Annotated in this window: 55 protein-coding genes (2 of these 55 cut by a window edge); 6 read left to right on the top strand and 49 right to left on the bottom strand. The window is 36.7% G+C overall.

Annotation, left to right across the window (positions count from 1 at the left end):
* Positions 1-386, top strand: the 3' end of a protein-coding gene (locus tag G6Q10_RS03990; protein ID WP_163653149.1) for a LysR family transcriptional regulator. It extends 487 nt beyond the left edge of the window; only the last 386 of its 873 coding nucleotides appear in the window; its start codon lies off the left edge, out of view; it ends in the stop codon at positions 384-386.
* A gap of 38 nt (positions 387-424) precedes the next feature.
* Here the strand turns inward: G6Q10_RS03990 and G6Q10_RS03985 are convergent, their stop codons facing one another.
* The 11 genes from G6Q10_RS03985 to G6Q10_RS03935 all read right to left on the bottom strand — a co-directional run bounded on the left by G6Q10_RS03985 (position 425) and on the right by G6Q10_RS03935 (position 14664).
* The gene (locus G6Q10_RS03985; protein WP_163653147.1) at positions 425-1078 is read right to left on the bottom strand and encodes a M48 family metallopeptidase; all 654 of its coding nucleotides are present in this window, start codon (positions 1076-1078) and stop codon (positions 425-427) included.
* 49 nt (positions 1079-1127) lie between these two features.
* Positions 1128-2453, bottom strand: a complete 1326-nt coding sequence (locus G6Q10_RS03980) for a dihydrolipoyl dehydrogenase family protein (RefSeq protein ID WP_163653145.1) — start codon at positions 2451-2453, stop codon at positions 1128-1130.
* A gap of 233 nt (positions 2454-2686) precedes the next feature.
* Positions 2687-4354, bottom strand: coding sequence for a ribonuclease J (locus G6Q10_RS03975; RefSeq protein WP_163653143.1), 1668 nt, complete (start codon positions 4352-4354; stop codon positions 2687-2689).
* A gap of 14 nt (positions 4355-4368) precedes the next feature.
* Complete coding sequence (gene dapA, locus G6Q10_RS03970) at positions 4369-5244, bottom strand: 4-hydroxy-tetrahydrodipicolinate synthase (RefSeq protein ID WP_163653141.1); 876 nt, start codon at positions 5242-5244, stop codon at positions 4369-4371.
* Between the two features lie 22 nt (positions 5245-5266).
* Complete coding sequence (dapG, locus tag G6Q10_RS03965) at positions 5267-6478, bottom strand: aspartate kinase (protein WP_163653139.1); 1212 nt, start codon at positions 6476-6478, stop codon at positions 5267-5269.
* 20 nt (positions 6479-6498) lie between these two features.
* The gene (locus tag G6Q10_RS03960) at positions 6499-7539 is read right to left on the bottom strand and encodes an aspartate-semialdehyde dehydrogenase (RefSeq protein WP_163653137.1); all 1041 of its coding nucleotides are present in this window, start codon (positions 7537-7539) and stop codon (positions 6499-6501) included.
* A 287-nt stretch (positions 7540-7826) separates the two neighbouring features.
* Complete coding sequence (csn2, locus tag G6Q10_RS03955; RefSeq protein WP_163655717.1) at positions 7827-8489, bottom strand: type II-A CRISPR-associated protein Csn2; 663 nt, start codon at positions 8487-8489, stop codon at positions 7827-7829.
* Complete coding sequence (gene cas2, locus G6Q10_RS03950) at positions 8479-8805, bottom strand: CRISPR-associated endonuclease Cas2 (RefSeq protein WP_255464960.1); 327 nt, start codon at positions 8803-8805, stop codon at positions 8479-8481. The genes csn2 and cas2 overlap by 11 nt, the downstream gene beginning before the upstream one ends.
* A gap of 11 nt (positions 8806-8816) precedes the next feature.
* Positions 8817-9683: a type II CRISPR-associated endonuclease Cas1 gene (gene cas1 / locus G6Q10_RS03945; protein ID WP_163653133.1), complete on the bottom strand. Its 867-nt coding sequence runs from the start codon at positions 9681-9683 to the stop codon at positions 8817-8819.
* The gene (cas9, locus tag G6Q10_RS03940) at positions 9684-13670 is read right to left on the bottom strand and encodes a type II CRISPR RNA-guided endonuclease Cas9 (protein ID WP_163653130.1); all 3987 of its coding nucleotides are present in this window, start codon (positions 13668-13670) and stop codon (positions 9684-9686) included.
* Positions 13671-14055: 385 nt separating this feature from the next.
* Complete coding sequence (locus G6Q10_RS03935; protein ID WP_163653128.1) at positions 14056-14664, bottom strand: superoxide dismutase; 609 nt, start codon at positions 14662-14664, stop codon at positions 14056-14058.
* A 259-nt stretch (positions 14665-14923) separates the two neighbouring features.
* Between G6Q10_RS03935 and G6Q10_RS03930 the strand changes: the two genes are divergently transcribed.
* Both G6Q10_RS03930 and ispG read left to right on the top strand, forming a co-directional pair.
* Positions 14924-15703, top strand: coding sequence for a DUF1189 domain-containing protein (locus G6Q10_RS03930; protein ID WP_163653125.1), 780 nt, complete (start codon positions 14924-14926; stop codon positions 15701-15703).
* A gap of 105 nt (positions 15704-15808) precedes the next feature.
* Positions 15809-16912, top strand: a complete 1104-nt coding sequence (gene ispG / locus G6Q10_RS03925; protein ID WP_163653122.1) for a flavodoxin-dependent (E)-4-hydroxy-3-methylbut-2-enyl-diphosphate synthase — start codon at positions 15809-15811, stop codon at positions 16910-16912.
* Positions 16913-17075: 163 nt separating this feature from the next.
* Here ispG and G6Q10_RS03920 read toward each other — a convergent pair whose 3' ends face one another.
* The 3 genes from G6Q10_RS03920 to G6Q10_RS03910 are packed head-to-tail and all read right to left on the bottom strand — an operon-like array spanning position 17076 to position 19107.
* Positions 17076-17501, bottom strand: a complete 426-nt coding sequence (locus G6Q10_RS03920; RefSeq protein WP_163653119.1) for a Fur family transcriptional regulator — start codon at positions 17499-17501, stop codon at positions 17076-17078.
* 9 nt (positions 17502-17510) lie between these two features.
* Positions 17511-18359, bottom strand: coding sequence for a metal ABC transporter permease (locus tag G6Q10_RS03915; RefSeq protein WP_163655715.1), 849 nt, complete (start codon positions 18357-18359; stop codon positions 17511-17513).
* Positions 18334-19107, bottom strand: a complete 774-nt coding sequence (locus G6Q10_RS03910) for a metal ABC transporter ATP-binding protein (protein WP_163653116.1) — start codon at positions 19105-19107, stop codon at positions 18334-18336. The genes G6Q10_RS03915 and G6Q10_RS03910 overlap by 26 nt, the downstream gene beginning before the upstream one ends.
* Positions 19108-19246: 139 nt before the next feature.
* On the opposite strand from G6Q10_RS03910, the gene G6Q10_RS03905 reads away from it, so the two are divergent.
* On the top strand, positions 19247-19951 hold the full coding sequence (locus tag G6Q10_RS03905; protein WP_163653114.1) for a tryptophan-rich sensory protein: 705 nt from the start codon (positions 19247-19249) through the stop codon (positions 19949-19951).
* A 21-nt stretch (positions 19952-19972) separates the two neighbouring features.
* Here G6Q10_RS03905 and G6Q10_RS03900 read toward each other — a convergent pair whose 3' ends face one another.
* From G6Q10_RS03900 to G6Q10_RS03890, 3 genes are read right to left on the bottom strand one after another with little or no spacing between them, the layout of a single operon-like run.
* Positions 19973-20899 (bottom strand): manganese-dependent inorganic pyrophosphatase, encoded by a 927-nt coding sequence (locus G6Q10_RS03900; RefSeq protein WP_163653111.1) that lies wholly within the window; start codon positions 20897-20899, stop codon positions 19973-19975.
* Between the two features lie 21 nt (positions 20900-20920).
* Entirely contained in the window at positions 20921-21814 is an 894-nt protein-coding gene (locus G6Q10_RS03895; protein ID WP_163653108.1) for a deoxyribonuclease IV, read from the bottom strand.
* A 14-nt stretch (positions 21815-21828) separates the two neighbouring features.
* Positions 21829-23136 (bottom strand): DEAD/DEAH box helicase, encoded by a 1308-nt coding sequence (locus G6Q10_RS03890; RefSeq protein ID WP_163653105.1) that lies wholly within the window; start codon positions 23134-23136, stop codon positions 21829-21831.
* A 173-nt stretch (positions 23137-23309) separates the two neighbouring features.
* Between G6Q10_RS03890 and G6Q10_RS03885 the strand changes: the two genes are divergently transcribed.
* Positions 23310-24305, top strand: a complete 996-nt coding sequence (locus tag G6Q10_RS03885; protein WP_163653102.1) for a 4-hydroxy-3-methylbut-2-enyl diphosphate reductase — start codon at positions 23310-23312, stop codon at positions 24303-24305.
* 182 nt (positions 24306-24487) lie between these two features.
* Here G6Q10_RS03885 and G6Q10_RS03880 read toward each other — a convergent pair whose 3' ends face one another.
* The 25 genes from G6Q10_RS03880 to lepA all read right to left on the bottom strand — a co-directional run bounded on the left by G6Q10_RS03880 (position 24488) and on the right by lepA (position 51056).
* A complete protein-coding gene (locus G6Q10_RS03880; protein WP_163653099.1) occupies positions 24488-25609 on the bottom strand; it encodes a Nif3-like dinuclear metal center hexameric protein in 1122 nt (373 codons plus the stop codon).
* Positions 25606-26310 (bottom strand): tRNA (adenine(22)-N(1))-methyltransferase, encoded by a 705-nt coding sequence (locus G6Q10_RS03875; RefSeq protein ID WP_163653096.1) that lies wholly within the window; start codon positions 26308-26310, stop codon positions 25606-25608. Before G6Q10_RS03875 ends, G6Q10_RS03880 begins: the two co-directional genes overlap by 4 nt.
* A gap of 71 nt (positions 26311-26381) precedes the next feature.
* Positions 26382-27497: an RNA polymerase sigma factor RpoD gene (gene rpoD / locus G6Q10_RS03870; RefSeq protein WP_163653092.1), complete on the bottom strand. Its 1116-nt coding sequence runs from the start codon at positions 27495-27497 to the stop codon at positions 26382-26384.
* Positions 27498-27583: 86 nt separating this feature from the next.
* The gene (dnaG, locus tag G6Q10_RS03865) at positions 27584-29440 is read right to left on the bottom strand and encodes a DNA primase (protein WP_163653089.1); all 1857 of its coding nucleotides are present in this window, start codon (positions 29438-29440) and stop codon (positions 27584-27586) included.
* A complete protein-coding gene (locus tag G6Q10_RS03860; RefSeq protein ID WP_163653086.1) occupies positions 29412-29894 on the bottom strand; it encodes a YaiI/YqxD family protein in 483 nt (160 codons plus the stop codon). The genes dnaG and G6Q10_RS03860 overlap by 29 nt, the downstream gene beginning before the upstream one ends.
* Positions 29895-30055: 161 nt before the next feature.
* Positions 30056-30880, bottom strand: a complete 825-nt coding sequence (locus G6Q10_RS03855) for a pyruvate, water dikinase regulatory protein (protein WP_163655713.1) — start codon at positions 30878-30880, stop codon at positions 30056-30058.
* Between the two features lie 61 nt (positions 30881-30941).
* Positions 30942-33005 (bottom strand): glycine--tRNA ligase subunit beta, encoded by a 2064-nt coding sequence (gene glyS / locus G6Q10_RS03850; protein ID WP_163653083.1) that lies wholly within the window; start codon positions 33003-33005, stop codon positions 30942-30944.
* Positions 32998-33888, bottom strand: coding sequence for a glycine--tRNA ligase subunit alpha (gene glyQ, locus G6Q10_RS03845; protein WP_163653081.1), 891 nt, complete (start codon positions 33886-33888; stop codon positions 32998-33000). Before glyQ ends, glyS begins: the two co-directional genes overlap by 8 nt.
* A 279-nt stretch (positions 33889-34167) precedes the next feature.
* Positions 34168-34950, bottom strand: a complete 783-nt coding sequence (gene recO / locus G6Q10_RS03840) for a DNA repair protein RecO (RefSeq protein ID WP_163653079.1) — start codon at positions 34948-34950, stop codon at positions 34168-34170.
* A gap of 48 nt (positions 34951-34998) precedes the next feature.
* Entirely contained in the window at positions 34999-35904 is a 906-nt protein-coding gene (gene era / locus G6Q10_RS03835) for a GTPase Era (protein WP_163653077.1), read from the bottom strand.
* Complete coding sequence (locus G6Q10_RS03830; RefSeq protein ID WP_163653075.1) at positions 35901-36299, bottom strand: cytidine deaminase; 399 nt, start codon at positions 36297-36299, stop codon at positions 35901-35903. Before G6Q10_RS03830 ends, era begins: the two co-directional genes overlap by 4 nt.
* Positions 36300-36324: 25 nt before the next feature.
* Positions 36325-36708 carry a diacylglycerol kinase family protein gene (locus G6Q10_RS03825; protein WP_163653073.1) on the bottom strand — a complete coding sequence of 128 codons (384 nt, stop codon included), beginning with the start codon at positions 36706-36708 and terminating at the stop codon, positions 36325-36327.
* On the bottom strand, positions 36686-37168 hold the full coding sequence (gene ybeY, locus G6Q10_RS03820) for an rRNA maturation RNase YbeY (protein ID WP_163653071.1): 483 nt from the start codon (positions 37166-37168) through the stop codon (positions 36686-36688). Before ybeY ends, G6Q10_RS03825 begins: the two co-directional genes overlap by 23 nt.
* Before the next feature lie 4 nt (positions 37169-37172).
* Entirely contained in the window at positions 37173-39302 is a 2130-nt protein-coding gene (locus tag G6Q10_RS03815; RefSeq protein ID WP_163653069.1) for an HD family phosphohydrolase, read from the bottom strand.
* A gap of 11 nt (positions 39303-39313) precedes the next feature.
* Positions 39314-40264 carry a PhoH family protein gene (locus G6Q10_RS03810; protein WP_163653066.1) on the bottom strand — a complete coding sequence of 317 codons (951 nt, stop codon included), beginning with the start codon at positions 40262-40264 and terminating at the stop codon, positions 39314-39316.
* Between the two features lie 165 nt (positions 40265-40429).
* Entirely contained in the window at positions 40430-40873 is a 444-nt protein-coding gene (locus G6Q10_RS03805; protein WP_163653063.1) for a GatB/YqeY domain-containing protein, read from the bottom strand.
* A 21-nt stretch (positions 40874-40894) separates the two neighbouring features.
* Positions 40895-41068 (bottom strand): 30S ribosomal protein S21, encoded by a 174-nt coding sequence (gene rpsU, locus G6Q10_RS03800; protein WP_163653060.1) that lies wholly within the window; start codon positions 41066-41068, stop codon positions 40895-40897.
* 159 nt (positions 41069-41227) lie between these two features.
* On the bottom strand, positions 41228-41980 hold the full coding sequence (locus tag G6Q10_RS03795; protein ID WP_163653057.1) for a 16S rRNA (uracil(1498)-N(3))-methyltransferase: 753 nt from the start codon (positions 41978-41980) through the stop codon (positions 41228-41230).
* A gap of 2 nt (positions 41981-41982) precedes the next feature.
* Complete coding sequence (prmA, locus tag G6Q10_RS03790) at positions 41983-42924, bottom strand: 50S ribosomal protein L11 methyltransferase (protein ID WP_163653055.1); 942 nt, start codon at positions 42922-42924, stop codon at positions 41983-41985.
* Positions 42925-42993: 69 nt separating this feature from the next.
* Positions 42994-44127: a molecular chaperone DnaJ gene (gene dnaJ / locus G6Q10_RS03785; protein WP_163653052.1), complete on the bottom strand. Its 1134-nt coding sequence runs from the start codon at positions 44125-44127 to the stop codon at positions 42994-42996.
* Positions 44128-44369: 242 nt separating this feature from the next.
* A complete protein-coding gene (gene dnaK / locus G6Q10_RS03780; RefSeq protein WP_163653049.1) occupies positions 44370-46214 on the bottom strand; it encodes a molecular chaperone DnaK in 1845 nt (614 codons plus the stop codon).
* Positions 46215-46247: 33 nt separating this feature from the next.
* Positions 46248-46814: a nucleotide exchange factor GrpE gene (gene grpE, locus G6Q10_RS03775; protein WP_163653046.1), complete on the bottom strand. Its 567-nt coding sequence runs from the start codon at positions 46812-46814 to the stop codon at positions 46248-46250.
* Positions 46815-46856: 42 nt separating this feature from the next.
* Complete coding sequence (gene hrcA, locus G6Q10_RS03770; RefSeq protein ID WP_163653043.1) at positions 46857-47894, bottom strand: heat-inducible transcriptional repressor HrcA; 1038 nt, start codon at positions 47892-47894, stop codon at positions 46857-46859.
* Positions 47895-48041: 147 nt separating this feature from the next.
* Positions 48042-49169, bottom strand: a complete 1128-nt coding sequence (hemW, locus tag G6Q10_RS03765) for a radical SAM family heme chaperone HemW (protein ID WP_163653040.1) — start codon at positions 49167-49169, stop codon at positions 48042-48044.
* Between the two features lie 60 nt (positions 49170-49229).
* Positions 49230-51056, bottom strand: a complete 1827-nt coding sequence (gene lepA, locus G6Q10_RS03760) for a translation elongation factor 4 (protein ID WP_163653037.1) — start codon at positions 51054-51056, stop codon at positions 49230-49232.
* Positions 51057-51332: 276 nt separating this feature from the next.
* Here lepA and rpsT point away from each other — a divergent pair, with 276 nt between their 5' ends.
* Positions 51333-51590, top strand: coding sequence for a 30S ribosomal protein S20 (gene rpsT / locus G6Q10_RS03755; RefSeq protein ID WP_163653034.1), 258 nt, complete (start codon positions 51333-51335; stop codon positions 51588-51590).
* A gap of 33 nt (positions 51591-51623) precedes the next feature.
* Here rpsT and holA read toward each other — a convergent pair whose 3' ends face one another.
* The 7 genes from holA to yqeK form a co-directional block, all read right to left on the bottom strand.
* Positions 51624-52661 (bottom strand): DNA polymerase III subunit delta, encoded by a 1038-nt coding sequence (gene holA / locus G6Q10_RS03750; RefSeq protein WP_163653032.1) that lies wholly within the window; start codon positions 52659-52661, stop codon positions 51624-51626.
* Positions 52662-52727: 66 nt separating this feature from the next.
* Positions 52728-54944 carry a DNA internalization-related competence protein ComEC/Rec2 gene (locus tag G6Q10_RS03745; RefSeq protein WP_255464900.1) on the bottom strand — a complete coding sequence of 739 codons (2217 nt, stop codon included), beginning with the start codon at positions 54942-54944 and terminating at the stop codon, positions 52728-52730.
* Between the two features lie 54 nt (positions 54945-54998).
* Positions 54999-55550: a ComE operon protein 2 gene (locus tag G6Q10_RS03740; protein ID WP_163653026.1), complete on the bottom strand. Its 552-nt coding sequence runs from the start codon at positions 55548-55550 to the stop codon at positions 54999-55001.
* A 62-nt stretch (positions 55551-55612) separates the two neighbouring features.
* Positions 55613-56218, bottom strand: coding sequence for a helix-hairpin-helix domain-containing protein (locus G6Q10_RS03735; RefSeq protein ID WP_163653023.1), 606 nt, complete (start codon positions 56216-56218; stop codon positions 55613-55615).
* A 121-nt stretch (positions 56219-56339) separates the two neighbouring features.
* Entirely contained in the window at positions 56340-57083 is a 744-nt protein-coding gene (locus G6Q10_RS03730) for a class I SAM-dependent DNA methyltransferase (RefSeq protein ID WP_163653020.1), read from the bottom strand.
* A 58-nt stretch (positions 57084-57141) separates the two neighbouring features.
* On the bottom strand, positions 57142-57477 hold the full coding sequence (gene rsfS, locus G6Q10_RS03725) for a ribosome silencing factor (protein ID WP_370519541.1): 336 nt from the start codon (positions 57475-57477) through the stop codon (positions 57142-57144).
* A 24-nt stretch (positions 57478-57501) separates the two neighbouring features.
* Positions 57502-57671, bottom strand: partial view of a bis(5'-nucleosyl)-tetraphosphatase (symmetrical) YqeK gene (yqeK, locus tag G6Q10_RS03720; RefSeq protein WP_163653015.1) — the end only. Its footprint extends 406 nt past the window's final position; 170 of the gene's 576 nt are visible here — the last part of the coding sequence; the start codon falls outside the window, past its right edge; its stop codon occupies positions 57502-57504.

The raw sequence follows: 57671 nt of genomic DNA, 5'->3' as shown, positions 1-57671 counted from the left end.
CAAATCATCCACTTAGCGAGCGCAATATCGTTACACTGGCTGATTTAAATGGCCAAAATTTCATTGGTTTAACGAAACATACCCCATTACGCAAAACAATCGATACCTATCTTGAAAAGCATGATGTCAAGTGTCATTATATCTTTGAAAGCGATGATCCAGCAACCGTCCGTGGTTTAATCGAATCCGGTTTAGGTATTGGTTTTATCCCTAGTATTTTATGGAAAGGCCTTCTTTTTAACAACTTGAAATTTATTAAAGTTGCAGCAGAACCTTTACAGCGTAGTATCTATCTTTGTTGGAATAAGCAAATCGAACTGACTTTTTTCCAAAAGCTATTGATTGAAGAATTTCAAGCGTTTTATTCTAATCTCCAAAGAGAATAAATAGGCCAAGCTTAGTCTTGGCCTAACTAAGCTTGGCGTCATTTTAATTTAATTGTTCCTGTCTCCGTTGTTAGTGGCGTAGAAGAATCGCCAAAATAACTTAGCCATGAAAGCGAAACCTGATCAATAGCTGTGACTTTTGTGATTTTTTTTATGGGAAAAACAAGCGTGCCTTTAATTGTTTTTCCGGGTTTAACCACTGACTCAGGAAAATCTGATAAAATCGCATCGCCACCAGTTATTTGCTCCTCTGGTGTTATCAATTCTCCCTGGTTAGGATAAGTTTTTAAAACAGACGAACTATCATTTTTAATTTCTAATGTAATTGAAATACTTCCAGGAACATCTTTACCTTCTATTGTTGAATAGACTGCTTTTTTCTGCACTTTGACAGCTGTAATTTTTTTTGTAAAACCATCTTCTTTATTTTGATAATCCGTTTTATACGTATGTTTCGCATTTCCTCCGGTATCTTGTGTCACTTTCCCGGATGAATAATTCAGCAAATCATGATTGACTTGTTGGATCTTGTTAATCGAAAGAAAAATGCCAATTATTGCAGCAACCATAAAAAGCATACTGACACTTATAATGATGGCGCCAATTTTTCTTTTCGTCTGAAAAAATAAAATAACAAGCCCTACTAAAAATAAGATAAAAGAAAAAACAGCAATAATTAGCCACGTAATCATCTCTAAACTCCTTCACATATCATTAGCTTTATCATAACATATGTTTCAACTACAGCAAAGAAGTTAAATCATTCGCTGCTCCTGGATAAGCAAAAATATATTGCTTGAGCTCATCCAATGTTAAATGAGCATTTATAATCAAAACAAAATAATTAATCATTTCCTCTGCTTCCTCGCTGATAAGAGAAACACCACACACTTTGCCAGTTGTTTTTTCTGTTATAATTTTCGCAGCAGAAAGAGCTTCATTGGTACGACGATAAGTGTACCAATTCGTCATATCTATTTCATTCACATGATACTTTTCTAAATCCTTCATAGCTTCTTCGGCGGAAATACCTATTTGTGCCAATTTAGGACTCGAGAAAACAACACTTGGAATAACAGGATAGCGAACTTCTTTTCTTCCAGATAAAATTTGCTCAACAACTGCATTTGCCTCAAAACTGTCTACAGGTGTAAGTGGCAATCCCTTAGTATTCGCAACATCACCACAAGCATAAATGTTTTTAGTTGCTTCAAGGTATTGATTTACGTTTATTCCGTGATTATCATAATCAACTTTTGCCTTTTCAAGTTGAAGCGCTTTAGTGTTAGGATGCCTTCCTATAGCAGAAAAAACAAGCTCTGTCTTTAAATTAAAGTCGTTTCCTGTTAGTAAATAATGAGTTTCTTGTTTCAACACTTCTTGGACGTCTGTATCAAAATGAAAAATAACCCCCATCTCTTGTAATTCAGAAACAAGAAGCGCAACATGATCCGGATCAAACGCTTTAAGCGGCTTTGAATTATGCAAAATAACATGAACTTCACTACCAGCAGCACTTGCAATGGCTGCTAATTCAAAAGCAATATAACCGCCACCAATAAAGGTTATATTTTGTGGCAATGATTCGAGCGATAGGAAATCATCACTTGTCTTTAAATGTTCTTTCCCTTTGATATCCAAAATAACTGGACTTGCACCTGTTGCAATAACGAAATAATTAGCCGTTAATCTTTGGCCGTCAACTTCAATTGTATGCTCATCAATAAATTTAGCTTCTCCTTTAAATGTTTCAATACCTGCCTCAATAAAGCTTTTTTCAAGTGAAGCTGGAACATCTTCAACAAAACTCTTTTTAAAAGCCATTAAATCAGGCCAGCTAATACTTGCCTTTTGTTTTATTCCATGACCTCGAAGTCTTTTTGAAAGATGAACAGCTTCCATTCCACCAACTAATACTTTTTTGGGATCACAACCGCGCAGCACACAGGTTCCACCAAAATCCCGTTTTTCAACAATAGCACAACGCATTTTTTTGCTTAAAGAAAAAGCGACTTGTATACCGCTTACGCCGCTTCCAATAACAACTACATCAAACTGTTCCTTCATTTTGCCACATCCTCTCTTGTTGTCTTTTTCCCGGAAAGGATGCTTTTCTAACCTTGGCATAAACAAAATAAAGCGGCAACAAATGCTTGCAAATGAAAAGGTTTGCCAGACTTCGGTTTTCACGTACAGTCGGCAAACCTCTTCAATACAATTGTTTTCGCTCGGTTTGTGATATTCAAAATGTAGAGCCTACGCTTCTAAAATAGAGCTGAATCGTATGTCACTCCTGATCTTTAAACTTCCATAATAATTGCTAGAATCATTGGCCGGCGCTTTGTTTGTTCAAACAAATAACGGCTTAATTGATCACGGATATCTTGTTTTAATTTTGACCATTCAAAATCACTATCCTGTAAATTTTTGTTTACAATATTCGTTACGAGTTTAGCAGATTCTTGAATTAATTTCTCAGATTCACGAACATAAATGAAACCACGAGAAATCATTTCTGGTCCCGAAACGATTGTCTTTGTTTTACGATTTAATGTCACAACAATAATAAAAATACCATCTTCTGACAAGAGTTTACGATCACGCAAAACAATATTTCCAACATCGCCTACACCAAGACCATCTATGAGCATATTCCCTGCATAAACACGGTTTCCAACAGTCATATCTCCATTTTTATATTCAATAACATCCCCTTTGCCAACAACAAAAACATTGGTTTTAGGCATGCCAATTTGATAGGCTAACTTTGCATGACTGATCAACATACGATATTCACCATGAACAGGAATAAAATAGGTTGGTTTTAAAAGGTTTAGGAGTAGCTTCAAATCATCTTGACTAGCATGACCCGAAATAAATAAGTCCCGACTCATTGTAAGCACTTTTGCACCTGCACGATATAACATATCAATTGTTTTGGCCATAACCGTTTCAAGTGAAGGGCTTGGTGTCGTTGTAATATAAATGGTATCCCCTGCTTTAATATTTAGCTTGGGATGGCGGCCTTTTGTCATTTGTTGTAGGGATTGAATCGGTTCACCTAAGTTCCCTGTTTCAATAATCGTAATTTCGTCATCTTTATATTTTTTTATCTCTTCAATTGGGATAATTAAATCTTCTTCTACAACAAGCTTGTTTAAACGAGTCGTAATCTCAACTACGCGTTCTAGTTCTTTCCCAACGATAGCTACTTTTCGTTCTGTTGCAGCAGAAGCATCAAAGACCTGTTGTAAACGAATAACATTAGAGGCTACACAAGCTACAATAATCCTTCCTTCAGCAGAACGAAAGGCATGTATAATCTCTTCACCAATCAAGCGATCACTGGATGTAGTCCCTGGATGTTCTGCTTCGGAACTATCCGAAAGAACTGCCAGAACACCTTTTTCTCCAATATCAGCAATGGTGCTAAGGCTAGTTTCATAATCGCCTTTCGCTGATTGATCAAATTTAAAATCACCAGTGTAGACGATGGAACCTTCGCTTGTTTGTAATACAATTCCTAACGAATCAGGAATTGTATGCGTCGTTTGATAAAAAGAGACATCAATTTTTTGAAAAGAGAGTACAGTGTCTTTATCGACAACATGAAAGTCTTTAAAACGTAATTTGCGTTCAGCCTTAACAGCTGCTTTAGCTAACTCAATAGTGAGTTCAGAACCATAAACTGGCGCTTTGACTTTTTGTAAAAGATAAGGAAGTGCACCGATTGCATCTTCATGACCATGTGATAAAAAAATAGCCCGTACGCGCTCTTTATTTTCTTCAAGATATCTAAAATCAGGGACAACAATATCAATTCCCAGTAATTCATTTTCTGGGAACATCAGTCCTGCATCTAACACGAACATGTCATGGTCAATTTCGACCACATACATGTTTTTTCCACTTTCACCCACGCCACCTAGCGGGATGATTTTAATATGTTTCGCTTTTTTTATCGTCAAAGCAGAAACCTCCTTTAAAGCTTATCATAAACTGCCTGTAATTTTTCACTTTGTTCTGCCGTTAAACCAATGAGTGGCAAACGTGCTTCACCAACTTCTATGCCTATTTTATTTAGCAAATATTTCACTGGTGTAGGATTAGGCGCAGAAAATAGTGCTTGTACAAGCGGTAGTAATTGCTGGTGAATTTGAGCTGCCTTTTGAATATTGCCATCTTGATAGGCTTGGACCATTTCAGCCATTTGTTTACCAGCAACGTGGCTAGCTACTGAAATCACACCATGCCCTCCCACAGAAAGAATAGGTAATGTCAAGCTGTCATCGCCACTATAAACCGTAAAATCATCATCTGTTTCAGTAATAATTTTTGTAATATTATCTAGGTTTCCACTAGATTCTTTTACCGAAACAATATTTTCAAGTTTGGCTAGCTCAATCATTGTTTCGGGTTCAATGTTAACTCCTGTTCTACCAGGAATGTTATAAATAATGACTGGTAATGGAGACTCTTCAGCAACAGCTTTAAAATGTGCATAAATCCCGGATTGGTTAGGTTTATTATAGTAAGGCGTAACGATTAATACTGCATCAATACCGCCTATTTCAGCAATTTCTTTTGTAAAGGCGATTGTTTCTGCCGTATTGTTACTTCCTGCACCGGCAATAATTTTTACACGCCCGGAAGCAGAAGATACCGTTTGCTTGAATAGCTTTATTTTTTCATCATGAGATAGGGTTGGTGATTCTCCTGTTGTCCCACCAACAACAAGTGCATCCGAACCATTTTCAATTAAAAAATGAACCAATTTATCAATTCTTTTTTTGCAAACTTTATTTTTTTCGGGATGAAATGGCGTTACCATAGCGGTAATCACTTTTCCAAAGTCCATCTCAAAGTTCCTCCTTAAAAGCTTAATCAATCGTTAAGCAAAATTCATCATGAAGTGCGTTCACAGCAGCGATCAAATCTTCTTCTTTCACAAGCACCCAAATGGTTGTATGACTATCCGCTGATTGTAAAATGGTAATTCCTTGCGACGCTAATGCTCGGACAATTTTAGCAGTAACGCCTGGTACTCCAGTAATTCCAGCTCCTACAATTGAGACTTTTGCACAATGATTTTTTTGCGTTAAAACGTAATCCTTATCTGATAACAGCTGCTCTGCGATTTCTTTTTTTTCATCTGGAACAGTAAAAATAATGCTTGATGTTGTGATGTTAATGAAATCTAAACTAATTCCAGCTTCAGCCAAAAGTTCAAAAGCTTGTTTTTGCGACTTTACTTCATCTGTTTGAACGGTTATTTGTGTTAAGTTAGTGACATGGGCAATGCCCGTAACTAACCGTTCTTCCACATCATATTGATTCGCTGCTTCAGCAAGTTGTGTAACAAGGGTCCCCTCTCCTTCTAAATATGTAGAACGAATGCGCATTGGTATTTTCCCTGTCATGGCGATTTCAACCGCACGTGGGTGAATCACTTTTGCACCTTGATAAGCCATGTTGCTTACTTCATTGTAGCTAACTTGAACAAGGCTTCTGGCATGTTCAACGATGCGTGGATCAGCCGTCATCATCCCATCAACATCGGTAAAAATATCCACAAACTCAGCAGAAACAGCAACACCCAAGGCAGTAGCTGTCGTATCACTTCCCCCTCGTCCAAGTGTTGTGATATCTCCATTTGGCGCGAAACCTTGAAACCCAGCAACGACAACAACATCACTTTTTTCTAAAGCATTTAAAAGACGTGCAGGCTCAACTTCTGCGATTTTTGCCGCAAGATGATCAGCTGTTGTTTTTATACCGGCTTGGCCACCTGAAAAACTAACAGCATTGATGCCTTCACTTTTCAGCATATTTGTAAAAACAGCCGCTGAAATCGTTTCACCAACAGAAACAAGCATATCTTGTTCTCTAGCGGAAAGAAGACTTGCTTTTGCACCAATAAGTTCAAGAAGTGTATCTGTTGCGTATGGATCACCGAAGCGACCGATGGCTGAAACAACAACAATGATTTTGTATCCTTTTTCTTTTGCGCGCTTGATATGACCGAAAGCTAATTTTCTTGTTTCTGGGCTTTGTACAGAAGTTCCGCCAAACTTTTGGACAATGATTTTCATAATTTACACCTCAAATAGCTTTAAATAATATTTAATTTGATTAGACTTTCTGCAATTTGAACGGAATTCCATGCGGCACCTTTTAATAAATTATCGGATACAATCCATGAATGAAAGCCATTTGTACAGTCTAAATCAGCACGGATACGGCCAATAAAGACTTCTTTTTTCCCAACAGCAGTAGCTTGTTGTGGATAAAGTTGTGTTTTAGGATCATCTTGTAAAATGACACCAGGCGCATTTTTTAAAACAGCTTGAATTTCTTTAACTTTAACATGAGATTGATCAATTTCAAAATAGACAGATTCGGCATGGCCTGTTATTACAGGAACACGTACACAAGTTGCAGCGACTTGAATAGAATCATCTTCCATAATTTTTTTTGTTTCATTGATCATTTTCATTTCTTCATAAGTATAGCCGTTTTCTGTAAAAACATCAATTTGTGGGAGCGCATTAAAAGCAATTTGATAATGCTTTTGATCACTTTTTACAGGCATAACCTCTGGTGTAAAGGACTTTTGATCAAGGATAGCTTGTGACTGTTCTTTTAACTCATTGATCGCATTTAAACCAGAACCAGATACTGCTTGATATGTAGAGACGATAATTCTTTTTAACCCAAATGCCTGACGAATTGGCTCGAGTGCTGCAACCATTTGGATTGTCGAACAATTAGGATTGGCAATAATGCCTTTATGTTTTTTTAAAGCATGCTCATTCACTTCAGGAACAACAAGCGGAACATCTGTATCCATGCGAAACGCACTTGTATTATCGATCACAACTGCGCCTCTTTTACTTGCTTCAGGTGCAAGGACTTTAGAAACCGATCCTCCCGCACTAAATAATGCAATATCAACACCAGCAAAACTTTCAGGAGTAGCTTCTTGAATAACAATTTCCTTACCATGAAACGTTAATTTTTTCCCAGCTGAACGCGCTGAAGATAAGAGTGAAATTTGCTTTATCTTGATATCAGCCTCTTCTAGCAATTCAATCATTTGCGTCCCAACTGCGCCAGTCGCTCCAACAACTGCAACGTGATAGCTTTTTGTCATTTTCCTGGTCCTCCTTGTTTGTGGGGTTTTGTTTTTTCTTGATATTCTTTGAAGTGTTACTTTATTTGTTGTTTAGTGGTTATTCAAAACTACATAGCTCTAAAACTTTGGAGGAGTGAGGCTGTCGCGAATCATTGTTTTGGAAGCATTCAAAACTACATAGCTCTAAAACCGTAGAACTTTTTAGCCCTCAAAATTTCGTAATCGCGCTACTTGTCCATAGCAAGACTTCAGTTTAAATGCTCCCTATATGCAGTTTTCCTTACTATTTAATGCTTGTTTGTTGATTATACCATATTTTCCAGATGTAAAAAACAATCCTCATCTAAAATATATTGCGAAAAACCATCGATTTTCCTTGGTTCTAAGAATAGCACATTTACATTGTATAGTGAAATATACTTGTTCAACTCTACCAATTCTTCGTTGGTAAGGTATGAACAAACATTAACCAATATAAGCAGTTTTTTCTTAGATAAATATTTATACACTTGAATAACCTCAATAAGTTTTTCAAAAATGGTATCACTCTGTGTCTCAATTCGTATGCCTAACGCTTTAAACAACTCTAAAATGGTGATTTCATCTTCTTCTAGATCAAGTTCATGCTCAAGTAATTCATATTCTATTAATTCACTGATTGTCGAAGTTAATTTATCGATCATTGATTTTACTTCAGGCTTTTCATTTAATTGCGCTTCTAAGTCTGTATAAATTAACTTCAATATCCCAGGTGAATTGATATCATAACCTAGTACATCCGTAATTAACATCAACTCTGAACTTTTTAACGACTGATGTTTCTTATCAAATAATTTAAGCTCACATTCTTCATCATATTGAAAGAACCACTTAGATAGGTTAGCAAACACCCTAACGTCTTCAATAACAAAAATGGTAGATGACATAATTTCAAGAGGCTCATCTAATAAGCCAAAATTAAGCTTCATCATAATTATCACCTAAAAAAACGATTCGTGCATCTGAATTTCCAATGCATTTTTCCTGTTCTCCACTTAAATAAAGCATACGAGAAAATTGTTTTTCTGTTATCGTAAGGAGCGTAATTAATCCTTTTTTAGGATTGTTTTGATGTAAGCGTGCGACCATTGCCTTACTAGCCGTATCATTTAACAATATTTTACTGTATACAGAAAATTGATGCATAATAAATCCTTCATTCAATAAGAATTTACGAAATTTGCGGTATGACTTTCTTGCAACTGCGGTCTCGGTGGGCATATCAAACATTAAGATCATCCTCATATATCGGTAACTCATATCCTAAATTTAGGAACTCCTTTCACCTCATTATTCAATGCTTTGACCACTTTTTTTGTGTAATCACTAGCAATATTCGTTAAAAACATGTTCTTTTTATGATACATATAATTTGTTGTAAAGAGTTTAAATAATGCTCTTTTCATAACCGGGAAAGGTTCATGACGATGATCATAAATAATTTGATCAACAATGGGGCGAAAAGGTTCCATTAAATCGCTTGCTAGATTAAAATCATTAAATTGATTGGTATGTTTCAAACCAAATTGTGTCATGCAACCTGCTCTAACAATTTCTCTAGCAAAAATGCTAAGCAAAAGCGTGTAACCATAATTCAATCCCGCATTGATATCATTTTCATCTTCACGTGTAAAATCAAGTCCAAAAAGCGTATTAAAATAAATTCGTGCTGCATGTCCTTCTCGGTTAGTCGGATCAAATGGCTCCAAGCGATTATGTAAGTTTACTAATGCCTCAGCCTTCTCGCAATGATCCAAATATTTCAAATGCTGGATTTGATTTGAAATTTTTTGCGAGATAATTTCCGTCCAAACTTCTGCTTGTTTTTCAGCAGTCCATTTCATTTGACGTGCTAGTTGCAAACTACTGTCATGTCTACCATAAAAAGGAAGTAATTTTCCAATCGGAAGCCGCTTATCGTCACAAAATAAGACGAGAATATTTTCATCTGCTAATCGCTTGATTAACATCGTCGTAATCGTTATATCAGTTGTCTCAAGTAGTAATACATCGATTTCAGACAAATGAATCATTTCCTGTTGGCTAACAGATTTGAAAAGCAAATAATTATTTTTATAGGACAGTTTTGAATGTGTATTAATAATAACTGTGCGCCAACCCATTTATCCATCTAACCTCCGATAGGTTTCACGTAATCCTGTAATGGATTGATAGATTAAGATGGTTTCCCCAACGATCAATGTGTCTTTTTTTGTTGTATAACGAATTCGTTCATTAATGGCTTTTGTTTTCTTATCTTCAAGTGTATAGCTATTTTTAGCCGTAGTGCCTCGACTTGCAATGTTTAGTAATGCTAAAATGACTTCTAATTCTTGTGAAACACTTCTTTCTTCTGGAATATGGATGTCCATTAGTTTAGCAAGGTGATTTTTGCTAATAAAGGAAAAGACACTAGCACGTAATTTCTCAAACAAATGACGATTTTGATCGATGTAGGTTTTTTCTTCTACCTTTAAATCGTTGTATCGTTTTAGCAAGTAAATATATTTAGTTAGCTGCGCATCTAAATGTAGCTGACTCCATTTACCGCTTTCAGTTGAACTAGAAACCGTTCGATAAAAACCATCTTTTTGTAAAAACACTTGGTTTCGTAAAATTTTAAATCTTTTTTCATAGTGATTAACTTCAGTTCTTTTAACAGACTTTATTTTTCCTTTATCGATCGTAATAAACGCTTCTTTTTCTTCAATATAGCCACCATACTTATCGATACTTAAAAGTAGGACGCTGCCATCATTTCGTCTAAACTGCGTCTTAATCGGATTTTTCCCTTTTCCCCCTCGACCTTCAATGGTAGATTTGAATAATTCTTTTCCATCTTCATTTGAGGCACGATTTGTCAGTTTTTTCGTCATATTAATTTGACGATAGCTGATCACTTTTTTTATCATGGCAATCGTTCGGTCTTTATCCCAAAGAATTTCTCCATCCTCACTAACTATTCTTTCTTTTTCTGTAAAAAATCGCATAATGTTTGTATAAAATTGTTTTTTTGCAGTCGCTTTATTTTCTTTTTCTGTGCTAAATTTTGGATATTCCCCATAAACAAACTCTGGCGCAAGCTTTGGATAAACAGCAAGCAAAGTATTCGCAATAACACCACCTAAGTAAGCGTCGTGAGCATGATGGTAATCACTTATTTCACGTACTTTATAAACACTAAAATCTTTTCGAAATTGGCTAATTAAAGCGGCTTTTAAATTAATAATATGAACCTTCCGAATGACTTCCCCAGAATCATCCTTGACTTTGTTATACCGACTATCCAAGATGCGTGCAACATGCTTTGTTATTTGGCGCGTTTCAACGAGTTGACGTTTAATAAAATCAGCTTTATCTTTCTCGGTTAAACCACCACGCTCTGCTTTCGTTAAATTCTCGAGCTTTCGTTTACTGATTAAATTTGACTTGTGGAGAGACTCCCAGAACGGTTTCATTTTTCTTATAATTTTCGTGCTAGGAACATCATCGCTTTTTTCTCGATTAGCTGCTTGGCTTACTAAAACGCGATTATCAAACGAATTGTCTACAGTGAACTTTTGTGGAACAATATGATCAATATCATAATAATTAGGTTCAAACATCACTTTATGAAGATCTAACTGATCGCCAGTATACATGTCTTTTCCATTTTGTAGATAGTAAAGATATAAACGATCGTTTTGCAATGCTTCATTTTTTACCGGGTGGTCGCTTAAAAGATGACTGCCAAAATCTTTCAACATGTCACTTAATGATTTTAAACGTGACCTTGTTTTTGATGTTTTTTGATTTTCACGTGCCATTTCAATGACAATATTTTTCGGCGGGTAACCGATAATTTCTACTAACTCATCTACTATTTGTAAGCTTTGAAGGATTCCACGTTTAATCGCTGGACTTCCTGCTAGATCTCTAACGGATTTCCGCAGATCATCTGGACTGCTATTCGTCTGGATTTCTTGGATTTTTGCTTTGAAAGATAAGTTGTCATCATTTATTAACTGCATTAAATTTCGATTGATGTTTCTCTTAGGCCCATCATCGTTCATTAAATAGTCTAAAATCGTTTTCTTTGTTTGTTTATCGTAAATGCCATGGATAAGCTTTGCTGATAATCGCCCCCAGCCAGTATAATGACGCCGCTCCATTTTTTTCATAACCTCTTTAGAAAAGTTCTCTGCAAATGGCTTTAACTGTTCATGTGTCATACGACGATCTTCAAAAACGGTCATGATTTTTACAATTTCCTCAAACGTTTCTTCATATTTAGAATCCTCTAGTAATGCTGAATTTACTCCCATACTAATAAAATCATGATACGTCGCATAACTTGCATTAAAAGAATTTTCAATGCCAAGAACAGTTGGCTGATCGATATTGTACTCATTTCTTAAAAACTGTTCTAACGCTTTTTTAGTCACTTTTCGCTTTTGTTTAAACAGGTCTGTAAAAATTTTTTCCTTTTCAGCACCTGAAAAATTGTGAATTATTCCTCTTTCATCTTTATATTCTACTTTCGTGAGCTCATTATAAACAGCATATTTCTGATACAATAAACTGTGTTTAGGTAATACCTTTTCATTGGGCAAATATTGATCAAAATTTGTCATCTTGCTAATAAATTTCGTTGCGGATTCTCCTAAATTTACTACCTCTTCTAGATTCCATGGCGTAATTTTTTCATTTGATTTTCGAGCTAACCAAGCAAAATCACTATTTCCATTCGCTAAAGGCCCGACATAATAGGGAATTCTAAACGTCAGGATTCCTTTAATTTTAGTCAACTGTTCTTTTAAAAAAGGATAATACTTAGATTGCTTGTGAATCACTGCTTCAAGTTCTTCTAAATGGATCTGATGTGGAATAACCCCATTATCGAAGGTTCGTTGTTTTCGTAAAAAATCTTTTCTATCCATTTTTTCAATAAAATACTCAGCGTTAGGTATTTTTTCAATTGCTTTTCTTACATAGCTATAAAAATCATCCTGACCTGTTTTTTTACTATTTCCTATGTAACCAGCATAACCATTTACTGATATATCCTTAAAAAAAGCTGTATATTGTTCGGGCAGATGTTTAGAGATGAAGGATTTTAGTTTGGCTAAATCTTTTTGATGATTATCATAACGCTCCACCATTCCTGCTGAGAATTTAGCTGTTGTTGCTTTATCTTTTGCTGTCAAAATGTCAGATAGGATCACTGCATGATATGCTTGTTTCGCGCTTTCAAATACATCTATGTACTCACCGTTTACATTCTCTAAGAAAGCTTCTAGCGACGTTTCATAGTCTTCCTTAGAAAACTGCAACACAGCATCCTCAGCCAGCGAAAAGCTTTTTTTAAAATTTCCTTGCAAACCAACAATCATTTTGAGTAGTTGATGGAAAAGGGTATTTTTCTTTTCATCAGGAAATAAGGCTAATACAAGTTCAGCTTTTCTTAAAGGAGAAACTTTTTCCGTAAGAGCAGCGCTAACATCTATTGTTTCATCCACTTTATTTATTGCGCTGTCTTCTTGAAAGGCTTGGTTATAAGCCTTTAAAAAAGCTCGAAATGTTTCTTTTATAGAAGAATTTTCTGTACTTAATTTTCCCTCAACTAAAAAATTCCCTCGATATTTAATCATATGAGCTAATGCAAGATAAATATAGCGCAAATCTGCTTTTTCCGTGCTGTCCACTAACTCTTTCCGTAAATGATAAATGGTTGGGTATTTTTTATGGTAAGCCACTTCTTCTTCAAGCGTTCCAAAAAGCGGATGGCGTTCATTTAATTTGTCTTCTGTTACCAAAAAACTCTCATTTAAGCGAAAAAAGAAGTTTTGATCTAACTTGTTCATCTCCTCAGCAAAAATAGCTTGTAAATAGCAAATTCTCTGCCGACGTCGATTATAACGGCGTCTAGCTGTTCGCTTGATACGCGTAGACGCTGCTGTTTCACTTTCATCAAAAAGCCGCACACCCCAAAAGTTTTTCTTTACAGAAGCTTTATCAACATCCCCCATAATCTTCATCCGTCTACGCATCAAATTATTATCCTGTGTCACTACTGCCCAGCCAACACTTGCCGTACCAATATCAAGTCCTATCGTATACTCTTTTTTCACCTTACTCCATCTCCTTTATTTATTTTCCAATTCCTGATCTTAATTGTTGTATATTTCTCAAAGTTTGTTATAATAGAATTGTTGGTAGCATTCAAAACAACATAGCGAGTTAAAATAAGGCTTAGTCCGTAATCAACTTTTTATTAAGTGACGCTGTTTTCGGCGTTTTTTTATTTACCTCCTTTTCTTAGTATGGACTAAATAAACGATCGTATTTTTTGTGATAGCGCTTTATTATTTCACTATTCTATTTTGAAGAAATGCTCTATGCTTTTATTATACCATAAAAATTAAAAATATGCTGAATATTTAATAGAAAGTACAAGACGATTGTATAAAAAAATAGCTAGATAGTTATGTTCTCACATAGCCATCTAGCCATTTTTTATTTTGCATTATCGTAACGCTTGCCAACTTCTGACCAATCAATAACGTTCCAGAAAGCATCAATATATTCTGGACGACGATTTTGAAATTTAAGGTAATATGCATGCTCCCAAACGTCAAGGCCCATAACGGGATACTTGCCATCTGTCAACGGGGAATCTTGATTTGGCGTGCTAATAATTTCAAGCTTACCATTGTTTAGTACTAACCAAGCCCAGCCAGAACCAAAACGACCTGCAGCCGCTGCTGCAAATTTTTCTTTAAAGTCTTTGAAATTGCCAAAAGTACTATCAATCGCTTCTTTTAATGCACCAGTTGGTTCGCCACCACCGCTTGGACTTAAAATCGACCAAAACAATGTATGATTTGCATGGCCACCGCCGTTATTGCGTACAGCTGTTTGAATATCTTCTGGCACACTATTTAAATCAGCAACAAGCTCATCAATTGGCTTAGCCGCTAAATCATCATGTCCTTTTAAAGCATCGTTTAATTTTGTCACGTAGGTATTATGATGCTTTGTATAATGAATCTCCATTGTTTCTTTGTCAATGTTAGGTTCTAAAGCATCAAAAGTATACTCCAGTTTTGGTAATTCATAAGCCATCGTAAAATTCCTCCTTAGTTTTTAAGTGAATAATTGATGCGCAAAAAACGAGCGATAAATGCCTCAACATTTTTCGTGTTTCTCTACGCTTTTTAGACTACCATTCATCTCTACTTGTTGCAATTTTTCTGCTTATGTTGCTTTTACAGGAAAATCACGCTATCATAAGTGAGTAGAAGATAGTTAGCAAACAAGCTATCCGTCTTTATCTTCCCCGTATTTTTATTTTCAAACAAAACTGTGAGGTGCAAATAAAAAAATGAATCTATTTAAGCGCTTTTGGAAAAGTCTTTATTCCCCTGCTGATATTGCTACATTTCGTCAAGATAAAACAAGTAAAAGTATCATCTATCTTGTTATTTTATCGTTTGTTGCTTTCTTGCCACTCGCTTTTTACACAACAATGACGGTCAGGGACGCACTTAAAATCGGACAAGAAACGATTAAAAATGAAATACCTGAATTCAGTACAACAAACGGAAAATTAGTCACGAAGAATAAAACCCTACCGATAGCCATTGATAAAGGCAAACTACATATTTACTTTGATTCGACTGGTACACTTGATTCAGATGATATTGATAATAAAGTTTCTTCCTATGATGGAGCTATTGCTTTTTTAGCTGATAAAATTTATTTTACAGGGCCAGGTATATCACAAAGTATTGGCTATGATGCTGCTGGTATTCATAACAAAGCTGATTTGTTGAACAATTATCAAGCGATTGACAAATTATCAAAGTATTTAAGTCCCATTATTTTAGTGTTTGTTTTCATTTTCATGTTAGGTGTTACTTTTTTACGTGTTGCCATTTATGCTTTGTTTGGTTTTATTTTATCTGGATTTGGCAAAGCAGGTATTTCTTACCGCGAAAATTGGATGATTGCTGCTTACAGTATTACGCTAGCAACAACGTTTGAGATGATTATGAGCTGGCTCCAAACTGCTGTACCCTTTGGAACTGAAATTAACATCATAGTGAGCTTAATTATTATTTTTCTAACGCTTAGAACAATTCCTGCTAAACTGGCTGAGTAGTAGATTACTTTTTCTCAGCAAATTCTCATTGTTCTCGTAGTGCTTTCTTTGTAAAATAGTGGTATGATAAGCTAATGAAATCAATCAAAAGGAGCGAATGTTCTCTTGAAAGAAAGAACTCATCGTACAAATACCCGCCCTGTTAAAGTTGGTCCATTGACAATTGGTGGCAGTAATGAACTATTTATCCAAAGTATGGCTACAACAAAAACACATGATGTTGAGGCAACGGTCGCTGAAATTCTTCGTTTAGAAGAAGCTGGTTGCCAAATTGTTCGTGTAGCCTGTCCAGATGAACGCGCAGCTAATGCTTTAAACGATATAAAAAAGCGCATCAATATACCACTTGTTGCAGATATTCATTTTGATTACCGCTTAGCACTGAAAGCGATTGAAGCTGGTGTTGATAAAATCAGAATCAATCCAGGCAATATTGGTCGTAAAGAACGCGTCGAAAAAGTTGTTACAGCAGCAAAAGCTAAAGGTATCCCCATTAGAATTGGTGTGAATGCCGGAAGCCTCGAGAAAAAAATCATTCAAAAATACGGCTATCCAACAGCTGATGGTATGGTTGAAAGTGCACTCGACCATATTAAAATCTTAGAAGATCTAGATTTTCATGATATTATCGTTTCACTCAAGGCCTCTGATGTGAATTTGGCCGTTGAGGCTTATGATAAAGCAAGTCGCGCTTTTGATTATCCCCTTCACCTCGGTATTACAGAATCAGGCACCCAATTCGCAGGTGGAATTAAAAGCGCAGCAGGATTAGGAGCTATTTTAAGCCGTGGCATTGGAAATACATTACGTGTTTCTTTAAGTGCTGATCCTGTCGAAGAAATCAAAGTTGCTCGCGAATTATTAAAATCATTTGGCTTAGCGTCAAATGCAGCAACCCTTATTTCTTGCCCAACTTGCGGACGAATCGAAATTGATTTAATCAGTATCGCAAATGAGGTGGAAGAATATATTTCATCGATTAAAGCGCCAATTAAAGTTGCTGTCCTTGGTTGTGCAGTTAACGGTCCTGGTGAAGCTCGTGAGGCAGACATTGGAATTGCTGGCGCACGTGGGGAGGGCCTTCTTTTCCGCCGTGGCAAAATTGTTCGTAAAGTTCCTGAAGAAACCATGGTTTTGGAACTAAAAAAAGAAATCGATATTCTAGCGAAAGAGTATTTTGCTAAAAAAAGTGCCGAAGAAGCTGAATAACGATTTTCATAGGTATGTAAAATAAAGCGTCTTTGTCATCATGCGATTCGTGTGTTCTACATGCCGAACACAACAAATCGAGCGAAAGCATTTATTAAAGAAGTTTGCCAGAATCCGTGAGCATACGGAAATCTGGCAAACTTTTTTAACGCTTGTCGTCGATTTATTTTGCTTTCTGACAATCGGGGCATTTTCCATAAACTTCAAACTTATGTCCATCAATTTCATATCCAGGTAAAGCTTCTGTTAAAAAATCCATTGGACACATCATAATTTCTCTTGTTCTGCCGCAAGAAAGGCAAATAAAATGATGATGGTGATGATCGTGCGAACAAGCTAATCGGAAATTTTTCTCTCCCGAAAGATCTGTTTCTTCAAAAATGCCTAATTCAACAAATAATGATAAATTACGATAAATGGTATCGAAACTTATGCCTTTAAAATCATCTTTCATATTATCCAATACGTCGCGTGCTGTTAAATAACAATTTTTTCTAGCAAAAAGGTCAATCAAAAATTCACGTTTATCTGTATGTTTATAACCTTTATCTTTCAATTTAGCTAATGCTTCATTTGCTGTAAAAACCATTTTTTCACCTCATTTAGAAATTGAACGCTTGATTTGAATTTTTTGTGTAATCATTGTTACAATCAAAATGGATACTGAAATAAGGACAATCGTTCCCCCCGGTGCCAAGTTAAGGTAATAAGCGCTAAAAAGACCGCTAATCACTGCAATTTCGCCAAACAAAATGGCTAAGAAAATGGCCTGTTTAAAACCTTTAGCAATTCGAATAGCTGCTGCAACCGGAAGTGTCATTAAACTCGATACGAGCAAAATACCAACGATTCTCATCGAACTAGCGATAACAAGCGCAACAAGCACCATAAAAATAACATCAAATACCTTCGCTTTAATACCCGAAACACGTGCATATTCTTCATCAAAAGAAAGCAAAAATAATTCTTTGTAAAGCGAAATAATCACACTAAAAACAAGAATGGAAACAACGATAATCGTATACATATCTACTTTACTTACCGCGCTTACACTTCCAAACAAATAACTAAATAAATCGGTATTAAAACCGTTGGCAAGTGAAATAAAGATAACAGAAAAGCCCATCCCAGCTGACATAATAATCGGGATAGCTAGCTCCTCGAAGTGCTTATAAACGTTACGCAATTTCTCCATCAGTAAAGACCCACCTGTAGCAAAGCCGAAACCTAGATACAAAGGATTAAATCCAGCAAGTGGCGCATACGTTTTGCTTAAAAATAAACTAACTGCAATTCCTGCTAAACTCACATGACTAAGCGCATCTGCCATAAGAGATAGTCTGCGCACTACGATGAAACTTCCAAGAAGAGGAGCAACAATCCCAATGACTAAGCCAACAATAAATGTATTGCGAATAAAATCATAGTGAAAAAGTGTTGCAATCATAACATTCCCCTTTCTTTTCTCCATTAGAATCAAGTGCTTCTATTTCGCGTTCTTCTAAGTACAGCTGGTAATCCCGTGCTGATCCATCAAACAAAATACGCTGATTGATACTAACAACGTGATCGACATATTTATTTACGGCTAAAAGGTCATGTGTAACAAGGAGCAGTGTCATTCCGTGGACTTGGTTAAGATGCTTTAATAATTCATAAAAAGCTTTTACATTTTTTGTATCAACACCAACAGTTGGTTCATCTAAAATTAGCAACTCAGGATTACTAACAAGCGAACGTGCAATAAATACTCGTTGCTGCTGTCCACCTGATAATTCGCCAATATTTCGGTTTAAAAAAGCTTCCATAGAAACAGTGTGTAGTGCTTTTTTAATTGCCTGCTGGTCTTTTTGGTTAAGCATCTTAAATAGCCCTTTTTTCTTTGTTAATCCACTTGCGACTACTTCTTTAACCGTTGCTGGAAAGGCAGAATTAAATGAATTGGCTTTTTGTGAAACGAAACCAATTTTTTCCCAATTGCGAAATTCACTTTGTTTTTGTTGAAAGAGCATGATTTCTCCTCTTTGCATTTTTAACAAATTCAAAATCAATTTTAATAATGTGGATTTTCCAGAACCATTAGGGCCAATAAGACCTGTAAAACTTCCTCGCTTTATTTCTAGCTCTATATTTTGCAAAACTTCTTCCTTATCGTAATGAAAGGATAAATGCCGAACATTTAATACATTGGACATCGGGAAAACTCCTTCATAAACAAATTACTTTATCCAGTATAGCGAAAAAAAAGAAAAATGTAAATCGTAATGAATCCTATTAACAAAAAAAGATTGAGCTATCGTTATTTTGGGAATAAAAATGAAAGGAGGTTTTTTAATGAAATTAATTTGGATGTATATCACGTTTTTATTAATGATCGCAACAAATATTTTAGCCGAATCTTTGCCACTAAATGGATTGACAACTGGTGAAATAAGCCACAAATATCAAGCGCTTTTTACACCGGCAAATTATACATTTATTATTTGGAGTATCATTTATCTAGCACTTTTTATTTGGCTCATCATGTTAGTCGTCAAACGAATCGAAATAACAGAACAAATCGCTGCTTGTTTTATTGCGACCAATGTATTAAATTTATTTTGGCTTATTTGCTGGCATTTTGAATGGATTTTCATTTCGCTTGTTATAATGGGATTTTTGCTATTTGTTTTAAGTTTATTATATCGTTCTTTACGTGGTTACGGGAAATTTAGGTGGCCTATTTCGCTTTACATAAGTTGGATTTTTGTAGCTATGATTAGTAATATTAATTATTTTTTTCATACGTTTGGGCAAGCCAATTTTTTCGGAATTCAAGAAGCAACGTGGAGTATTTTATTTTTGATGATCGGGTTTATAGTAGGTTTATATGGATGTTATCGCTTGAAAGATCGCATCTTTTCTCTTGTTATCATTTGGGCTTATCTAGGAATCTTCTTTCATGATTTCCATTTAAGCAGTGCGGTTAGTTACGTGGCGCTTGCTTTAGCTATCTTGCTTTTTATCTTAATACTAAAAAAGAAATCCCATGCTCATTAAAAGAACGTGGGATTCAGATTCTTATTTAGAAAAATGCTCTGTTAAAACTGGGACAACTTGTTTTTTACGAGATACAACACCTTTAAGTGGTGCTAGATTGTCAGCTAACGTTACTTGGTAGGCTCCTTCTATGACCGAAGCTTTATCTCCAATAGCAAGCCCGACAGAATCATTTGTAAGAATATTTGTAATCACAAATAAGTATAAGTCTAAATGTTTAGCAGCAATCGTCTGCTTGATAACTGCTTCGATTTCTGTTTTGCGTGATAAAACGTCTTGTTCATCAATAACGTTAATTTGAGCAATTTCAACTTTACTACCATTCATGTTAAATTCTTTAGCATCAAGTAGTAATTCAGCCACTGATTTTTTGCTTACATCAGCACCTTTTCGTAGCATTTCCATACCATATGTTTCCATATCAACCTCGGCAATTTTAGCCAACTGTTCTGCAGCCTGTTTATCTTCTTCTGTACAAGTTGGTGATTTAAATAAAAGCGTATCAGAGATGATGGCAGATAACATTAAACCAGCTACATCTTTTTTTATTGTTATCTTTTTTTCTTGATACATTTTTTGTAAAATCGTTGTTGTACAACCAACTGGCTCAGCACGATAATAAAGTGGGTCTGCTGTTTCAAAATTGGCGATACGATGATGATCAACAACGCTTATTATGGCTACTTGCTCAATATCATCTACGCTTTGTTGCTTTTCATTATGATCAACAAGACAAACTTGCTTTACTTCATTTGCAACTGTTTGAATTAAACGGGGAGCCTTTACGCCAAATTTTGCTAAAGCAAATTCTGTTTCTGTATTTAATTCGCCTAAGCGAACGGCTTCAATGTCCGCTCCTTCTGCTTTCTTTAATTCACTAAAAGCAATTGCTGAACAAATTGCATCTGTATCGGGATTTTTGTGCCCAAAAACAAGTAATTTTTCCATCTTTATGTCTCCTTTAAATTATTATTGTGCCATGATTTTATCAAGTAAATCGGGATCAAATTTTTCATTTCGAAGCATCTCGATTTCAAAGCGATAAGGAGGCTTTTTATTCTTCTTATCTGTACCAACATATGGTGTTTCAAGTATTCTTGGGATGTTTGGTAGATCCTTATGATGGACGATATTGTTTAATGCGGAAAAACCGATATGGCCAAAGCCGATATTGGCATGTCGATCTTTATGTGCACCACATTCATTCTTGCTGTCGTTAATGTGCAGAACTTTCAAGCGTTCGATACCAATCATTTTATCAAACTCATTTAATACCCCATCAAAATCATGGACAATATCATAGCCAGCATCATGGGTGTGACAGGTGTCAAATGTAACCGAAAGCAACTCATTATGTGTTACACCATCAATAATTTGTGCGATTTCTTCAAATGTGCGTCCTACTTCTGTTCCTTTTCCAGCCATTGTTTCAAGGGCAATTTGGACATCATGTCTAGGGTCAAGGGCTTCATTTAATCCTTTAATAATTTGCTTAATGCCAGCACTTGCGCCTTCTCCAACATGGGAACCAGGGTGGAGGACAATTTGTTTTGCTCCAAGGGCTGCTGTCCGCTCGATTTCTGAGCGTAAGAAATTCACGCCGAGCTCAAAGATTTCTGGTTTTATTGTATTTGCAATGTTAATAATATAAGGGGCATGGACAACGATATCGGCTTGATTATTTTGTTCCATGTTCACTTTGGCGGCTTCAATATTCAATTCATCGATAGGCTTTCTGCGCGTATTTTGTGGCGCTCCTGTATAAATCATAAATGTGTTCGCATGATACGTTGCTGCTTCTTCACTTGAAGCAAGTAGCATTTTCTTTCCGCTCATTGAAACATGTGAACCAATCCTTAGCATGGCTTATTCTCCCTTCACTTTTTCATACGTCTTTCACGGCGCTTGATTTCTGCCATTTTGTAGTTGATTTTCTTTTTATAATTTGGCTTTCTTTTTTGTTTCGCTTTTTTACGCATCCCAATTTCACGTGGATCTGCTGCTTCGCGTTTGGATTCGCGCTTGGCCCGGCGGTTACGGTCTTCAATTTGAACAAATTCGCCGCGTTTCAAATCAACATGGACAAACTCAATCCCCAATTTTTCTAGTTGGATAAGCTTGTCTTCATCAGATGGTGTATAGATGGTTAAAGCAATACCTGAGTGCCCTGCTCGTCCAGTACGGCCTGTGCGGTGGATATAAAAGTCAAGGTCATTTGGAAGCTCATAATTGATAACATGACTAATACCTTGCACATCAATTCCTCGTGCAGCTAGATCAGTCGCTACAATATATTGGTATTCCATATTTTCTACTTGCTTCATTGTTCGTTTTCGTTCACGTGAATGGACATCTCCATGAATTTTAGCCACTTTCAAGCCACGCTCAATTAGTCCTTCAGCAACTTCATCAGCTTTTTGTTTTGTGTTCGTAAACACAATAGCAAGAAATGGCTGCAAAGTTACTAACGTCTCTTTTAAAACGTCTATTTTATTTCTACTACGCAATGCAATGAGTTCATGTGTAACCGTTTTTGATGCCACTACTTTTGGCTGAATGTGTTCATAGCGCGGGTTTTCCATATATTTTTTAAGGAAAGGCTTTAGTTTTTGTGGAATCGTTGCTGAAAAAACAAGCATTTGTAGTTTTGGTGGCATTTTCCCTGCAATTTGGTCGACATCATTTAAAAATCCCATGTCAAGGGTCATATCGGCCTCATCGATCACAAGCATTTTTGCCGTATAAACGAAAAGAGCTTGTTCACGAATCATATCATTAATTCGTCCGGGTGTTCCAATAACGATTTGTGGTTGCTTCTTAAGCTTATCGATTGCTCTTTGTTTGTCAGTCCCACCGATAAGCAGACGTGTAGTGATTTCTCTTTCGCTATACTTCGTTATTTTTTTTATCTCGTTATGAATTTGAGTAGCAAGCTCGCGACTTGGTGTGGTAATGACAGCTTGTACTTCATCTTTTGTTGGATCTATTTTTTGTATTAATGGTAGTAAAAAAGTATGTGTTTTTCCTGTACCAGTTTGTGACTGCCCAACAATACTTTCACCTCGTAAAATACCTGGGATAAGCTTTTGTTGTACTTCAGTGGGTTCAAAAAAGCCTAATTTCTTTATCGCTTCTTCAATAAAAGGCCGAAAAGAAAATTGGTCGAACCTTGTTTTTTTAGACATCTAATTTCACTCCGTTTCGTTCTTCGTTGTCATTATAGCATTTATTGAGGTGTGACACTACAAAAAAGTGAAAACGCATTTAAAATTTAGCTTTTGTCAAATCGATCTTTTTCATCTATAATAGAGTTAAGTAGTGGACAATTGAACCCTGCTTAGGAGGAATAACCAAAACAATGGAAATTATTAAAATCAGTCCACGAGGTTATTGTTATGGTGTTGTTGATGCAATGATTATCGCTAAAAACGCTTCACTTGATCCAAACTTACCTCGTCCGATTCATATACTTGGCATGATTGTCCATAACAAGCATGTCACCGATGCTTTTGAAGAAATTGGCATTTATACTGTAGACGGAGAAAACCGGGAAGCCATTTTAGATAAAATTAACGAAGGCACAGTCATCTTCACTGCCCACGGGACTTCCCCCCGCCTCAAAGAAAAAGCGAAACAAAAAGGGCTTGTGACAATTGATGCAACATGTCCAGATGTTATGCGCACATACGATTTAATTTTAGAAAAGAAAAAGGCCGGCTACCATGTTATTTACATCGGTAAAAAGGGCCATCCAGAACCAGAAGGCGCTTATGGGACAGCGCCAGATATTGTTCATTTAGTGGAAACGAAAAGCGATATTGATGAGCTTTCTCTCCCTACCGAAAAAATCTTTGTCACGAATCAAACAACGATGAGTCAGTGGGACGTACTTGATTTAATGGATTATATCAGTGAAAAATACCCTCACGCAAAGCAACATAAAGAAATTTGTATGGCAACACAGGTGCGCCAAGAAGCTGTGGCAGAACAAGCAAAAGCTGCAGATTTAACCCTTGTTGTGGGTGATCCCCGCAGCAATAATACAAATCGCCTTGCGCAAGTTTCCATCGAAAAAGCGGGTGTCCCCGCTTACCGCATCGCTAATGTAACAGAAATCGACTTGAACTGGTTAATGAACATCAAAAAAGTTGCAGTAACTGCTGGTGCAAGCACACCAACTCAAATCATTCGTGAAGTGCTTATCTTTTTAGAACAATTTGATCCAAGTGATCAAGCAACTTGGGAATACAACCATCATGCTGATGCTCATAATATTTTACCTCGTGCTAGTAAAAAAAATATGGAAGAAAAGCGTCGCGCTCGGTTAGAGCACTTAAAAAATGGCGGACGCTAAAGTTTCAGACCATGATTAAGAGGTTATCCAGGGTTCTCACGTACAGTCGTACGCTCCGCTTCTGGCTAACCTCTTTCTCTTTGATCGCAAATGTTTTCGCTCAATTTGTCGTATTCAAAATGTAAAACAATCCACGCTATCATTTTTAGATCCTATTTTCTTAAAAATGATAACGTAGTTTTTTATAAAAATTGAAATGGATCCGTATTGATTTCAGAAACAATGAGGTCAACTTCATAGTCAAGCGCTTTACATCTTGCTACGAAGCATTTTTTTAAATAACCTTTCATGATTTTCTCGATGTTGTGTCCAGCGTCAATGGTTGGTAAATCAAGGGCTAATAAATCGTGTGCTGTATGATAGTAGACATCTCCTGTGATAAAGATATCGGCACCCGAATGCTTAACGTAGTAAATAAATTTATTTCCATCGCCACCGATGACCGCAACTTTTTGAATGGTTTTACTCGTATCACCTATGTAGCGAACATATTCAAGGGCAAGTGCATTTTTCACAATATCGATAAAAGCATCGGCAGTGATTTCTTTTTTTAATTGACCGACTCTGCCAAGTCCGGTTGTTTTAGACATATTTTCCAACTTATATACATCAATAGCTGGCTCTTCATAAGGATGGACTAATTTTACAGCTTTTATGAGCTGGTCTTTTTTTGAAAAAGGAAATACTGCTTCGATTTTTACTTCTTTGACTTCTGTTAATTCTAATGCTTTACCAATGCTAGGATTAGCATTCTTGTTTGGTTTGAATCGGCCTGTTCCTGATACCGTAAAAGAACAATGTTCATAACCTAAACCAATTTCTCCAGCACCATTATTTGCTAAGGCCAGTCGTACAGCTTCATGTGATTCTTCTGGTACATAGACAGCGATTTTAGCATAATCCTCGTGGTAAGTTGGGACAATAACTTCCGTGTTTTCAAGTTCGAGCAACTCTGCAAGTAAATCATTCACGCCACCATCTGCTATGTCAAGGTTTGTATGTGCAGCATAAACAATGATGTCATGTTTGATCAATTTACGGAGCATTCTTCCATGAGCGGTCGTCATATCAATTTTAGAGACGGGGCGAAAAAGAAGTGGATGATGAGCGATGATCATGTCGACATTTTTTTCAATGGCTTCGTCAACTACCGTTTCAAGCACATCTAACGCAAACATAATTTTGCGCACTTTTTTTGAAAGATCGCCAACTTCTAGGCCAATGGGATCGCCTTCCATTGCTAATTTTTTAGGAGCAATTTGCTCTAACATGGCGACAAATTCGTAACCGTTTGCTACTTTCATGAAAACACATCCTCTACTATTTGAATTTTTTCCTTCAATTCTTTTATACGCTCTTTATTTTCTGTAGTCACTGAAGAGCCTGCTGCTATGTTTTGCAAGATCGTTTGCCAAGTGGCTCGTTCGCGGTTCCATTTTTCTCTAAAAACCGGACTATTTTCGGCGATTAGCTTAGGGCCAAGTAGACGTTCACTTTCACTATAAGTGATGGGCTTTGTTGTTTTTTCTAGCACGATAATTTCATAAATTTTGTGATCTTCTTTTAAAATGGATTCGGCGATAATTTGATAATCATTTTCCTCCGCCCAAGCACGTAATTGCCATGCAGCGATGTTTGGTTGTAAAATGAGCCGTCTAACGCTATTTAATTTATTTGGATCTTTTTCTAAAATAGAGCGGATAAGAGCTCCTCCCATACCTGCTATAACAATGGTGTCGATTTGATCTTCTGGGCGGATGACAGCAAGGCCATCTCCTTTACGAACAGTAATTTGATTGGTTAAAGCTAATTTGTGCACTTGATTTTTAGCTGATTCAAATGGGCCTTCTACAACCTCTCCGGCAACAGCAAATCGAGCCATTTGATGAAGAATCACATGACACGGGAGATAAGCATGATCGCTACCAATGTCTGCTATATGGCTATCCTTTTTAATGTAAGAAGCAACCGTTTTTAAGCGTTTTGATAATTTTTCTTCGTTCATTTTTTACTCCTATTTATCTCTAATAAAAGCCGAATTCGCGAGTTAATTAAAGGGAATTCGGCTTTCTTTTTTTATTCTAGAAAATCTCTTAGTTGCTTGCTTCTACTTGGATGGCGCAATTTGCGAAGAGCTTTAGCTTCAATTTGACGAATACGTTCACGAGTGACACCAAAAACACGGCCGACTTCCTCTAATGTACGTGTTCTGCCATCATCAAGGCCAAAACGCAACCGTAAAACGTTTTCTTCACGATCAGTTAGTGTATCTAAAACATCTTCTAACTGTTCTTTTAATAGTTCATAAGCTGCGTGATCAGAAGGAGATGTGGCTTCTTGATCTTCAATAAAGTCTCCTAAATGGGAGTCATCTTCTTCACCAATTGGTGTTTCAAGCGAGACAGGTTCTTGTGCTATTTTTAAAATTTCACGTACTTTCTCTGTAGGGAGGTCCATTTCTTCACCAATCTCTTCAGGAGAAGGATCGCGACCTAAATCTTGTAGTAAAGAACGCTGTACGCGAATTAATTTATTAATCGTTTCGACCATATGGACAGGAATACGAATTGTTCTAGCCTGGTCTGCAATAGCACGGGTGATTGCTTGACGAATCCACCAAGTCGCATAGGTACTAAATTTAAACCCTTTATTAAAGTCAAACTTTTCAACAGCTTTCATTAATCCCATATTTCCTTCTTGAATAAGGTCAAGAAAAAGCATACCACGGCCCACATAACGCTTGGCAATACTTACAACAAGTCGCAAGTTAGCTTCAGCTAAACGGCCCTTTGCTTCAATATCACCTGTTTCGATTCGTTTTGCAAGTTCAATTTCTTCATCAGCACTTAAAAGATTAACGCGTCCAATCTCTTTAAGATACATACGTACTGGATCGTTAATTTTTACACCTGGTGGAACACTCATATCCGTCAAGTCAAATTCTTCATTCTCTTCTTTTACAAGTTCAGTTTCATCAGGATCCTCATCATCATCGCTATAAGTGACTTCTACTCCTGCTTCAGTTAATTGCTCAATGAAATCATCCATTTGCTCAGATTCTACTGTAAAAGGAGCTAATCTGGCAGCAACCCTAGTATATGTCATTATCCCTGTTTTTTTACCTTCTTCGATCAGGGCTTCTTTTACTTGTTCGATTGTTTCTGGGCTTTTTTCTTGTGGCTTATCGCTCATAACCGCCTTTTCCTCCTTCCAAAATACCGCTTCCGGATACATTTGTATACCATACCATCTTTCCGCGGTTTTAAAACGTAACGCATTTAATCAAATTGTTTATTCATAAGCTTTCGCTGTAACTCGATAATCTGTGTTGTGATCCGTGTAACATCCTCTTTATCATCGTGTGGATCACAAGCTTGCAGTTCTTTTTTTAGCTGCTTTAATTTAATTTCCAATTTGAATTTTTTTAAACCATGAATATAATCTTGATATTCTGCTAACCCTTGTTCAACTGGGGAATCAATCATCTCAAGACTTGAGACTAAATTCTTTAATTCAGCATCTCGTAAATAGTCTATCAGGCGAAAAACATCGGCCTTATTATCTTCTGCATAGAAACCTATCAAATGCGTGTAAAGCGCTTGATACTCATCATGATAAAATTCCTCGCTGCCAAGCATTTCTTGAATTTGCCAAAAAGCTTCCCGACTTTCGATCATTATTTTCATCAATTGTTGCTCAGAAACGACATGTGCTTCTAGCTTCTTCTTTGGAACTGCAAAAGAAGCAGTAGCTGTGATTCGTTGATCTTCTGGTGGAATCATTCCAGCAAATGGATCGAACTGTGGCTTCTTTTTAAAAAACCCCATCAGCTGTTCTTTTAAAGCGTCAATCGTTAAATCAAATTCGCTTGCAAGCTGTTTTAAATAAATTTCACGATGGGTCGCTTGGCTTAGCTCGGCAATTTCTTTTAAAGCTTGATCAATATAGCTTAATTGTTCAGTTTCATTTTGCAAATTATGGTTCCGACGTAGATAAAGAAGCTTGAATGCTGTCCACGTCAAACGCATGTGGTCATATACTTCTTTAAACTTTTCTCCACTATTTGCTTTGATGTATTCATCTGGATCTTTTCCATTTGGTAATTGTAAAACAAAGATTTCCATTGAACTTTTTTCACGGATCATTTGTCCAGCACGATAAGCAGCTTCAATTCCAGCCTGGTCCCCATCGTAACAGATCACAACACAATTCGTTATCCGACGAATGAGCGCGACATGTTCCTCTGTCAAACTGGTCCCCATCGAAGCAACACCATTTTTAAGATCTACGCCAAATACAGAAATCACATCCATAAATCCTTCTAGTAAAAGGATTTCTTCTTTCTTACGGATCGCTTGCCTACCTTCTGAAAAATGGTATAGTAGCTTTCGCTTGTTAAACAGCGGCGTTTCTGGGCTATTTAAATATTTAGGTCCCTGATCTTGCTCAAATGCTCTCCCAGAAAAGCCTACCAGCTGGCCTCGATCGTTCGTAATTGGAAACATAATTCTCCCACGAAAACGATCAATCAATGTGCCATCTTCTCTCCTTGAAAGTAAACCACTCTTTTCAGCAAGATCCAAATCAGCGCCGCGCTTTTCTAAGAAGGATGTAATCGTCATATGGTGCTGAGGTGAAAAACCAATTTGAAACGCTGTCATCATCTTTTCCGACATACCACGTTCTTTTAAATAGTTAAATGCTTTCAGGCCTTCGTCTGTTTCCATGAGTAGGTAATGGTAAAGCTTAGCTACAAGTTGATGCAATTCAATCATCTTTATTGTGTCGCTCGCTTCTTGCTCAAAGCCTGAATTAAGCTCTAAGCCAGAAGATTGCTCGGGTAGTAAAACTTCAATATGGCTAAATTCTGCTACTTTTTTGACAGCTTCTACAAAGCTTAAATGATCATGTTCCATCAAAAATGAAAAAACATTACCACCTTTCCCACAGCCAAAACAGTGGAAAATCTGTTTTTCAGGTGAAACAGAAAAAGAGGGCGTTTTCTCACCATGAAACGGACAAAGACCAATATAATTGCGCCCTTGTTTTTTTAGCTGAACATAACTACCAATAACATCAATAATATCTGTTTCCGCTCGGACTCTTTCAATGGTTTCTTCTGGAATCCGTCTCACATGTGTTAACCTCCTTTTGCTTATTTGCAATAAATGCTTTTAAATGCAAATAAAAGCGTTGGTTATCTACTGCTGTCATTTTGCTTGGTCCTTTGCTGTAGTGTCCGCTGCGTCTTGCTTTTGCATTTTGATGGCGAATATCGAGGAGGCGCTCAATTTCTCGCTCTTGATATTTTTCACCACGATTGGAAAACACATCACACTTTGCAAGAAGCATGCTAGAAAGACCGATATCCTGCGTAATAACGATATCACCATAGTTCGCCGTTGATACGATTTTAAGATCTGCAGCTTCTTTATTTGTATCGACAAAAAGCCACCGTTCTTTGCCTCGGTTTACACTAAAATGATTATATGAAGCGACATAAATGACATCTAACTGAAATTCTTCAGCAAGTTGATTAATTTCAGCTTTCACAGGACAAGCATCTGCATCAACAATAAGCCTGAACATGATTATCACTCCTTTGCTGCACACAAATCAAAAAACGAGTCGAAACCCGTTTTAAAACGAAGAGACTATTTTTTGCTTATTCTATCCACAATGAAAATTCTATTTTCGAGTAAAAATCATTGCCATAATATATATATTCGCCATAAAATAGAAAACTCCTTCTATAATTCTAAATTTTCATCAACAATTTCTCCTATGCGAATTAAAATCTCATTCGCTGTTTCTTCAATAGCCTTATTCGTTACATCTAAAACAAAACAGCCCAATTTATCCGTTAGTTTTTTAAAAAAGATCAGCTCTTCATCAATACGCATATGACTAGAGTAAGTCCCATCTCCATTTAAGCCAATAGAAATTAATCGTTCTGAACGAATTTGATTTAATTTTTTTTTGCTGATTTTAAGTCCAATGATTTTATTTGGATCAATTTGGAATAATTCATCTGGTACGTTTGCTTCTGGAACGATAGGAACATTAGCAATTTTCAGCCCCCTGAGTGCCAAATACTGGGAAAGCGGTGTCTTTGAAGTACGCGAAATCCCAATAAGGACATAATCTGCTTGCAAAATCCCCCGTGGGTTACGGCCATCATCATTTTCAACAGCAAATTCAATGGCCGCCACCTTATTAAAGTAAGCTTCGTCGAGTGAACGAACTTTTCCAGGTTCAGAAAGTGGCTTAATTTTATACGTTTGTTCCAGTTGAGCTAAAAGCGGACCAAATAAATCGATAATTGGCACACCAAAATCTGAAGCCGTCTTATTTAGTACTTCACGAACTTCTTCAAGCACAATCGTATGAACAATAATCCCGTTATTGACCGCTACTAAATCAACAATTTCTTCAATCATTTCTGGTGAATCAATATGATGAAAACGATGGATAAACTTCGGCGTTTGACCAAACTGGCTTAATGCAGCACGAGTGACAAGTTCGGCCGTTTCCCCGGTAGAATCAGAGACAACATAAACAGCGGGTTGTGTCACTTTCATTCTCCTCTCTATAAAAAGCAGGAATTCACTTTAAATGTCTTCCTGCTTCTTCGCTTTATTTTACATTAATTTCATTGACTTGAGCAAATTCCCTAATCATCGATCCAAGCTCGAATAAAAGAGCTAAACGGTTGTTTCGAATGGCATCATCATCACTCATAACAAGTGTATTTTCAAAGTATTCATCAATGACCGGTCGTAAATTGATAAAAGCTTTAAGGCGCTCACTAGCTTTCATGGATGAATAGACTTGCTTTAATTCTTTTGCTGCAGTAAACAATTTTTGTTCTGCATCATTTTCAAATAAAGTAGGATCCGTGATAACTCCGGCCTGATGTTTTCTAGCAATATTGAGGACGCGCGTTAAAGACTCGATTGTTGGTCTAAACCAATCATCTGCTTTATGTTCATTCAAAAGGTTCGCTCGCTCGATTAACTGTGGTATTTTATTTGGATTACCAGCAACGACAGCATCGATAATATCTGCCCGGATTTTTTTATCCTGCAAGATAACACGTAGTCTGTTTTGAATAAAGTGTGAGATTTCTTGATATACATCTTCAGTAGAAAAATGACCAAAACCGCCATCTTGCTCTAAATGAATAATTTCTTTTAGGATTTCCATAAGTGGTAAATTCCAATTGTTTGCTTGAATAATACGCAAAATCCCTAATGAATTGCGTCGTAAACCAAATGGATCTGCTGAACCAGAAGGCGTAATACCAATACAAAAGAAACTAACGAGTGTCTCTAACTTATCAGAAATGGCAAGTAAACGACCTAAGTCACTTGCTGGCAAAGCACTCTCTACTGAAATAGGAAGATAATGTTCACGAATGGCTTGAGCAATGTCTACTTTTTCGCCTTGGAGGATAGCATATTTCTCCCCCATAATCCCTTGAAGTTCAGGAAATTCTCCAACAATATTCGTCACTAAATCAAACTTATAAATTGCTGTTACTCGTTTAATATCTGATTCATTTAAATCTAAGTTAAGATGCTTTTGTATAAGTAATGCCACTTTTTGAACGCGTTCCATTTTATCCGTTAATGTTCCTAATTTTTCATGAAAAACAATTTGGTCTAACTTTTGAACGGCATCATCAATGTTTATTTTTAAGTCTTCTTGATAGAAAAAGTCGGCGTCCGACAATCGGGCTCGTAATACCTTCTCGTTCCCACGCTGAACAGTTGCTAAATAGTTGTGATCACCATTTCTAACTGTAATAAAGTGGTCTAACAGCGCTCCTTGTTCATTAAATACTGGGAAATAACGCTGATGTTCTTTCATTGTTGTAATGAGGATTTCTTCTGGTAATTCAAGATATTTTTTTTCAAAATTACCGGCTAAAACAGTTGGATATTCAACTAAATTAGTAACCTCTTCTAGCAACTCTTCGTCAATTGGTATCGTCCAACCTTCTTTATGAGCAACTTCTTTTATTTGATTCGTAATCGCTTCTTTTCTTTCAACGCCTGAACAAATGACAAACTGCTCGAGTAAACGTTCTTGATAATCATTTGGTGAAGAAATAACGGTATCTTGTCCAAGAAAACGATGCCCTCTACTTATATTCCCAGTTTGAACGTTTGTGATGTTAAAAGGAATAACCTCTTCTCCGTACAAGGCAACAAGCCATTTAATGGGGCGAAGATAACGCAATTCATTCGCTCCCCAGTGCATGCTAATCGGAAATGTCATGTCTGTAATTATTTTTTTTATTTCTAACAATAAATTAGTTGTGCTTTCGCCTTTCATTTCCTTATTGATATAAATGTATTCTATACCCTTTATATCGCGAAAAGTAAAATCATCTGGATCAACCCCTTGGCTTCTTGCAAAGCCAAGAGCAGCTTTTGACCAATTACCGGCATCATCTAATGCAATTTTTTTGGCGGGGCCTTTTGCTTCTTCTTTTGAATCTGCTTGTTTTTCTGCTAAATCTTTAATCACAACTGCTAAACGACGAGGCGTCGAATAGTTGATCACTTCTTGATACGCTAATTTTTTTTCTTTAAGCCACTCGGTAACGCGTAATTTTAGTTGTTCGCTTGAAGCCGTTACGTATTTCGCTGGCATTTCTTCTAAGCCAATTTCAAGCAAAAAATCTTTACTCATGATCTGTCACCTCCTGTTTTTTTAAAAGTGGGAAGTTGAGTTTTTCTCGTTCTTCATAGAAAGTTTTAGCAATTTTACGAGCGAGTTTACGGATTCTACCAATGTATTGCGCTCGTTCTGTTACTGAAACTACCCCTTTTGCATCGAGTAAGTTAAAGGTGTGCGAGCATTTTAAAACATAATCATACGCAGGAAAAACAAGTCCTTCTTCCATTTGGTTTTTAGCTTCACGCTCGTACGTATCAAATAAACCAAGTAACATCTCTGTACTGGATGTTTCAAATGCGTATTTTGAATGCTCATATTCTGCTTGATAAAAAATATCACGGTAACTTAATTGGTCCGTCCATGCCAAATCAAATACATTTTCTTTATCTTGGATATAACTTGCTAAGCGCTCTACGCCGTATGTGATTTCTGATGTGACTGGAAAACATTCTAAGCCGCCTACTTGTTGGAAATAAGTAAACTGCGTAATTTCCATCCCATCAAGCCAAACTTCCCAACCAAGTCCTGCACAACCAAGTGAAGGGTTTTCCCAATTATCTTCTACAAAACGAATATCATGTTCCAGTGGATTAATCCCAATTTCTTCTAAAGAACGTAAATAAAGTTCTTGAATATTATCTGGGGAAGGTTTCATGACCACTTGAAATTGATGATGTTGAAATAAACGGTTAGGATTCTCCCCATAACGTCCATCTGCTGGTCTTCTAGAAGGCTCAACATAACAAGCTCGCCACGGCTCTGGACCGATAGCTTTTAAAAAGGTATAGGGGCTCATTGTACCTGCTCCTTTTTCCACATCATAAGATTGGAGCGTCACACATCCTTGTTTTGACCAGTAATCCTGTAACACGCGAATCATTGTTTGTAAATTCATTTTGACACACCTCCAAAGAAATTAGGCTTTCAAAAGACAAAAAACTCGTCTCTATATGCCTGGATAAACATATAGGGACGAGTTAACTCGCGGTTCCACCCTATTTGGAATTTATGAAAAGCTAAATTCCCACCTTGATTTCGCTATACTCCGGAGTGCCTTCAAAAAAAGATAATAACTCGGCTCTCACTATCCCGAATTCGCTTAAATTAGAGCTCTTTTTTACTACTTTCCATCAACGTACCTATTCTTAATATAACTAAGATACTTCACTTTCCATCATTTGTCAAATGGCTTTTGCTCGTTCTGTAAAAGCCCACTCCACTGATCCATCTTTCTTAAAAACTTGCGACTTTTTAAATACAGACCAGAATTTTCATCGTAATACGTATCAATGGTTTTTTGAAGTAGCACTTTTGTTTCGTCTTTTACGCTAATATTCCCTAACCGATCAAGCTGAAAGATATAAAATAAACGTAGTAATTTCACAACATTTTCTGGAAGATGGAGCCGATAAGGGTCCTTTTCAAAACAGCGATGACAAATGATCCCATTGCTGCGTGTTGAAAAATCGAAATGTCCCTCCACTTGACCACAAATAGCACAACGATCCATGACAGGATATAGCCCAAGCACGTTTAACATCTTCATTTCAAAAATATTGGTCAAAATTTGCGGATCATAGCCCTCATCAATGTCACATAAAATCTGATAAACAAGTTCATATAAATATGGATTTTTTTTGCGCTCTTCTGTTGCTTTATCGAGCAACTCACATACATAGGATGCGTAAGCTGTCAAAAAAATATCCTGATGAATACTAACAAAATTTGTTAAGACGTCACCTTGTTTCAATGCCATAAGTCCTTTCTTATTGCCACTGAAAAAAGTGAATTGCCCATGCGTATAGAGTTGCGTAACAGCAGCTAGTCGGCTTCGTGTTTTCTTAGCCCCGCGTGCAACCATACCGATTTTACCTAATTCGCGCGTGTAGAGAACGACAATTTTATCTGCTTCTTTGTAGCTAGATTGCTTAATAACAATTCCTTCACATTTATCCATGTCGCTTCAACTCCTGCACGTAATATATCAGATTTTTTTATGAAGATTTCAATATTCGTCTTTGTTAAAACCATAATCCTGCAAGTAATGTTCTTTGTCTCGCCAATTTTTCTGGACTTTAACCCAAACTTCAAGAAATACTTTAGAACCTAGCAACAATTCAATTTCTTTTCGAGCGCGCATTCCGATTTGCTTTAGCATTTGTCCTTGTTTGCCGATAATGATCCCCTTTTGTGTTGAACGCTCAACGATAATGGTTGCCATAATTGTCAACTTCTCCGTTTTGCTATTTTTTTCGATACCATCAATGGTAACCGCTACAGAGTGAGGGACTTCTTCACGCGTCAACTCAAGTACTTGTTCACGAATTAACTCTGAAATAATAAATCGTTCAGGGTGATCCGTGATTTGGTCTTTTGGATAATACATTGGTCCTTCTTCTAACTTAGCCGTCGTCTCGCCTAAAAGTTGCTCTACATTATTTCCCTCAAGTGCAGAAATAGGCATGATTTCAGCAAAATCTAAATGCTCCTTATATTGAACAATTAATTCTAGTAACTTTTCGGGTGAAACAAGATCAATTTTATTAATGAGTAAAAAAACAGGAGTGTTCACATTTTTTAACTTCTCAATGATAAATTCATCCCCACGGCCAAATCCACTACTTGCATCAATAACAAAATAAATTAAATCTACTTCACGAAAAGTGTTCAACGCTACTTTGACCATAAAATCGCCAAGTTTATGCTTTGGCTTATGAATACCAGGTGTATCAATGAAAACGACTTGGGCTTGCTCTGTTGTATAGACACCTTGCACTTTATTTCTAGTCGTCTGTGCTTTATCGCTCATAATCGCAATTTTTTGTCCGATAATACGATTCAATAACGTTGATTTACCGACATTTGGGCGGCCCACAATCGCAACAAAACCCGATTTAAATTTTTCATTCATTTATCCATATCCTCCGCTTTAAAAGCCCCAGGTAAAAGCTTGCCAACGGTCACTTCTACTTGATCTCCTTTTAGATTCGTCAAAACAACAGGCATGTCTGCATCACAAAATTCACTAATCACTTGTCTACAAGCTCCACAAGGTGAGACAGGATCTTCTGTGTCTGCTACAATCACCAATTTAGTAAAATCACGTTTTCCTTCTGAGACAGCTTTAAAAATAGCTGTTCTTTCTGCACAATTCGTTAAACCAAACGAAGCATTTTCAATATTAGCCCCAAGAACAACCTCGCCTGATTTAGTAACAAGCGCTGCTCCTACAGGGAAATGAGAATATGGCACATACGCATATTCACGTGCCTGTTTTGCTAAAGAGATGATATCATTTTGTTTCATTGTTCATTACTCCATTCTTTATTTACTAAAATACATATGGGATAAAAATGATTAAGCCAATAATAACGGAAAAAAGCGAAGCCAAAAGAACAGCCGCTGCTGCCACATCTTTCGCCTTTTTTGCCTCAGGTAAAAATTCTTTCGTCGCTACATCAACTGCTCGCTCAATCGCTGTATTAACTAATTCTAAAGCAATGACTAAACAAATGACTAATAAAAGCAATAACCACTCACTTTTTGTAATATGGAAAAAGAAACCACAAAGGATAACAAAAAGTGTTGCTACAAGATGAAAGCGCATGTTTCTTTCTTCTAAAAAAGCGGTTTTAAATCCATGAATTGCATGACTAAAAGAATCCAAATAACTTTTACTCCGCTTATGCTTTCTATCTTTGTAAACCATAAGCATCCAACACTTCTTTTTGTAATCCGAACATTACTTTTTCTTCTTTTGCTGTCATATGGTCATAACCCAGTAAATGAAGCAACCCATGAACTGCTAAAAAACCAAGCTCTCTTTCTGCTGAATGTCCGTACGCTTCTGCTTGTTCGCTTGCTTTTTCAACGGAGATAATAATATCACCTAAAACTCTTGGGAGGCCCTCATCTTCTTTAAAATGAATGGCTGTTTCACCTTCTACAAGCTCCTCAATGGCAAAAGAAATGACATCAGTCGGTTGGTCTTTTCCACGATAATCCCGGTTAATCGTTTGAATGTGCTCATTATCAGTAAATGTAACCGACATTTCAGTATCCGGTTCTATTTTCAAATGTTCGGCAGCAAATTGTAAAAGATCTTCAACAAATTGATTTGTTTTCGCAGGTAAATGATCGGTTTCATCAATCATATCAATTTCTAAAATGGACATCCGTTCATTCTCCTTTCTTTTCATCAGGATATGGGATTCTTGCGTGATAAATGCCGTTTAATGTTTGATTTAATGTTACGCGAACGGTTTCGATTTGTTTCATCGTTATATCACATTCGCTAAATTGGCCATCCAACATCCGCTCTTTCATAATTTGGTCAACGATTTCTTTCATTTTTTCACTTGTCGGTTGAACACAGGATCTCACTGCTGCTTCAACACTATCAGAGATATTGATAATCGCAGCTTCAACAGTTTGGGGCTTAGGTCCATGATAACGAAAATCCGCTTCTTTCGCATTGGGGTTACGTTCTCTTTCTTTATAATAAAAATACTTAAGTAACGTGGTCCCATGATGTTCAAGCGCGATATCAATCACTGGCTTTGGCATATGATTTTCTTTTAAGATAGCAGCCCCATCTGTCGTATGTGCTAAAATAATATCACGACTTTGCTTCGGTGCTAGGCGTTCATGAGGATTAAGATCATTTAATTGATTCTCAACAAAGTAAGGTGGATGAATTATTTTTCCGATGTCATGATAAAAGCAGCCCACGCGAACAAGTAAGCTATTTGCACCAATTTTATCGGCGCAAGTTTCAGCCAAGTTTGCTACCATCATACTGTGATGATAGGTTCCTGGTGCTTTCATCAGTATTTTTTTTAATAGTGGATGATTAGGATTAGCAAGTTCAATCAAGCGACTAACTGTTAAAAGTCCAAAGATCGCTTCAAAAATTGGTATCAGGCCAATAACCAAAATAAAGGCGCCAAATCCACCTAGAAATGCGTAAGAAAATGAGCTAACCGTCTTCCAAGTAAGCAATGGCGAATTATTAATTAAAAATAATAGCAAAACAAAGCAGCCATTAAGAATACCAGCAACTAAGCCATATTGAACAATTCTTATACGTTTACTATAATCGCGAAGAAGAATGATACTTGCTAAACTGCTAAACAAAATAAAAACAGAGATAATATTATTGGTCGCGCTTGCCGCATCACTTTGGAAAACGAATAAACTCGTTGCTGTAATAAAGATAACACTTAAAAAAGCATATTTTTCATTCAAAAGAACTTTCAAAATAACTGGAGCAAAAGCGGCCGGAAATAAAAAGGCAATATTATTTAAATTAGCATCTTCTAAAAAACGAATCATCGTCAATAATATGAGAACAACAAGATAGACAGATGTAAAGATTAACATTCGTTTGGTCGTTTCAGTTTTTTTCTTTTGCGTTTGGTTTTTTGCAAAAAAGTAAAGTAAACTGAACAAGGCTAAAACAAAAAGCGCATATCCTGCATATTGTTTAATTGGCATTTTTTGATCAAGTAAATGGAGCAAATTGAGCTCTCTATAAGTTTCTTGATCCACAATTTGGCCTTCTTGAACGATGACTTGGCCGTGTAAAATTTTTACTGGAAGAACGGAATTTGCAGCATCCTTACGCCTTTTTTCTGTTTGCTCTTGACTGTATGTTTCATTTGGGACAATAGCATAAGAAATAATGACCTTACTGATATTGCGATAAGTGGAAGAAAGTCCGGAAAGTTCAACGTTGTCACGAGCTTTAATTTTTGCTGTATTTAATTGATCTGGACGGATGCTATTTTCCATTTCATGAGCGAGTTCTGTCGTAATTGTTTTACGCATGGCATCAAGATCTTGCACATTTGCTTCTAGTAGTTTTTGTAAAAGGCGATCATTTAAATTCGTGGTTATGTTTTTAGACACATTATCTGACAATTTAGCTTTCAAAAGCTTGATTTGATCATAAATGGTACTATTTTTTTTATCCGCTGCTTCTTTTTTGACTTCATTGATATAATCAAACAATGAAGAGACTAGAGCTACACGATTTTGGCCTGTTTCCCGGTTAAAAACATAGACATCTTCTACGGCGTTACTAGCTTTTTTCTGTGCTTCATTTGTCTTTTTGGTGTCTTCAATGGTTTGTGGGGAACGGAGGGTTCGCTCAGCAACGGAAAACAACTTCACATTATAAGAGACTGGCTTGGTTAACTCACAGATTAGCAAATAGCTTACAAGCATTAAAACAGCGAGTAACACGCGTAATAATAATTGATTTCCATTGTTTTGATACCAATCATACCATTTATTTGAGATCTTCAAGCTAGATGCACCTACTTACCTTCATAAGCTTTAATAATTTCAGCAACGAGTGGATGACGGACAACATCATGATGTTCAAAGTAAACAAAGCCAATATTTTTCACATCTTTTAGTACTTGTTCAGCGTTAACAAGTCCGCTTATCGCCCCTTTTGGTAAATCGATTTGTGTCATATCGCCATTTATAATCATTTTTGATTCATATCCTAAGCGTGTTAGAAACATTTTCATTTGGGCAATGGTTGTATTTTGAGCTTCATCAAGAATAACAAATGCATTATCTAACGTTCGACCACGCATATAAGCAAGCGGTGCGATTTCAATGACACCTCGATCCATTAGTCTTGTTGTATGCTCAGTCCCTAAAATATCATATAATGCGTCATATACAGGACGTAAATATGGATCGACTTTTTCCTTTAAATCTCCTGGTAAAAAGCCTAAGCTTTCACCTGCTTCAACGGCTGGGCGCGTTAGAATGATTTTGCTAACCTTTCCTTTTTTAAATGCGTCTACTGCCATGACAACTGCTAAATAGGTTTTTCCTGTTCCTGCTGGGCCAACGCCAAAAACAATGTCATATTTCCGCACCAATTGCATATATTCCCTTTGGCCAAATGTTTTAGGTCGGATGGGTGTGCCTTTAGCATTTTTGGTGATCTCATCTTCAAATAGCGCTGGAAAATAAATAAGTGTGCCATTTTTTTCCATTTTTGTTGCTTGCGTGACGTCTCGTCCATCAATATGGATGCCTTTTTCTACTACATCAATAAGTGCTAAAATAACTCGCTTTGCTTTTTTCACGGCTTCTTCGGTACCCGTTATTGTAATCGCTTCACCTCGAGAAACCAGCTGAACATCTAAGGCTTCTTCAATCACCGCAATATTTGTATCGTTGTTGCCAAATAAGTCGCGAGCATAAGTAGCATCTCTTAATTCGACAACTTCATTGTAATTTTGCATTGTCTAGCCCCTTCACATCGAATAACTTTTAACTTTATTATACATGAATGGCTTAGTTTATACAAAAAAACTTGATTTATTTTCATAAAAACAAAAAGCCTGAGATAGAATTTCTATCTCAGACTTTTTGTTAAAAGAGTTCTTCAAAACTCGAAATCTTTAACCTCATGAAAGATATTGTTTTACAAATTGATTGACAGCATTCCCGTCTGCTTTGCCTTTTACTTTAGGCATAATTGCTGACATAACTTTGCCAAAATCGGCTTTAGATGTCGCTCCAACTTCTTTAATCGTTGTTTGAACGATTTTCTCTAGTTCATCATTTGAAAGTTGTTTAGGTGAATATTCGCTAACGATAACCATTTCAGAGCGAACTTTTGTAACTAGATCTTCACGACCTGCTTTTTCAAATTCATCTAAAGAATCACGACGCTGTTTCATTTCACGTGCAAGAACAGTCACTTCATCTTCTGGTGTCAGTACACCGCCCAATTTTATGGCTTCGTTTTGTAGAGCTGCTTTTAACATGCGGATGACAGAAAGCCGTTCTTTCTCTTTATTCCGCATAGCTTGCTTCATATCTTCATTTAGCTTATCAAGCAGTGTCAATGAAATCATCGCCTTTATCAATTAAAATTTACGTTTTCTAGCTGCTTCTGATTTTTTCTTGCGTTTTACGCTTGGTTTTTCATAAAATTCGCGCTTTCTCGATTCTTGCAAAGTTCCATTCTTAGAAACAGTGCGTTTAAAGCGACGAAGAGCATCTTCAAGCGATTCGTTTTTACGAACTACTGTTTTTGACATCTCTCTTTCCCTCCCTCCGACACTTACATGGACTAGTGAAGGGCCTTACAACACTTTAAAATTCTTAATCGAATTCCAAAACGATCAGACAACTATTCACTCACTAAAAATTATATACGAAAGACTAACAAGCGTCAACACGAAATCGTCACTTTTTTGTCAAAGATTCAATTCAAAATGAAAAGATGTTGCAGCAAGCAAATAAAGTGGTGCGGTTTCTGTGCGTAAAATACGTGGCCCAAGTCCTACAAAAAGGGCACCACCTTGCTGCATTTGCTCAAGTTCAAGCTGGCCAATACCGCCTTCTGGTCCAAATAAACACAATAGTTTTTGTCCAGGCGTTATTTTGTTAAAAAGTTTAGCGAGTTCTTGTTTTTCATTTGCTCGAGCACTTTCCTCGTAGGCACAAATTACATAATCATAGTTTTGAAAATCTTTCACTAAGTTTTCAAAATGTGGGTAAAAACAAACAGTTGGTACAAAAAGCCGATGGGATTGTTCTGCTGCTTCTTTAGCGATTTTTGTTAATCTAGCTAATTTTTTATCACTTTTTTTGCTTTCCCATTTTGAAACAGAGCGCTCAGCTGCAAAAGTAATAAAATGAGCAGCTCCAAGCTCTGTTCCTTTTTGGACAATCCATTCAAGTTTATCGCCTTTTGGGAGGCCGCTTGCAATGGTTATTTCAATAGGAAGCTCCACTTCACTCGTTAAAGTTTCACCTAACGTAAGCGTCACTGTATTAGAGCCTACCTCATTAATTGTAGCTAATCTCACCACTTGATCAGTACCAACTAAAATCACTTGTTCTTCCGGCTTCATACGCATCACATGAATGATATGATGATGATCTGCACCACCGATTTTAACATGTCTTCCCTCGGCTAAATTTTCCTCAACAAAATAACGCTGCATGGTTAAACTTCACCTCGTCTAGCAAGAATCATTACCCAGTCGCCTTGTTGTTCTTGTTTAATTACCGTAAGCCCTGCTTTACTTAACACTTCAGATACCGCTTTAGCTTTTTCTAAAATAATACCAGATGCGATAAAAAGTGCTCCTGGCTTTAACGTGTGATAAACATCGTTTGGAAACAAAAGAATCACCTCAGCCAAAATATTAGCCACAATGATATCAGCTTTCTGGTCAATGCCTTTTAACAAATCATTTTGTTTAAGTTCTATCTTTTTAGCAACGTGATTTTGCTTGATATTTTCACTAGCTGCGCGAACTGCTACTTCATCTAAATCTAATGCTAACACGCTTTTTGCTCCAAGCTTTACGCTTAAAATGCTTAAAACACCGCTTCCCGTTCCAACGTCAATAATAAAATCATCTGCTTGCACATATTTTTCGAGTGCGCGCATACAAAGTTGAGTTGTCGGGTGAGTTCCTGTTCCAAAGGCCATACCTGGATCAAGCTCAATGATTAGTTCGCCTTCTTGTGCTACATAATCTTCCCACGTTGGTACGACTGTAATCTGCTCACTGATTTGTACTGGATGATAGTATTTTTTCCAGGCAGTCGCCCATTCTTCGTCATTCACTTCATGAACAAAAAACGCTAGATTCCCTAAATCGATATCAAATGTTGTGAGGTTTCGGATTGCAGCTTCCATTTCAGGTAAAGTATTCAAAAAATCGGCATTTGTTAAAAAGTAAGCGCGGATAATCACGCCATCTTCTGGATAGTCTTCACGATCTAATGCATAAATTTCACCAAACTTGTCTTCATGTTCTTTAAAAAAATCAGCGACATCAATTATTGCTACACCACTTGCCCCGTATTCTGTTAACAAATTAGCGATCGGCTCGATGGCTTCATTGATCGAATGAATTTCAACTTCAGACCATTCCATATTTTCTCCTCATTTCCTTATGTAAAAAGCCGAATGAGGTTCTATACTAAAACATCATTCGACTTCTCATTAGTCGCCTTTAAACGCTTTTTTCATTTTATCAAAAAAACTAGAGGTTTGCTCATCAACCTTATCGCCTGTTGTGGAAGCAAATTCGCGCAGTAAATCTTTTTGCTTGTCATCAAGTTTTTTTGGTACAATTACTTTAACAGCAACGTGCTGATCGCCTGTTCCATTACCTCTAAGGCGCGGCACACCTTTACCACGAAGTCTGAAATTTGTACCTGTTTGTGTACCACTAGGGATTTTCAAGCGTATTTTCCCATGAACTGTTGGAACATCAATTTCATCCCCTAAAGCTGCTTGCACAAATGTAAGCGGCACTTCAACAAAGATGTCATCGCCTTCACGTTCGAAAAATTCATCGGGCTGCACGACAAAAACAACGTATAAATCGCCGTTTGGACCGCCATTAAGGCCAGCCTCGCCTTCACCAGCAACGCGCATTTGTTGTCCATCATTGACACCTGCTGGCACTTTAAGTTTAATTTTTTTCTTTTTCGTTACGCGCCCTGATCCATGGCAAGTTGGGCATTTTTCTTTAATTTCTTTTCCAGTACCATGGCAATATTCACATGTTCGTTTATTAACAATTCTACCAAATGGTGTATTTTGTTCAACATTAATCGTGCCTTTACCACCACAATGCGAACAAGTAACAGGATTTGTACCCGGCTTGGCTCCAGATCCATGACAAGTCTCACAGTTTTCTTCACGTGGGATTTCAATTTCAGTTTCTTTGCCAAAAATAGCGTCTCTAAATTTAAGGCGCATTGTATACTGAAGATCATTTCCCTGACGTGGGGCATTTGGGTCTTGTCGGCCACCACCACCGCCAAAAAATGTATCAAAAATATCTTCAAATCCAGAAAAGCCACCACTAGAAAAGCCGCCAGAGAACCCTCCGCCACCACCAAATTGATTGGGATCAACGTGACCATATTGATCATACTGTGCGCGTTTATTTTCATCGCTTAGCACTTCATAGGCTTCAGAGATTTCTTTAAACTTATCAGCTGCATTTTCTTCTTTATTAATATCCGGATGGTACTCTTTAGAGAGCTTGCGATATGCTTTTTTTATTTCATCTGCAGTGGCGCTTTTAGAGATGCCCAATACTTCATAGTAATCACGTTTTGCCATCCGCCATCACTCCGATCGTTTATTTATTCTTAGGTATTGTAACATAATTTATTAAAACTTGATATCCAGTAAAGAGAACTTGAAGATAGACGAAATAAATCGGCGACAAGCACTCGCATTTAAGGATTTTAGCAGTCTTCTGGTTACACCTACAAATCGTGCGCTATCCGCTAAACTCTTGACATACGATTGCTTGTCGCTCGTTTTATTTTGTTTATGCTCCAAATCCTTGGTTAAACTCTTTATTTTTTATCTTTATCATCGTCATTAATTTCTTCAAATTCAGCATCGACTACATCTTCACTACCATCAGCTGCTTTTTGTTCTGGATTTTCACCTTGTTTTGCTTGCTCAGCCGCAGCTTGTTCGTAAAGTTTTACAGAAAGATTTTGCGCGATTTCATTTAATGCATCTGTTTTTTCTTTAATTGCATCAAAATCTTCGCCTTTTAGGGCTTCTGTAAGCTCATCACGAGCAGTTTCTGCTTTTTTAACTTCTTCCGCATCAACTTTTCCTTCAAGCTCTTTAAGTGTTTTTTCTACTGAAAAGACAAGTTGATCTGCATTGTTCCGAAGTTCAGCATTTTCTTTTGTTTTCTTATCTTCTTCAGCATTTGCTTCTGCATCTTTCACCATTTTTTCGATTTCTTCGTCGGTTAGGCCTGAAGAGGATTTGATGACGATATTTTGTTCTTTACCTGTGCCAAGGTCTTTTGCACGAACCGTTACAATCCCATTTTTGTCAATATCAAAAGATACTTCGATTTGCGGAACGCCACGTGGTGCTGGTGGAATATCGGCAAGTTGGAAACGACCCAGTGTTTTGTTATCTTTAGACATTGGACGCTCACCTTGTAAGACATGAATATCAACGGCTGGTTGATTATCAGCTGCTGTTGAGAACGTTTGTGATTTAGACGTTGGAATGGTTGTATTACGATCAATTAATACAGTCATAACGCCACCCATTGTTTCAATACCAAGCGAAAGTGGTGTTACGTCAAGTAAAACAACATCTGTCACGTCTCCTGTAATCACGCCGCCTTGAATTGCAGCTCCCATTGCTACTACTTCATCAGGGTTAACCCCGCGGTGAGGTTCTTTTCCAAGTTCTTTTGTAATGGCTTCTTGTACAGCTGGAATACGTGTTGATCCCCCGACAAGAATAACTTGATCAATATCTTTAGCAGAAAGTGAAGCATCTTTTAAAGCTCTACGCGTTGGTTCAAGTGTACGTTCTACTAAATCGTGTGTTAATTCATCAAATTTAGCACGTGTTAAATTGACTTCTAAATGAAGGGGGCCTGCTTCACCTGCAGTAATAAATGGTAACGATATTTGCGTGCTTGTTACACCAGAAAGATCTTTTTTAGCTTTTTCAGCAGCATCTTTTAGACGTTGTAATGCCATTTTATCTTTAGAAAGGTCGATGCCATTTTCTTTTTTAAATTCAGCGACCAAATAGTCGATGATTTTTTGGTCAAAATCATCACCACCAAGCTGGTTATCACCAGCTGTTGAATGAACCTCAAAGACACCATCACCAAGCTCTAAGATGGACACATCAAAAGTTCCGCCTCCAAGGTCAAATACAAGGATGGTATGATCGGTATCTGTTTTATCTAAACCATAAGCTAAAGCTGCAGCAGTTGGTTCGTTGATGATACGCTCCACTTCAAGTCCAGCAATTTTACCGGCATCTTTTGTTGCTTGACGTTCAGCATCATTGAAATATGCTGGAACAGTGATTACTGCTTTATCAACTTTTTCACCAAGATAATCTTCAGCATAATTTTTTAAATACTGTAAAATGATCGCACTGATTTCTTGGGGAGTATAGTCTTTATCTTCCACGTTTACTTTATAGTCTGTACCCATATGACGTTTGATGGAAGAGATTGTATTTGGGTTCGTGATTGCTGCACGTTTTGCTACTTCACCTACTTGACGTTCACCATTTTTAAAGGCAACAACAGATGGTGTTGTGCGTGCGCCTTCTGGATTAGGGATGATTTTTGCTTCTCCACCTTCAAGTACTGAAACAGCTGAATTTGTTGTTCCTAAGTCAATACCAATTATTTTACTCATAATTAAAATTCCTCCTGTTAACTTGCTTTAAAATTATTTATTTACTTTAACCATGGATGGGCGGATCACCCGATCTTTAATTTTATAACCTTTCTGTAGTTCCGCAGTAATGACATTGCTTTCTTTTGATTCATCTTGATCCTGCATAATAGCTTGATGATAATTAGGATCAAACGTTTCATCTAGTGCTGAAATTGCTTCAATTCCTTCTTTTTCAAAAGCGGTCAAAATTTGCTTATAAGCCATATCCACACCTTTTAGGATGGAAACAATTTCTTCATTTTCTGACGTTGTAGCAAGTGCCTTTTCAAAACTGTCTAGAGCAGGTAACAAATCTGCTGCTAAACTTTGTGAACGATATTTTAACATCGCTTCTCGTTCAGCCACATTCCTTTTGCGAACATTTTCAAAATCGGCTTGCAAGCGTAGATAGCGATTCTCCGCTTCTTCTAGCTTTGCTTCAAGTTCAGCCCATTTTTTTTCATCAGCTTCAAGATTTGCTTCTTGCTCAAAGCCCGCTTCCACTTCAGATTGCTCTTCGCTCGCTTCTTTTTCAATTTCTTGCTCTAATTTTGCTTCTTTATCTTTATTTTCAGCCATAAAAGTCACCTCCTGAAAAAATAGTTATTTTTTCAGTCCTTTCTAATTTTGTTTATCCTGATACAATCTAGTCAAAATTGAAGTAAGATCTCGGCTAAAGACATCTACAAGTCCTAACATTCGGCTGTATTCCATCCTTGTTGGGCCAAGTAAAATGATGCCGCCAACACGATTTTCCGCAATTTGATAAGTGGCTGACACAATGCTCAAGTCATTCAGTAACGTATTATTTAGTTCTTGACCAATTTTCACTTGAAGTCCATCAGGCATCGCTCGAAATAGCTCATGTAAGCTTTCTTCTTCTTCCATCAACCTAAAAAGACTACGAATCTTATTCACATCATGAAATTCAGGTTGATTTAAGATGTTCGTTTTCCCGCCAAAATAAATTTTTTCTTGGCTAGCGTGGCGAAAAGCACTTTGAAGAACTTGGCCAAGCAGTTCAAAATTATCAATATGCTGATTTAACAGTGCCTCAACTTCAAGTGGAATTTGCTTACTAAGGTCATCCAGTGACAAGCCAACTAATCGATCATTCAAAATATTCACCATACGCTCTACATCAGCAAGTGTTGTTCCCTTCGCAAGTGACACTAAGTGATTATCAACATGCCCTTGATTAGTGATTAAAACAAGCATAGCTTGCGTTTCACTAATTGGAACAAAACGAAAACCACTCAACTTATTCGAGCGCGATTCTGGACCGAGCAAAATCGAAGTGTAACTAGTAAGTTCTGAAAGCATCGAAGCCGAATTTTGGATCAATTGTTCTATCTCAAAATAATTCGTTGAAAAAAATGATTGAATCGTTTCTTTGTCCTGCTTAGTTAGTGCTTCTGGATGAAGCAAGTAATCCACATAGAAACGGTATCCTTTCTCAGAAGGAACTCGTCCAGATGACGAGTGCATTTTTTCAATAAACCCATACGTCTCAAGCACGCTCATCTCATTACGAATCGTGGCAGAACTGTACGGTAGCGAACTTTCCTTCAATAGATTTTTTGAACCAACTGGCTCAACTGTCCAAGTGAAATGATCGATAATGGCTTTGAAAATCTGAAGCTGTCTTTCAGTTAACATATCTATCACCTCTTTTTAGCACTTGAAGTATCCGAGTGCTAAATACAATTATAAATTTACCAAACATATCACACTTCGTCAACTGAAAACACTTATTTTCAGCCTAAAGTTTGATATGTTTGGTCAAAATTAGTCAATATAGCGATTTTAGAGAAATTCGCGAAAGACATTATTTCCTAAAAAACGTCCTTTTCTTGTTAAAGCAATATGCTCATGATCGTTTATAAGCAAGCCTTGTCCAGATGTCTTCTCAATCGCTTCTTGAAATACCTGATCCATTGGCTTTCCAAATTTATGAAGAAAATGAATTTTATTCACACCAGAAACCTTGCGCAAACCAAGAAATACTTCTTCTTCCATCTCTTCTTTTAGTGATAATTGTTTCGTTTCAAATGTCGGTAATTGCAATGTTTTAAGCGGCTCCATGTAACGGCGCAATGGACCATGGTTACTGTAACGCATATCTTCTAAATAGCCATGTGCTCCCGCACCAAAGCCGAAATAATGTTCATTACTCCAGTAAACTAAGTTATGCCTACTCTCATAACCAGGCTTGGCAAAATTACTAATCTCGTATTGTTTTTTACCATGCCGCTCCATTGTTTCCATAAGATAATCATACATGCTAGCCTCAGCTTCTTGGCTTGGCAAAATAAGTGTACCTTTTTGCATTAAATTATAAAAAATGGTTTTTGGTTCAACAATTAATGAATAAGCAGAATAATGGGGTAAATCAAGCGCTAATGCTTTTTGTAACGTATTTTGAAAATCCACTTCGGTTTGTTTTGGTAAACCAAAAATTAAATCAATACTTATATTATCAAATCCCACTTTTTTCGCGTGTTCAATTGACTGATAAACATCTTTTACTTTATGGACACGGCCTATTTGTTTTAATAAATCATTATTAAAACTCTGCACTCCTATGCTTAAGCGGTTTACGCCTTGTGCTTTCATTGTTGTTAATTTTTCAATAGATAAATCGCCAGGATTGGCTTCAAAAGAAAATTCAACGTCCACTGTCAATGGGAAAATTCTTCTTATTGCACTGCATAATTTAACAATCTGCCTCTCGTTTAATGTAGTGGGTGTTCCTCCACCTACAAAAACAGTTTGTACAGGAGAAAGCACACGATTTTTTGTTGCCAGCTCCATTTCAGTAATAAGGAGATCCACATACTCATCCACAGGCTGTCCTTCAAGAAAAACTTTATTAAAATCACAATAATAACAAATATGCTCACAAAAAGGGATGTGAATATAAACTGCTGTCACGCGGAGTATTCCTTCTTTCTAAAAAAGTTGCTGGTTATTTTTCACCGGCAACTTTTTATTTTATTTCGATTCATCCATTTTCAAAATGGCCATAAAGGCTTCTTGAGGAACTTCTACAGAACCAATTTGTTTCATTCGTTTCTTACCTTCTTTTTGTTTTTCAAGTAGCTTACGTTTACGTGATACGTCACCGCCATAACATTTAGCAAGAACGTTTTTGCGTAAAGCTTTAATTGTAGAACGTGAAACAATTTTTGTTCCTATTGCTGCTTGAATGGGCACTTCAAATTGCTGACGTGGGATTAATTCACGTAATTTATCAACAATTAATTTCCCGCGCTCATAAGCAAAATCTCGATGCACGATAAAACTTAAAGCATCCACCTTTTCCCCGTTAAGGAGAATATCCATTTTTACAAGCTTAGATGGTTTATAACCAATTAATTCATAATCAAAGGAAGCATAGCCTTTTGTACTTGATTTTAGTTGGTCAAAAAAGTCGTAAACGATTTCTGAAAGCGGAATTTCATAAACAATACTTACCCGGATGTCGTCCAAATACTCCATCGTGATAAAATTCCCGCGTTTTCCTTGAGCAAGCTCCATCACGGCACCCACGTACTCATTTGGAACCATCACGGTTGCTTTGACGTAAGGTTCCTCAACCGAATCAATAACACCCGGTTCCGGCATCTCAGCAGGGTTGTCGACAACGATTTGCGTTCCGTCAGTCAAATTAACATGATAAATAACACTTGGAGCCGTCGTAATTAAATCGATATTAAATTCGCGCTCAATCCGCTCTTGAATAATCTCCATGTGTAGCAATCCTAAAAAGCCACAACGAAAACCAAAACCTAGTGCTTGCGAAGTTTCAGCTTCAAACTGCAAGGCCGAATCGTTCAGTTCAAGCTTTTCTAAAGCATCCCGGAGATCATTATATTTAGCTGAATCGATTGGATAAAAACCGCAGTAAACCATAGGATTTAATTTCCGATAACCTGGTAAGGGCTTGTCAGCAGGGCGACTAGCTAATGTGATTGTGTCCCCCACACGTGTGTCACTCACGTTTTTTATAGAGGCCGTCAGATAACCAACATCACCGACCATAAGATAGTCTTGTGGAGTCGCTTTTGGTTTGAAGACGCCAACCTCTGTTACTTCAAATTCTTTTCCATTTGACATCATTCGAATTTTATCACCTGGCTTAACAACTCCATCAATAATCCGAATGTTAGCAATAACTCCTCTATAAGCATCATAAACAGAATCAAAAATAAGGGCTTTAAGCGGTGCATTTAAGTCTCCAATTGGCGCAGGCACTTTTGCTACCACTTGTTCTAAAATATCTTCAATTCCAATGCCATTTTTGGCAGATGCAAGTACTGCATCACTTGCATCAAGTCCAATAACATCCTCTACTTCTTGCCTTACGCGCTCAGGATCAGCAGCTGGCAAATCGATTTTATTAATAACGGGCAAGATTTCTAAATCGTTATCAAGCGCTAAATATACATTAGCAAGCGTTTGTGCTTCAATTCCCTGTGCAGCGTCAACGACTAGGACTGCGCCTTCACAAGCAGCCAAACTTCTTGATACTTCATAAGTAAAATCGACATGCCCTGGCGTATCAATCAAATGAAAAATATAGGTCTCACCATTTTTGGCAGTATAGGAAAGTTGGACAGCATTTAATTTAATTGTAATACCACGTTCTCTTTCTAAATCCATGGAATCAAGCAATTGATCTTTCATTTCTCGATGACTTAACGCATGTGTCTTTTCAAGAATACGATCGGCAAGTGTTGATTTTCCATGATCGATATGAGCGATGATCGAAAAGTTTCTTATTTTTCCTTGTCTTTGTAACATTTCTTCTTTGTTCATTATCACAGCTCCTGATTCGGGCTCATCTTTATGGATGGCAAACTAAGATAATTATATCATGTGAACGCACCTTTATACAATGCTTCGGTTGTTCTTGAAAATTATTTTTTTAAATAAAATCATAAAGTATTATTGCATTCTAAATGGGTTTTCGGTATAATAACACTTGTTCATGTTTAATTAGAGGGTATGTGCACTTATCGATTAAGTGCTGTGATAACTTCATTCTTATCACGGAGAAATACTGCCTCATTTGTTTGGACGGAGGTGAATGGAATGCCAAATATTAAATCTGCAATAAAACGTGTAAAAACAAACGAAACTCGCAATAACCGCAATGTTGCTCAACGTTCTGCTATGCGTACTGCAATCAAAAAAGTTGAAGTAGCAGCAGCAAATCACGCTGAAAACACACAAGAACTTTTCGTAGCAGCTTCTAAAACAATTGATAGTGCTGCAAGTAAAGGCCTAATTCATAAAAACAAGGCTGCTCGCGATAAATCTCGTCTAGCGGCGAAAGTTGCTGGTAAATAATACTTGCTTATAAGCGGTATCAACATCACACAATTAAATTGTGTGATGTTTTTTCTTTTTATCGCTAAGTTCAAATAGAAACCACTCAAACTTCTGTTCCTTATTACCATAACCACTTTTCATTTCCAAATCAATTTCAGATAAACGTAATAATAAGCTTTCCAACTCTTCTTCTGCAAACGCTCTTGCTTGTTTTGTAGCCATTTTCACACGAAAAGGATGAACCTTAAGTTTACTAGCTGCTTGCTGAGCGCTATAACCTTGCTTTTCGAGAATTTTAAGTTGTGTGAGCAAACGAAACTGGCTAGCGATGAGCGCCATAATCTTAATGGGCTCTTCTTTTTGTTTTAATAAATCATAATAAATTCTAAGAGCAGAAGCGATATCTACTGCAATTATTTTATCGATTAATAGAAAAATATTTTCTTCTAGGGAGCGAACAACAAGCAGTTCAACATCAGCTATTAAAATCTCTTTTGTGGCAAATTTATAAAGCATCTGTTTTTGCAACTCATTCATAGCTGTGGTTAAGTTCCCTCCAGTTAATTCCATTAAACGGATGATGCTTGGCTGATCCATTTTAAATTGGGTTACTGTTATGGTGTTTTGAATCCATTTAATAAAACCAGCTTCATTTGGACGTTTAGCTTCAATTATCGTGGCTTGTTGCTTGATTAATTTTGTTAATTTTTTTCTTTCATCTAGTTTATCAACACGTGCTACAAAAATTAAAATAGAATAATCGGCAGGGTCTTGTAAATACGCTTCAAGTTTTTTTGTATGATGCTCGATTTTACTTTTCGTTTTTTCTGTCGTTAGGAAAAATGGGTTGCTTGCAATGACAATGCGTTTATCACCAAAAAAAGGTAGTGTTTCTGCCTCCTCTAGCACTTCATCTATTGAAGTATCTTCTAAATCAAAATGAACGTAATTAAACTCCATTTCCTCTTCATTTAAACTTGCAGCAAGTATTTTATTTTTGGTTTCATTGATAATATAATCCTCTGTTCCAACAATTAAATACACGGAGCTTAATTCTCCTGCTTCGATTTTTTTCCATTCAGCAAGCATGTGATCTGCCTCTTTTCTTTCATTTCTATTACTTATCGTAATCGAATAAAACAACAATTTCAAGTTTTAATTTAAGGCCGTTTGAAAGCCTTTTTGGAATGAATAAGTGATTTCACCATTTTGATCTGTTCGGTAAATATTTACTTGATACTTATTTAATTTTTTGAGGGTTTCTTCATGAGGGTGTTTAAAACGATTATCTTTGCCACATGAAATAATTGCTACTTCTGGTTTCACTTGTTCAAGAAATTCTTCTGATGTAGACGTTTTACTACCATGATGGCCTACTTTTAAAATATCAGCTTGTAAATTTTCTTTTAATAACGCCTTTTCGCCTTCCTCTTCTAGATCCCCTACAAAAAGCCAGTTTTTTTGATTAATATTGGCTTTAATAACAATCGAATCATTATTTCCACCCTGCCCTTCTTTTTTTGGATAAATAATATTGAAGCTTGAGCTTCCAGAATACCAAGATATACCAGCTTTTACCTCCGTTATCTTTTCCTTATCATATTCTTTTAATACTTGTTGCATTAATTTTTGTGAAAAGCCCCCCGAACCAAGAATGACTTGGTTTACTTTCATGTTTTTGATCAGATCAGGAAGTGCAGCCATATGGTCTGCGTGACTGTGTGTGATAATCACTGCATCAAGACTGCTAATTCCCTTAGCCTTCAAAGTGGGGACTAAAATATTTTTACCAATAGTAAACGGTTTTTTTCTGACTTGCCAAGCTTCTTTTTCAAAAGTCATTTGACCACCCGTATCAATGAGATAGGTTCCTTTTTGAAAAGGTAATTGGATTAAAATACTATCTCCTTGTCCAACATCAATAAACGAAATTTTTCCAGTAAATGGGAAGGAAACAAAGTACAAAAGCAGAAGATAAAGCAGACAAGGCATCCAAACGTTTTTTTGCTTTTCTAGATTATAAAAAATGAGGAACGTTAGCAAGATAAAGAAGGTTAAATAAAGCCAACTAGGACGGCCTGTAACCACTGTTTGTATTGGTATTTTCATGAATAATGCTGTCAATTGCTCAACAAATAAAAGGAGCGATGAAAAAATGGAGTCTAAAAATGAAGAGAATGGGAAAGGGCTTATGAAAAGCAAGACAAAGGCAAAGGGTACAATCAATATCGAAAAAAGTGGGACATAAATAAGATTTAATACTAAGCCAATTACTGAAAACTCATAAAAATGATACATCATGATTGGTGCTGCTGAAATTGTGGAGATAAAGGAGATCATAAAGCCTTGCAAAATACGATGATGGTAGCGTTTCATAATATACGGTCCTGATAGTAAAAGGGCTAGACAAACAGCATAAGATAACATAAAGCCAACGTTAAAAATAATCATTGGTGTGAAAATAAAATGAATTAAAAAAGCGATCGAAAAAGCTGTAAGACCTGTAATTGGTCGATTGTATTTCGTAAATATTATGAGTAACATCGCTGTTAAAACTGCCCTAATAACTGGTGCATTCAAGCCAGCTAAAATCGCATAACAGGGTAAAAAAAATAGCAATAAATTTTGTGCCGATTCTCGTGAGATACTAATTCTTAACATCACATAATAAATTCCCGCAATAAAAAGATGAACATGGAGCCCAGAAATAGCAAGTAAGTGCACGATTCCAAGTTGCTGATAGTCCTGATAGCGATCTTGGTCAAACGACTCCTTTTCACCAAGTAATAGGGCTTCTAAATAAATTGCTGTTTTTTCAGAAAAGTGTGTTTTTAAGTAGCGAATCATTGTTAAGCGGATATTTTTTAATGCAGTGGAAATTGTCAAATGACTTGATTGTAGTGATTTAATTGTATTTGCTTTTAGTTGAAAGTTGATCCCTTGCTTTGCTAAATATTCTTTATAATTAAATTGGGCAAAATTTCGATTGGCTTCAGGTTGTATGAGACTTCCAGTAATTTCTAAATGTACACCATAAAATAACCGATTTAAAACTGCTTTTTCCTTCGCTGATTTTATTTGATAGCTTAGTTTAAAGCGTTCATTTTTAGCTGATAAAATCGTGGCTTGAAATTGATCACCGTCCACTTTATATTGATCAATCATCGTAAATACACCGCTTTCGGTCTCTTTTTGCTCACTTGCCTTGTTTTGAGAAAAATATTGATAGCCAAAAAGATAACTCACCGTAAAAATAATAAGTAGGAAAAAAGAGAGCCCCGATTTCTTTCTTTTCCAGATCGTTAAAATCATAAATAAGACACTGAAAATGATTAGGAGTGCGATAGAATAGTAAAATAAAATCGCAATCACAAGCGTTTGGACCGCGATAAGAAAAATCGTACGCTCGATTTTCCTTCCCTCCCTTTATGATAATTTGTCTTGAATGTGAATGAATAATTGATTTGCGATATTTTCGTCAAGATTAGATTCTTGTAAAGCTTCTTTTATAGCGGTTAAAAGTTTTCCGTTATTCATGTTTAGTATGCTTTCATCGAACGGTACTTTTTTTATATTGACGTTAGCTTGGTCAAATAATTCTATTGCATAAGGATGATTCTTATAATCTTCCGCATAGTAAACAGACTTTATCCCAGCTTGAATAATGGATTTACAGCAAGCAACACAAGGAAAATGTGTGACATAAAGCTCCGCTTGATCTGTTGAAACTCCAAACTTCGAACATTGCAAAATGGCATTCATTTCGGCATGAATCGTGCGAATACAATGACCGTCGACAATCAGGCATCCTTCTTCTGAACAATGATCACAACCAGCAACTGATCCATTATAACCGCCAGCAATAATTCGTTTATCGCGAACAATCGTAGCCCCGACCATTAAGCGCGTACAAGTGCTCCTTGTTGAAATTAAATGACTTTGTGCCATGAAAAATTGATCCCATTCGATACGTTGCACTGACAAAACTCCCTTGTCTTTTTTCTTTAGTATAGTGCTTTTTTTACAGAATCGTCAACTAACTATTCCACCGTTAAATATTCGGCTAGTTTATCGATTGTTTTGGCACCGATGCCGGATATATTTTTTAAATCTGCTACTTCTTTAAATAGTCCTTCTTTTTCCCGATAGTCGATAATGGCACGCGCTTTGGCTGGACCAATTCCTGGAACGGTTGTCAATTCTGCTTCTTTGGCTTCGTTTAAATTGATTTTTTGCTTGTCATTACTTTCTTCGCTTGTTTGTATGGAGTCTTTTTCACCTTTTGAATAAACGGTGACAACCATTTCATCTTTCAACTTAGCTGCTAAGTTAATGCTTTTTGGGTCGGCATCGTTTAACAAGCCCCCAGCTTTTGCAACAGCATCTTTTACTCTGGCATCTTTTTTCAGGGTGTAAACGCCAGGGCTTTTTACTGCTCCTTTTATATCAATTGTAACGGTTGTGGTTGCTTCTACTTCATTATTTTCCTTTACTTTATTCGGTGGTTCTTCTTGCTTCTTTGTTTGCTGCTTTATTTCAGGGGTTTTATTTTGCGAAAAGTAGGTTAAGCAAGCAATGATTGAAAGAATGAATAGGATGGCGATAGCAATTTGTACAGGGCGCTGTTTTAATTTATCTTGCCACATCTTTTTTCCTCCTGTTAATTACTTATTCGCTATTTCTATAAAAAACCCTTTTATTTTTTTACAAGCAATGATTGCTTTTCTTCCTAGTAAAAATCAATTTATTTCTACAAAAAAACACTTTTCATCTAGAAAAATGTTTATACGCAACAAAAAAGATGCGTTCGCTTGTTTCATCCGGCTTTCTTTTTTTAAAATCAGCAAATACTTCGACCTTATCAAATCCTGCTTGAGATAGCTTTTCTATATAAACGCCTACTGGATATGTACGCTCCTTATGAAGCTCGTCACGGCGAAAATAGTTCCCGTCCTCCATCTCTACAAAAAAAGTGAGCTCATGATTGACTGAATGTGGGAATTCTCCTTTAAATGAATTCCAAATCGTCGCAACAAATTCATCACTATCCCCATAAGAATAATCTTTAAAGCCAACATCCATTTTATAAATAGAATGAACATCAAAAAGAAAAATTCCTTGAAAAGAAAGTGTTTTATATACAGCTGCTAGCGTTTCGTCTAAGTCTTTTTCCGTCTCCAAATAATTAAGCGAATCACAAAAGCAGGTGACAAGATCTACCTGATAAGGCAAATTAAGCGTAGTCATATTTTGCTCGTATAGTGGCACCTCCATCTCAATTTGAGCAAATTTCTTTGCTGCTACATTTAGCATTTCACTAGATAAATCTACACCAGACGCATCAAAACCAGCTAGTTTCATCCGCAGCAAAAATTCCCCTGTCCCACAAGCAAGGTCTAATACCTTTCCGCCTTCTTGCTTAATTAGTGAGAGGGTGAAAGAAAGCCACTCATCATATAATTCCTCATCCATCAATTGATCATAAACTTGCGGAAAAAATTCGTAACTCAAAATACTTTTCCTCCCAATAAAAAAGCCAAAAAGCGCGAAGACTCATTGGCTTTTTCTTTTAAGATGTGAATGCTGCTGTCACATTTTCAAGAGGCGCATCGCCCCATAATTTTTCAAGATTATAATAAGAACGTTCATCTCGGTTAAAGACATGCACAACGATTTCCCCTAAATCAATTAAGATCCATTTCGCTGCATCAAAGCCTTCTAAGCGCTTCACTTCGATTTGATTTTCTATTGCTTTTTCTTTAATTTCACGGGCAATGGCTTGCACCTGCTTATCAGAATTTCCGTGACAGATAACGAAATAATCAGCAAAGCTCGAAATCCCTTGCATATCTAATGCCAAAATATCCTCTGCGCGTTTATCGTCTGCTGCTTTAGCAACAATCATTAAAAGTTCATGATTAGTCAAATTTTAAGACAACTCCTTTATTTTCTTACGTACAAAATCATTATAAGCATCTAATGTATCAGGGAAGATCAAACTATTTCTTCCTGCTAAGAAAATCATTGTCTGCTCAAGAGCATACAGCATAGCATCATCTAATGATTTTTCAACTAGCTCTCTTGCTTTATCTACACCAG

This window comes from Listeria sp. PSOL-1 (assembly GCF_902806445.1).
Classification (GTDB): Bacteria; Bacillota; Bacilli; order Lactobacillales; family Listeriaceae; genus Listeria.
This window is presented reverse-complemented; position numbering and strand designations above follow the sequence as displayed.

Coding starts and splice junctions, on each gene's coding strand:
- G6Q10_RS03985 (WP_163653147.1), bottom strand. CDS start 1,078: ATGATTACGTGGCTAATTATTGCTGTTTTTTCTTTTATCTTATTTTTA.
- G6Q10_RS03980 (WP_163653145.1), bottom strand. CDS start 2,453: ATGAAGGAACAGTTTGATGTAGTTGTTATTGGAAGCGGCGTAAGCGGT.
- dapA (WP_163653141.1), bottom strand. CDS start 5,244: ATGGACTTTGGAAAAGTGATTACCGCTATGGTAACGCCATTTCATCCC.
- dapG (WP_163653139.1), bottom strand. CDS start 6,478: ATGAAAATCATTGTCCAAAAGTTTGGCGGAACTTCTGTACAAAGCCCA.
- G6Q10_RS03960 (WP_163653137.1), bottom strand. CDS start 7,539: ATGACAAAAAGCTATCACGTTGCAGTTGTTGGAGCGACTGGCGCAGTT.
- csn2 (WP_163655717.1), bottom strand. CDS start 8,489: ATGAAGCTTAATTTTGGCTTATTAGATGAGCCTCTTGAAATTATGTCA.
- cas2 (WP_255464960.1), bottom strand. CDS start 8,805: ATGAGGATGATCTTAATGTTTGATATGCCCACCGAGACCGCAGTTGCA.
- cas1 (WP_163653133.1), bottom strand. CDS start 9,683: ATGGGTTGGCGCACAGTTATTATTAATACACATTCAAAACTGTCCTAT.
- G6Q10_RS03935 (WP_163653128.1), bottom strand. CDS start 14,664: ATGGCTTATGAATTACCAAAACTGGAGTATACTTTTGATGCTTTAGAA.
- G6Q10_RS03930 (WP_163653125.1), top strand. CDS start 14,924: ATGAATCTATTTAAGCGCTTTTGGAAAAGTCTTTATTCCCCTGCTGAT.
- G6Q10_RS03920 (WP_163653119.1), bottom strand. CDS start 17,501: ATGGTTTTTACAGCAAATGAAGCATTAGCTAAATTGAAAGATAAAGGT.
- G6Q10_RS03915 (WP_163655715.1), bottom strand. CDS start 18,359: ATGATTGCAACACTTTTTCACTATGATTTTATTCGCAATACATTTATT.
- G6Q10_RS03910 (WP_163653116.1), bottom strand. CDS start 19,107: ATGTCCAATGTATTAAATGTTCGGCATTTATCCTTTCATTACGATAAG.
- G6Q10_RS03905 (WP_163653114.1), top strand. CDS start 19,247: ATGAAATTAATTTGGATGTATATCACGTTTTTATTAATGATCGCAACA.
- G6Q10_RS03900 (WP_163653111.1), bottom strand. CDS start 20,899: ATGGAAAAATTACTTGTTTTTGGGCACAAAAATCCCGATACAGATGCA.
- G6Q10_RS03895 (WP_163653108.1), bottom strand. CDS start 21,814: ATGCTAAGGATTGGTTCACATGTTTCAATGAGCGGAAAGAAAATGCTA.
- G6Q10_RS03890 (WP_163653105.1), bottom strand. CDS start 23,136: ATGTCTAAAAAAACAAGGTTCGACCAATTTTCTTTTCGGCCTTTTATT.
- G6Q10_RS03885 (WP_163653102.1), top strand. CDS start 23,310: ATGGAAATTATTAAAATCAGTCCACGAGGTTATTGTTATGGTGTTGTT.
- G6Q10_RS03880 (WP_163653099.1), bottom strand. CDS start 25,609: ATGAAAGTAGCAAACGGTTACGAATTTGTCGCCATGTTAGAGCAAATT.
- G6Q10_RS03875 (WP_163653096.1), bottom strand. CDS start 26,310: ATGAACGAAGAAAAATTATCAAAACGCTTAAAAACGGTTGCTTCTTAC.
- rpoD (WP_163653092.1), bottom strand. CDS start 27,497: ATGAGCGATAAGCCACAAGAAAAAAGCCCAGAAACAATCGAACAAGTA.
- G6Q10_RS03860 (WP_163653086.1), bottom strand. CDS start 29,894: ATGTTCAGGCTTATTGTTGATGCAGATGCTTGTCCTGTGAAAGCTGAA.
- glyS (WP_163653083.1), bottom strand. CDS start 33,005: ATGAGTAAAGATTTTTTGCTTGAAATTGGCTTAGAAGAAATGCCAGCG.
- glyQ (WP_163653081.1), bottom strand. CDS start 33,888: ATGAATTTACAAACAATGATTCGCGTGTTACAGGATTACTGGTCAAAA.
- recO (WP_163653079.1), bottom strand. CDS start 34,950: ATGGATAAATGTGAAGGAATTGTTATTAAGCAATCTAGCTACAAAGAA.
- era (WP_163653077.1), bottom strand. CDS start 35,904: ATGAATGAAAAATTTAAATCGGGTTTTGTTGCGATTGTGGGCCGCCCA.
- G6Q10_RS03830 (WP_163653075.1), bottom strand. CDS start 36,299: ATGAAACAAAATGATATCATCTCTTTAGCAAAACAGGCACGTGAATAT.
- G6Q10_RS03825 (WP_163653073.1), bottom strand. CDS start 36,708: ATGCTTATGGTTTACAAAGATAGAAAGCATAAGCGGAGTAAAAGTTAT.
- ybeY (WP_163653071.1), bottom strand. CDS start 37,168: ATGTCCATTTTAGAAATTGATATGATTGATGAAACCGATCATTTACCT.
- G6Q10_RS03810 (WP_163653066.1), bottom strand. CDS start 40,264: ATGCAAAATTACAATGAAGTTGTCGAATTAAGAGATGCTACTTATGCT.
- rpsU (WP_163653060.1), bottom strand. CDS start 41,068: ATGTCAAAAACAGTAGTTCGTAAAAACGAATCGCTTGAAGATGCTCTT.
- G6Q10_RS03795 (WP_163653057.1), bottom strand. CDS start 41,980: ATGCAGCGTTATTTTGTTGAGGAAAATTTAGCCGAGGGAAGACATGTT.
- prmA (WP_163653055.1), bottom strand. CDS start 42,924: ATGGAATGGTCTGAAGTTGAAATTCATTCGATCAATGAAGCCATCGAG.
- dnaJ (WP_163653052.1), bottom strand. CDS start 44,127: ATGGCAAAACGTGATTACTATGAAGTATTGGGCATCTCTAAAAGCGCC.
- dnaK (WP_163653049.1), bottom strand. CDS start 46,214: ATGAGTAAAATAATTGGTATTGACTTAGGAACAACAAATTCAGCTGTT.
- grpE (WP_163653046.1), bottom strand. CDS start 46,814: ATGGCTGAAAATAAAGATAAAGAAGCAAAATTAGAGCAAGAAATTGAA.
- hrcA (WP_163653043.1), bottom strand. CDS start 47,894: ATGTTAACTGAAAGACAGCTTCAGATTTTCAAAGCCATTATCGATCAT.
- lepA (WP_163653037.1), bottom strand. CDS start 51,056: ATGAACAAAGAAGAAATGTTACAAAGACAAGGAAAAATAAGAAACTTT.
- rpsT (WP_163653034.1), top strand. CDS start 51,333: ATGCCAAATATTAAATCTGCAATAAAACGTGTAAAAACAAACGAAACT.
- holA (WP_163653032.1), bottom strand. CDS start 52,661: ATGCTTGCTGAATGGAAAAAAATCGAAGCAGGAGAATTAAGCTCCGTG.
- G6Q10_RS03735 (WP_163653023.1), bottom strand. CDS start 56,218: ATGTGGCAAGATAAATTAAAACAGCGCCCTGTACAAATTGCTATCGCC.
- rsfS (WP_370519541.1), bottom strand. CDS start 57,477: ATGATTGTTGCTAAAGCAGCAGACGATAAACGCGCAGAGGATATTTTG.